General features: G+C 39.0%; 50 protein-coding genes and 1 pseudogene (2 of these 51 running past the window's edge). 22 read left to right on the plus strand and 29 right to left on the minus strand.

Annotated features, from left to right (window positions below):
- On the minus strand, positions 1 to 783 hold the 5' end (the start) of the coding sequence (locus H9N25_RS13855) for a PAS domain-containing sensor histidine kinase (protein ID WP_190326286.1). It extends 1,077 nt beyond the left edge of the window; 783 of the gene's 1,860 nt are visible here — the first part of the coding sequence; it begins with the start codon at positions 781 to 783; its stop codon lies beyond the left edge, outside the window.
- Positions 784 to 814: 31 nt separating this feature from the next.
- Entirely contained in the window at positions 815 to 1,858 is a 1,044-nt protein-coding gene (locus H9N25_RS13860; RefSeq protein WP_190326287.1) for a DNA topoisomerase IB, read from the minus strand.
- Between the two features lie 92 nt (positions 1,859 to 1,950).
- On the opposite strand from H9N25_RS13860, the gene fmt reads away from it, so the two are divergent.
- A complete protein-coding gene (gene fmt, locus H9N25_RS13865; RefSeq protein ID WP_167295337.1) occupies positions 1,951 to 2,859 on the plus strand; it encodes a methionyl-tRNA formyltransferase in 909 nt (302 codons plus the stop codon).
- 470 nt (positions 2,860 to 3,329) lie between these two features.
- Here fmt and H9N25_RS13870 read toward each other — a convergent pair whose 3' ends face one another.
- A complete protein-coding gene (locus tag H9N25_RS13870; RefSeq protein ID WP_190326288.1) occupies positions 3,330 to 4,169 on the minus strand; it encodes an aminotransferase class IV in 840 nt (279 codons plus the stop codon).
- A 3-nt stretch (positions 4,170 to 4,172) separates the two neighbouring features.
- Positions 4,173 to 5,201, minus strand: a complete 1,029-nt coding sequence (locus tag H9N25_RS13875; RefSeq protein ID WP_167295340.1) for an RluA family pseudouridine synthase — start codon at positions 5,199 to 5,201, stop codon at positions 4,173 to 4,175.
- Positions 5,202 to 5,303: 102 nt separating this feature from the next.
- Between H9N25_RS13875 and H9N25_RS13880 the strand changes: the two genes are divergently transcribed.
- The 3 genes from H9N25_RS13880 to H9N25_RS13890 all read left to right on the plus strand — a co-directional run bounded on the left by H9N25_RS13880 (position 5,304) and on the right by H9N25_RS13890 (position 8,369).
- Positions 5,304 to 6,332, plus strand: coding sequence for a DUF6588 family protein (locus H9N25_RS13880; RefSeq protein WP_190326289.1), 1,029 nt, complete (start codon positions 5,304 to 5,306; stop codon positions 6,330 to 6,332).
- Positions 6,333 to 6,396: 64 nt separating this feature from the next.
- Positions 6,397 to 7,266, plus strand: coding sequence for a 1-aminocyclopropane-1-carboxylate deaminase/D-cysteine desulfhydrase (locus H9N25_RS13885; RefSeq protein WP_190326290.1), 870 nt, complete (start codon positions 6,397 to 6,399; stop codon positions 7,264 to 7,266).
- A 245-nt stretch (positions 7,267 to 7,511) separates the two neighbouring features.
- Positions 7,512 to 8,369: an SGNH/GDSL hydrolase family protein gene (locus tag H9N25_RS13890; protein WP_190326291.1), complete on the plus strand. Its 858-nt coding sequence runs from the start codon at positions 7,512 to 7,514 to the stop codon at positions 8,367 to 8,369.
- 294 nt (positions 8,370 to 8,663) lie between these two features.
- On the opposite strand, the gene H9N25_RS13895 is transcribed toward H9N25_RS13890, so the two are convergent.
- Both H9N25_RS13895 and H9N25_RS13900 read right to left on the minus strand, forming a co-directional pair.
- Positions 8,664 to 8,969, minus strand: a complete 306-nt coding sequence (locus H9N25_RS13895) for a GNAT family N-acetyltransferase (RefSeq protein ID WP_190326292.1) — start codon at positions 8,967 to 8,969, stop codon at positions 8,664 to 8,666.
- A 126-nt stretch (positions 8,970 to 9,095) separates the two neighbouring features.
- The gene (locus H9N25_RS13900; RefSeq protein WP_167295344.1) at positions 9,096 to 9,461 is read right to left on the minus strand and encodes a winged helix-turn-helix transcriptional regulator; all 366 of its coding nucleotides are present in this window, start codon (positions 9,459 to 9,461) and stop codon (positions 9,096 to 9,098) included.
- Between the two features lie 99 nt (positions 9,462 to 9,560).
- On the opposite strand from H9N25_RS13900, the gene H9N25_RS13905 reads away from it, so the two are divergent.
- The 4 genes from H9N25_RS13905 (at position 9,561) to H9N25_RS13920 (ending at position 13,464) form a co-directional block, all read left to right on the plus strand.
- Positions 9,561 to 10,313 carry an SDR family NAD(P)-dependent oxidoreductase gene (locus tag H9N25_RS13905; protein ID WP_190326293.1) on the plus strand — a complete coding sequence of 251 codons (753 nt, stop codon included), beginning with the start codon at positions 9,561 to 9,563 and terminating at the stop codon, positions 10,311 to 10,313.
- A gap of 217 nt (positions 10,314 to 10,530) precedes the next feature.
- Positions 10,531 to 10,821 (plus strand): hypothetical protein, encoded by a 291-nt coding sequence (locus H9N25_RS13910; RefSeq protein ID WP_190326294.1) that lies wholly within the window; start codon positions 10,531 to 10,533, stop codon positions 10,819 to 10,821.
- An 896-nt stretch (positions 10,822 to 11,717) separates the two neighbouring features.
- The gene (locus H9N25_RS13915) at positions 11,718 to 12,794 is read left to right on the plus strand and encodes an RICIN domain-containing protein (RefSeq protein WP_167295347.1); all 1,077 of its coding nucleotides are present in this window, start codon (positions 11,718 to 11,720) and stop codon (positions 12,792 to 12,794) included.
- Positions 12,795 to 13,284: 490 nt separating this feature from the next.
- On the plus strand, positions 13,285 to 13,464 hold the full coding sequence (locus tag H9N25_RS13920; protein WP_169501870.1) for a hypothetical protein: 180 nt from the start codon (positions 13,285 to 13,287) through the stop codon (positions 13,462 to 13,464).
- Between the two features lie 114 nt (positions 13,465 to 13,578).
- Here H9N25_RS13920 and H9N25_RS13925 read toward each other — a convergent pair whose 3' ends face one another.
- The 13 genes from H9N25_RS13925 to H9N25_RS13985 form a co-directional block, all read right to left on the minus strand.
- A complete protein-coding gene (locus H9N25_RS13925) occupies positions 13,579 to 15,267 on the minus strand; it encodes a sigma-54 interaction domain-containing protein (protein ID WP_223833388.1) in 1,689 nt (562 codons plus the stop codon).
- Between the two features lie 343 nt (positions 15,268 to 15,610).
- On the minus strand, positions 15,611 to 16,237 hold the full coding sequence (locus tag H9N25_RS13930) for a TMEM175 family protein (RefSeq protein ID WP_190326295.1): 627 nt from the start codon (positions 16,235 to 16,237) through the stop codon (positions 15,611 to 15,613).
- A gap of 7 nt (positions 16,238 to 16,244) precedes the next feature.
- A complete protein-coding gene (locus H9N25_RS13935; RefSeq protein WP_190326296.1) occupies positions 16,245 to 16,859 on the minus strand; it encodes an alpha/beta hydrolase in 615 nt (204 codons plus the stop codon).
- 4 nt (positions 16,860 to 16,863) lie between these two features.
- Entirely contained in the window at positions 16,864 to 17,169 is a 306-nt protein-coding gene (locus H9N25_RS13940; protein WP_167295350.1) for a GNAT family N-acetyltransferase, read from the minus strand.
- Between the two features lie 3 nt (positions 17,170 to 17,172).
- Positions 17,173 to 18,108 carry a ring-cleaving dioxygenase gene (locus H9N25_RS13945; protein WP_190326297.1) on the minus strand — a complete coding sequence of 312 codons (936 nt, stop codon included), beginning with the start codon at positions 18,106 to 18,108 and terminating at the stop codon, positions 17,173 to 17,175.
- Positions 18,109 to 18,113: 5 nt separating this feature from the next.
- Complete coding sequence (locus H9N25_RS13950; RefSeq protein WP_190326298.1) at positions 18,114 to 20,417, minus strand: sensor histidine kinase; 2,304 nt, start codon at positions 20,415 to 20,417, stop codon at positions 18,114 to 18,116.
- A 2-nt stretch (positions 20,418 to 20,419) separates the two neighbouring features.
- Complete coding sequence (locus H9N25_RS13955) at positions 20,420 to 21,109, minus strand: YoaK family protein (RefSeq protein ID WP_190326299.1); 690 nt, start codon at positions 21,107 to 21,109, stop codon at positions 20,420 to 20,422.
- A gap of 13 nt (positions 21,110 to 21,122) precedes the next feature.
- Entirely contained in the window at positions 21,123 to 21,596 is a 474-nt protein-coding gene (locus tag H9N25_RS13960; RefSeq protein ID WP_190326300.1) for a Dps family protein, read from the minus strand.
- A 22-nt stretch (positions 21,597 to 21,618) separates the two neighbouring features.
- The gene (locus tag H9N25_RS13965) at positions 21,619 to 22,053 is read right to left on the minus strand and encodes a DoxX family protein (RefSeq protein ID WP_167295355.1); all 435 of its coding nucleotides are present in this window, start codon (positions 22,051 to 22,053) and stop codon (positions 21,619 to 21,621) included.
- Between the two features lie 3 nt (positions 22,054 to 22,056).
- A complete protein-coding gene (locus tag H9N25_RS13970; protein ID WP_190326301.1) occupies positions 22,057 to 23,949 on the minus strand; it encodes an amidohydrolase in 1,893 nt (630 codons plus the stop codon).
- A 27-nt stretch (positions 23,950 to 23,976) separates the two neighbouring features.
- Positions 23,977 to 24,717: a M17 family peptidase N-terminal domain-containing protein gene (locus H9N25_RS13975; RefSeq protein WP_190326302.1), complete on the minus strand. Its 741-nt coding sequence runs from the start codon at positions 24,715 to 24,717 to the stop codon at positions 23,977 to 23,979.
- A gap of 11 nt (positions 24,718 to 24,728) precedes the next feature.
- Positions 24,729 to 26,018 carry an alginate export family protein gene (locus H9N25_RS13980; protein WP_223833389.1) on the minus strand — a complete coding sequence of 430 codons (1,290 nt, stop codon included), beginning with the start codon at positions 26,016 to 26,018 and terminating at the stop codon, positions 24,729 to 24,731.
- Between the two features lie 106 nt (positions 26,019 to 26,124).
- Positions 26,125 to 26,757, minus strand: coding sequence for a hydrolase (locus tag H9N25_RS13985; RefSeq protein ID WP_190326304.1), 633 nt, complete (start codon positions 26,755 to 26,757; stop codon positions 26,125 to 26,127).
- A gap of 548 nt (positions 26,758 to 27,305) precedes the next feature.
- Here H9N25_RS13985 and H9N25_RS13990 point away from each other — a divergent pair.
- From H9N25_RS13990 to H9N25_RS14005, 4 genes are all read left to right on the plus strand, one after another.
- On the plus strand, positions 27,306 to 28,997 hold the full coding sequence (locus H9N25_RS13990; protein WP_190326305.1) for a sigma-54 interaction domain-containing protein: 1,692 nt from the start codon (positions 27,306 to 27,308) through the stop codon (positions 28,995 to 28,997).
- Between the two features lie 6 nt (positions 28,998 to 29,003).
- Complete coding sequence (locus H9N25_RS13995) at positions 29,004 to 31,358, plus strand: tetratricopeptide repeat-containing sensor histidine kinase (protein WP_190326306.1); 2,355 nt, start codon at positions 29,004 to 29,006, stop codon at positions 31,356 to 31,358.
- A 6-nt stretch (positions 31,359 to 31,364) separates the two neighbouring features.
- Positions 31,365 to 33,278 carry a sigma 54-interacting transcriptional regulator gene (locus H9N25_RS14000; RefSeq protein WP_190326307.1) on the plus strand — a complete coding sequence of 638 codons (1,914 nt, stop codon included), beginning with the start codon at positions 31,365 to 31,367 and terminating at the stop codon, positions 33,276 to 33,278.
- 176 nt (positions 33,279 to 33,454) lie between these two features.
- Positions 33,455 to 35,407 carry a sigma 54-interacting response regulator gene (locus H9N25_RS14005; RefSeq protein WP_190326308.1) on the plus strand — a complete coding sequence of 651 codons (1,953 nt, stop codon included), beginning with the start codon at positions 33,455 to 33,457 and terminating at the stop codon, positions 35,405 to 35,407.
- A 31-nt stretch (positions 35,408 to 35,438) separates the two neighbouring features.
- Here H9N25_RS14005 and H9N25_RS14010 read toward each other — a convergent pair whose 3' ends face one another.
- Positions 35,439 to 37,061 (minus strand): Na+/H+ antiporter, encoded by a 1,623-nt coding sequence (locus H9N25_RS14010; protein ID WP_190326309.1) that lies wholly within the window; start codon positions 37,059 to 37,061, stop codon positions 35,439 to 35,441.
- A 483-nt stretch (positions 37,062 to 37,544) separates the two neighbouring features.
- Between H9N25_RS14010 and H9N25_RS14015 the strand changes: the two genes are divergently transcribed.
- Positions 37,545 to 38,363 (plus strand): alpha/beta fold hydrolase, encoded by an 819-nt coding sequence (locus tag H9N25_RS14015; RefSeq protein ID WP_190326310.1) that lies wholly within the window; start codon positions 37,545 to 37,547, stop codon positions 38,361 to 38,363.
- Between the two features lie 365 nt (positions 38,364 to 38,728).
- Here the strand turns inward: H9N25_RS14015 and H9N25_RS14020 are convergent, their stop codons facing one another.
- Complete coding sequence (locus H9N25_RS14020) at positions 38,729 to 40,138, minus strand: alpha-L-fucosidase (RefSeq protein WP_167295370.1); 1,410 nt, start codon at positions 40,136 to 40,138, stop codon at positions 38,729 to 38,731.
- A gap of 236 nt (positions 40,139 to 40,374) precedes the next feature.
- Here H9N25_RS14020 and H9N25_RS14025 point away from each other — a divergent pair, with 236 nt between their 5' ends.
- The 4 genes from H9N25_RS14025 (at position 40,375) to H9N25_RS14040 (ending at position 44,858) form a co-directional block, all read left to right on the plus strand.
- Positions 40,375 to 41,808, plus strand: a complete 1,434-nt coding sequence (locus tag H9N25_RS14025; protein WP_190326311.1) for a sensor histidine kinase — start codon at positions 40,375 to 40,377, stop codon at positions 41,806 to 41,808.
- 13 nt (positions 41,809 to 41,821) lie between these two features.
- Complete coding sequence (locus tag H9N25_RS14030) at positions 41,822 to 42,526, plus strand: response regulator transcription factor (protein ID WP_167295372.1); 705 nt, start codon at positions 41,822 to 41,824, stop codon at positions 42,524 to 42,526.
- 596 nt (positions 42,527 to 43,122) lie between these two features.
- Positions 43,123 to 44,454 carry an L-lysine 6-transaminase gene (gene lat / locus H9N25_RS14035; protein WP_190326312.1) on the plus strand — a complete coding sequence of 444 codons (1,332 nt, stop codon included), beginning with the start codon at positions 43,123 to 43,125 and terminating at the stop codon, positions 44,452 to 44,454.
- Positions 44,455 to 44,456: 2 nt separating this feature from the next.
- Positions 44,457 to 44,858 carry a hypothetical protein gene (locus H9N25_RS14040; RefSeq protein WP_190326313.1) on the plus strand — a complete coding sequence of 134 codons (402 nt, stop codon included), beginning with the start codon at positions 44,457 to 44,459 and terminating at the stop codon, positions 44,856 to 44,858.
- 700 nt (positions 44,859 to 45,558) lie between these two features.
- Here the strand turns inward: H9N25_RS14040 and H9N25_RS14045 are convergent.
- Entirely contained in the window at positions 45,559 to 46,920 is a 1,362-nt protein-coding gene (locus tag H9N25_RS14045) for an acyl-CoA dehydrogenase family protein (RefSeq protein ID WP_167295375.1), read from the minus strand.
- Positions 46,921 to 47,057: 137 nt separating this feature from the next.
- Here H9N25_RS14045 and H9N25_RS14050 point away from each other — a divergent pair, with 137 nt between their 5' ends.
- Positions 47,058 to 47,432 carry a YtxH domain-containing protein gene (locus H9N25_RS14050; protein ID WP_190326314.1) on the plus strand — a complete coding sequence of 125 codons (375 nt, stop codon included), beginning with the start codon at positions 47,058 to 47,060 and terminating at the stop codon, positions 47,430 to 47,432.
- 111 nt (positions 47,433 to 47,543) lie between these two features.
- Here the strand turns inward: H9N25_RS14050 and bshB1 are convergent, their stop codons facing one another.
- Genes bshB1 through H9N25_RS14065 form a run of 3 tightly spaced genes read right to left on the minus strand, consistent with a single transcriptional unit; the run spans position 47,544 to position 49,402 of the window.
- Positions 47,544 to 48,260, minus strand: a complete 717-nt coding sequence (gene bshB1 / locus H9N25_RS14055) for a bacillithiol biosynthesis deacetylase BshB1 (protein ID WP_167295377.1) — start codon at positions 48,258 to 48,260, stop codon at positions 47,544 to 47,546.
- A gap of 8 nt (positions 48,261 to 48,268) precedes the next feature.
- Positions 48,269 to 48,781, minus strand: a complete 513-nt coding sequence (locus H9N25_RS14060; RefSeq protein ID WP_190326315.1) for a glutathione peroxidase — start codon at positions 48,779 to 48,781, stop codon at positions 48,269 to 48,271.
- Positions 48,782 to 48,787: 6 nt separating this feature from the next.
- Entirely contained in the window at positions 48,788 to 49,402 is a 615-nt protein-coding gene (locus H9N25_RS14065) for a DUF4294 domain-containing protein (RefSeq protein ID WP_190326316.1), read from the minus strand.
- Between the two features lie 109 nt (positions 49,403 to 49,511).
- On the opposite strand from H9N25_RS14065, the gene H9N25_RS14070 reads away from it, so the two are divergent.
- The 3 genes from H9N25_RS14070 to H9N25_RS14080 all read left to right on the plus strand — a co-directional run bounded on the left by H9N25_RS14070 (position 49,512) and on the right by H9N25_RS14080 (position 53,698).
- Complete coding sequence (locus H9N25_RS14070) at positions 49,512 to 51,719, plus strand: RelA/SpoT family protein (RefSeq protein WP_055906427.1); 2,208 nt, start codon at positions 49,512 to 49,514, stop codon at positions 51,717 to 51,719.
- A 163-nt stretch (positions 51,720 to 51,882) separates the two neighbouring features.
- Positions 51,883 to 52,380 carry a Fur family transcriptional regulator gene (locus H9N25_RS14075; protein WP_167295380.1) on the plus strand — a complete coding sequence of 166 codons (498 nt, stop codon included), beginning with the start codon at positions 51,883 to 51,885 and terminating at the stop codon, positions 52,378 to 52,380.
- 37 nt (positions 52,381 to 52,417) lie between these two features.
- Positions 52,418 to 53,698: an adenylosuccinate synthase gene (locus tag H9N25_RS14080; protein WP_190326317.1), complete on the plus strand. Its 1,281-nt coding sequence runs from the start codon at positions 52,418 to 52,420 to the stop codon at positions 53,696 to 53,698.
- Positions 53,699 to 53,911: 213 nt separating this feature from the next.
- Here the strand turns inward: H9N25_RS14080 and H9N25_RS14085 are convergent, their stop codons facing one another.
- Entirely contained in the window at positions 53,912 to 54,340 is a 429-nt protein-coding gene (locus H9N25_RS14085; protein ID WP_190326318.1) for a hypothetical protein, read from the minus strand.
- 70 nt (positions 54,341 to 54,410) lie between these two features.
- Here H9N25_RS14085 and H9N25_RS14090 point away from each other — a divergent pair, with 70 nt between their 5' ends.
- Positions 54,411 to 55,667, plus strand: a complete 1,257-nt coding sequence (locus H9N25_RS14090) for an anthranilate synthase component I family protein (RefSeq protein WP_190326319.1) — start codon at positions 54,411 to 54,413, stop codon at positions 55,665 to 55,667.
- A gap of 202 nt (positions 55,668 to 55,869) precedes the next feature.
- Here H9N25_RS14090 and H9N25_RS14095 read toward each other — a convergent pair whose 3' ends face one another.
- The 3 genes and pseudogenes from H9N25_RS14095 to nadC all read right to left on the minus strand — a co-directional run.
- The gene (locus H9N25_RS14095) at positions 55,870 to 56,676 is read right to left on the minus strand and encodes a M48 family metallopeptidase (protein ID WP_190326320.1); all 807 of its coding nucleotides are present in this window, start codon (positions 56,674 to 56,676) and stop codon (positions 55,870 to 55,872) included.
- A 96-nt stretch (positions 56,677 to 56,772) separates the two neighbouring features.
- Positions 56,773 to 57,420, minus strand: a complete 648-nt coding sequence (plsY, locus tag H9N25_RS14100) for a glycerol-3-phosphate 1-O-acyltransferase PlsY (protein WP_029279402.1) — start codon at positions 57,418 to 57,420, stop codon at positions 56,773 to 56,775.
- A 49-nt stretch (positions 57,421 to 57,469) separates the two neighbouring features.
- A pseudogene (nadC, locus tag H9N25_RS14105) lies at positions 57,470 to 57,671 on the minus strand (carboxylating nicotinate-nucleotide diphosphorylase); it runs 661 nt beyond the window's last position.

Raw genomic sequence — 57,671 nt, forward strand, 5'->3', positions numbered from 1 at the left:
TGAAATAACCTGTAAAGTAATTTCGTTGGCAACTACCATAATACCAGAAACCTGACCATCCTGATCTAAAATCGGATCGTAAACAAAGTTGAAATAAAAATCGCCTAAAACTCCGTTGCGCTCCAACCGGGCCATCGTTTCATAACCATAATGGGCAACTCCGCTATCGTAAACCTGTAGCAAAAGTTCAGGAAAAGGTTGACCAATAATTTCAGGCAATCCATCTAAAAGTTTTAAACCAATTACAGCTTTACTTTTTCCCCATATTTTTAACAGATCATCATTGGCATCTTCTATAATAAGATCTCTCCCCCTCAAAATGCCAATGGCTACAGGTGCATCATAAATCATTTGCCTAAACAAAGCCTCACTTTGCTCTACTTTAAACTTGGCATTTACCAGTTCGGTTACATCGGTAGCATTATTTAAAATGCCCCAAACCTTTCCTTCGGTATCCATTAACGGTTTATAAATAAAATCGAAATAGAAGGTTTGGAGTACATTATCATTTAAAAGTACCACCTTATCTTCTTTGGCTTCGTAAGCCACCGCGGTATTTCTTACCTGGTTGAGGATATTAAGAAAGGGTTGATCTTTTAACTCGGGCAGTGCCAGGGCCAATTCTTTACCTATTACCGATGCATCTCTCCCCCAGGCTTTAAGCATAGCCCTGTTGGCCACCTGAATAACCATATTTTCGCCAATATAAAGTGCAATTGGCATTGGAGACTCTTCTATAAGCGTGTTAAAAATATTGGCTGTATCGTCGAGGTTAATTAACATAACAGGATAAAAAACAAATATAATTGCTTTTTTACTTACTATCTGATTTTAGAAAAGATAATAACACCTTTTCGTTGTGTTCTAAGCTAACTTTACCATTAAGCGAGTTATTATTGATCTTTTTCAGATATTTTTCAAGCTGATTGTTCTCGTAAGCTGTAAGCAAAAACGGGTAAACGTAAGCGCTTTTACATACTGCACGGGTATTACCTAGTTTTTTGGCTACACAATCTAAAACGGCAATAATTGTTTTTTTACTGTTTAAACCGGCATTTTCATTAAACCGGCACTGGGCAAACTGGCGCATGGCTTCGAGGGTACCACCCCAGGTCCTGAAATCTTTTGCAGTGAAATCATCGCCCGTAATTTCTTTAATGTAGGCATTTATTTTACCAGAATCGATGCTTTTGTGTTCGTTGCCATTGGTGTAAAACTGAAAAAGCTCCTGCCCTGGAATATCCCGGCATTTTTTAACCAATTTGGCCAGTGTGCGGTCGTTCAGCTCTACTTTTTGCCGCACTCCTTTTTTACCCACAAAATCCATGGTAATTTTACTGCCATTTATTTTTACATGCTTATCTCGCAGGGTGGTAAGGCCGAAAGAGCCATACAATTGCTTATAGCTTTCGTTGCCTACCCTAATCAATGTTTTCTGGAGCACATCTACCGAAATGGCCAATACCTTACGCTCGTCAAAATTTTTTCGGCGGAGGTCTTTCTGTAAGTTTTTCCGGGCTTTAGGTAGGGCTTTGCCAAATTCGAGGAGGCGGAAATATTTATCTTCAGAACGGCGGCTTGTCCACTTGGAGTGATATTTATATTGTTTCCTCCCAGCAGCATCAATGCCTGTAACCTGCAGGTATGCGTTAGGTTTATTGGCTATCCATACATTTTGCCATGCGGGTGGAATAACCAATGCTTTTATCCGGTCTAGGTGTTTCTCTGCTGTTATTTTGTTCCCATCTTTATCTTCATAATAAAATTTCCCTGGTTTTCCTTTACGGTAAATCCCAGGCATGCTATCAGTTACATACACCAATCCACTTGCCTGAACAACATCTTTGCCTTGTACCATTTTTTGCCTATAAGTATGGGTTTATTTTTAGTTATTTTGCAGAACTTAAACGTGGGTAGCCACGTTATTTTTAGAAACACAACACTTTCATTATGAAAATAGTTTTTATGGGTACGCCCGATTTTGCGGTAGCCTCTTTAGATGCCTTAGTACAAGCCAATTTCGATGTAGTAGCAGTGGTTACTGCGCCAGACAAACCTGCAGGCCGTGGTCAAAAACTGAATGAAAGTGCAGTAAAAAAATATGCTGTAGAAAAAAATATTCCGGTGTTACAGCCAGAAAAGCTGAAAAACCCTGAATTTCTCGAAATCCTTGCCAGCTATAAAGCCGATTTACAAGTTGTAGTGGCTTTTAGAATGTTACCCGAAGTGGTATGGAATATGCCGCCAAAGGGAACTATTAATCTCCATGGCTCGCTTTTACCGCAATACCGTGGTGCAGCCCCGATTAACCATGCCATTATTAATGGAGAGAAAGAAAGTGGTGTAACTACGTTTTTCCTTACACATGAAATTGATACCGGTAATATTATTCTGAGCGATAGTGTTGCCATTGCCGATAACGAAACCGCCGGCGAGCTGCACGATAAACTAATGGTTGTTGGTGCCAACCTGCTGGTAAAAACGCTTAAAGCGATTGAGGCTGGTGAGGTTAGCGAACAGCCTCAGCCACAAAGCGGCGATTTAAAACATGCGCCTAAAATTTTTAAAGATGATTGCAAAATCGATTGGAACAATCAGACGCAAACCATTTATAATTTAATCCGCGGACTGAGCCCGTACCCTACTGCCTTTACTTTTTTAAACGATAAAATACTAAAGATATTCAAGGCCGAAATAGAAGATAAAGAACCGGGCATTGTTGCAGGAGGTTTTTTAACAGATGGCAAAACCTATTTGAAATTTGCCGCTAAAGATGGCTTTATTAAACTGTTAGATATTCAGTACGAAGGAAAAAAACGGATGCTGATTGAAGACTTTTTAAGGGGAATGCGGTTATAGTAATTAATACAGATCCCTCCATTCTGTTGCACACCAGTCGGGATGACGATCGACTTGAGTTATTCTTTTTTTGGAAAGCAGTTGTAGTCACTTTTAGATACGCACAGCCCCGCTCCCGCTTCTGGCAATTTGACCCCGATGTAAAATCGGGTTTAGGTGGCTACAAAAGTGCTTCTGTTTAGGGTTAAATAAACCCGACCGACAGCGTTATCCCGATTAAGTATAGTTTATCTTATGAAGTAAATTTTATCGGGATTAAGCCAAGGGCGGGACTATCGGAACCGAAGCACCACAGATATTGCTTTCCAAAAAAAGAAATGAGTTAAGTTTGAAGTTTTCTAATCTGCTAACATTTACTCCAAAAGTACGTCACCCTGAATTTAGTTCAGGGTCTTATAGCATGAAAGATGCTGAACTCAATTCAAAGACGACCGATATGTAATCGCTTGCCCACAGACCATGGAATAGCATTATAAATTATTCAATTTCTCGATCAAAAATTTAGACACCTCGTTAAAATAACGTTTACGGCCGTAGCCCATCACCCATTGTATGCCCTGAGTGGCATTGGTGATAAAAACCTCTTCGGCTTCTTTTAATATTTCAGGGTTAATTTGTGCCTCGATTAAAGGCATATCGTTCATTTTGCACAACTGCATAATGGTTGTACGCATTACACCACTTATGCAACCTTCTGCAAGTGAAGGGGTATAAATCTGTTTATTGTACACTACAAAAACATTTGCGCTAATGCTTTCGCAAAGAAAGCCATATTGGTTCAGAATCATCGCCTCATCTAAACGGTTCTGGCTTTTAAAAAGGCCGGCCATTACATAAAGCAAGGCGTTGGAGGTTTTAAAATTCGAGAGTTTATTAACCGGCTTAGTCATTTCGTCAAAAACATCAATGATCAAACCTTTGCTATTTAATTCATATGTAGATGCTTTTAAGGGAATGCCTTCTAAAACATAACCTGCTTTATTTGTTTCAGGCGTGTAAACACCTGCTCCGCCCCTGTAAACAGAAAGGCGGAAACGGACATTACCGTTCCATTTGTTGCGTTTTGCTAAATCGGCGGTTTTTTGACGCAGAAAATAATCATCCATTAAAGCATGTCCGTCGATTTTTAACGCTTTCATACCCGCGGTTAATCTATCTGCATGTAAGTCTGCAAATTGCAGCTTATTATTGATCATCCGCATACTTTCGAACAATCCATCGCCAAATTTGAAACTTCTATTCGAAGCGGTTAAAATTGGGGCATCTACCGCCAGAAATTCATCATTAAATAAAAGGTACTCCTGAAGCATATTTTATGATGTAGCGATATAATTTTCCCATTTGGTTAAGCCAGCTTTAAAATCGGGTGGCAATGGCGATTCAAAATACATATACGCTTTAGTCGTGGGATGGATAAAACCCAAACTTTGTGCGTGTAAAGCCTGACGGGGCAACAATTCGAAACAATTATCTACAAACTGTTTGTACTTATTAAACGTAGTTCCTTTTAAAATCTTGTCGCCACCATACATTGCATCATTAAAAAGTGGGTGACCAATATGCTGCATGTGCGCCCTGATCTGGTGCGTACGACCGGTTTCGAGCTCACAACTGATCAAGGTAACATAACCCAAACGCTTTAATACTTTATAATGTGTTACCGACCATTTCCCTTTTTCTTCATCATCGTAAATATCCATTACACGGCGGTCTTTGGCACTCCTTCCGATGTAACCAGTTACTGTTCCATCGTTTTCGATATCGCCCCAAACCAGTGCAATATATTTACGGGTAATGCTGTGGTCGAAAAACTGACGGGCCAGGTGAGTAATCGATTTTTCATTTTTACTGATCAGTAATAAACCAGAAGTATCCTTATCAATACGGTGCACTAACCCTGGTCGGCCATCATTGCCTGGCAGCTGAGGGAGTTGTTCAAAGTGGAATGCCAAAGCATTAACCAAAGTTCCGGTATAGTTATTGAAACCAGGATGTACAACCATCCCGGCAGCTTTATTTACGACCAAAAGATCGCTATCCTCGTAAATAATATCAAGCGGTAAATCTTCAGGATAAACCTCGGTGTCGCGTGGCGGATGAGGTAAAACGATAGATATTTCATCATAAGGTTTAACCTTATAACTCGCTTTGATCTGTTTCTGATTAACCAGCACATTCCCTGCATCAATTGCATTTTGAATACGGTTTCGCGAGGCATTTTCTACGCGCACCATCAAAAACTTATCGATACGCAGCAAAGACTGCCCCTTATCGACAATTATTTTTAAATGTTCATATAATTCCTGCTCTTCTGATTCTTGCAATTCGACCACATTTTCCATGGGACAAAAATAAACTTTTAACCTCAAGAATTTTTTAATGATTACAGTTTTCGGAAAAACAACCCTATCTTTAGTACAATCAAATCATCCTAAATCATTTATATGAAAAAATGTTACGCTTTAAAGGCCTTATGTGCCTTATTTTTATTGGTAATGGCTCAAAAAGCAAGTGCTCAACAAGATGTTGGAGACTTATTTGTGGGCGGACCAGCAGATGCAACCAAACTGGTTAATGCCTATTTTGATCCTTTATACAAAGGCTTGGGCTTGGGTTTAACCGATGGATGGTCGAACACTGCCAAATCGAAAGGTTTTTTAAAGTTCGATGTCCGTATTTCCGCTTCAGCAGCCTTTGTTCCGCAATCGGCCAGAAGTTACGATGTAAATACATTGGGTTTAAGCAATATTAAACCTGCCCCAGGAGCATCATCTATAGGTCCTACTGCCTTTGGCGATGACCATGAAGGGGGTAAAATGCAGATTTATACCAGCAGTGGAATTCCGACCAATAAATTCTTTAACCTGCCACAGGGTGTAGGTTTCCATGTAGTACCTTCTTCACAAATCCAGGCTACTTTGGGCTTACCCAAAAACATTGATGTTACCTTAAGGGCGATGCCAAAGATTAAATTAGGTAGCGATTTAGGAAGCTTATCGATGATCGGCTTCGGTGCAAAAGTTGAACTTTTACCTCTTTTTATGGGTTCGACCACAGAGAAATTAATACCCGTAGATATCGCAATCGCAGGAGGCTTTACCCAGTACAAATATAATTTGCCTTTGAATATCAATAATACGGCAAATTCGGATCAGCGTATTGATGCCAAATTCAATGGGGTAAATTTTGATGCCATCATTTCTAAGAAAATCATGTTTTTCACTCCTTTTGCCAGCATCGGTTACCAAACCTCTAACACCAATTTAAAAGCACTTGGTACTTATAAATTCGAAGATGGCGCAAACAATGCAACTTATGTTGATCCAATCTCGGTGAAACAAACCGATATTGATGGTGTAAGGGGAAGTTTAGGCTTTCAGTTGAAGTTTGGTTTCTTTAAATTTTATGGTTCGTATACCCAGGCAAAATACAGCATGGTTAATGCCGGTTTTGGCTTTGGTATCGGTAAATAATTAATTTTCGAATATAATAATGCTTAAAACACCTGAAATACTCAGGTGTTTTTTATTTTTACACGTGTTCGAAGAAATATATAGCCCGGTACAAAAAATAACATTTGCACCTTTTAATAACCTGTTTGTTAAGCGGGATGATCTTATTGATCCTTATATTTCTGGGAATAAATGGCGTAAGCTTAAATATATTTTAGCGAAGGCCAAAGCAGATCACAAAACGCATCTGGTTACTTTTGGGGGTGCTTACTCCAATCACCTTGTGGCTACAGCCGCTGCAGCATCAAGATCAGGCTTAACCGCAACAGCTTTTGTACGTGGAGAAGAAGTAAAAAATGAGATGTTATTGCTAAGCAGTTTATTTGGGATGAAACTCATTTTTACTAACCGAGAAAGTTACCGGGATAAACAACAATTATTTGAGCAACATTTTGCCAATGATACCCTGGCTTATTTTGTTGATGAAGGTGGAGCTTCAGAGGAGGCGACAATTGGCTGTGCAGAAATTATTGGCGAGTTAACCGAAACTTACGATCATATTTTCTGTGCCGCCGGAACCGGTACAACTGCAGCAGGATTGTTAAAAGGAATTCGGCAACAGGGATTAAATACCCAGCTGCACATTATTCCTGTGTTAAAAGGCGGCTCGTTTATTAAAGATGAAATAGAGAAATACACTCCATTTTCCGATCAGTTGAAACTTCATCTCGATTATCATTTCGGCGGTTATGCCAAAACTACCCCCGAACTGATCGGTTTTATTAAAACCTTTACAGCACAAACCGGACTGCTTTTAGATCCTGTTTATACTGCAAAAATGTTTTATGCCATTATCGATTTACAGAAACAAGGAGTTATCAATAAGGATGAAAAGGTCCTCGCCATTCATACGGGAGGATTAATGGGGCTTTTGGGGATGAAAGATAAATTTTAAATAAAAAGGGGGCATTTCTGCTCCCTTTAAATTATTTAACCTTTAATAATTGCTGAATTCATATAAATATATAAGACTACCCTGTAAGTTGAGATAAAAATCGACCAGTACCTCAAAAAAATAGATGTTTGGGACTAAATCCATGGATCCATTTTAAAAAGACCAATTGCTTCAAAACTTAAAATTTTCTAACTAAATTCATCGCTGATCTTCACCTATGGATTAACTATGATTTTTAACACGGCATGAGCAAAAAAAACTTTAAAAAATTAACTACATCACTTTTATTCATCCTGATTATTAATTTTTCGTTTACCCCTGCAAAAGAAATTAAATGGACGGCCATAGGCGATTCCATTACCTACCTTAACAATCATTTAAATGAAACGGATAACCGCGTAAAAAAAGGCTATCTCGACCGGGTTAAAGACCGTTTGCCGAACATCAGCTATATTAACCAGGGCCATAATGGCTGGACAACAGTTGGCATTGCAAAAGAAATCAACAAGCTAGGTATTGTTCAATCAGACTTATATTCGGTTTTTCTGGGCACAAACGATTGGTGGAACGGAATCCCAGTAGGTTCATTAAACGATTATATTAACAATACCGGAACCGGCACTACCTGTGGTGCTTACCGCATCATTATCGACAAAATCAGGAGTTTAAATCCAAGTGCTAAAATCGTATTGATTACACCTATACAGCGCAACGATTTTGTATATATAGCCGATGCCAACAACAATGCATTTGGATCTTATAAGGCAAAAAACGGGCAAACTTTAGAAATGTTTGCCAATGCCATCATCGAAATAGCAAAACATGAAAATTTCCCTGTAGTTGACTTGTATCATAACCGAAAACTCAAACTTGAAAAAGCAGTTAAATTTAAAAGGCTGAAAAATCCCTTAACAGGAGCATATAAGAACTATAAATATCCCGAATCTGCTTCCATTCCCTTTAATCCCAAAAAAGATGATTATCCTTATCCGTTAGATGCAGCGAAAATGACTTATGATGGTTTGCATCCTTCTGATCAGGGCAATAAGGTAATTGCAGAAAACCTGGTGACGCTTTTTAAGAAAAATTATCATGTTTTGTAAATGCCTGACAATATGTTGTAACCTGATCAATAGCACTGAACATGAATAAAAAAAGGTTCCTCATCGCTGAGGAACCCCAATAAGATCTCTAAATCGTCCCGTTGATTTGATTCTTACTATAAAAGTATGGCTACTTTCTTTTCAATGAAATAAAAATAGAGCAAGGCCACTAAATAATAGATGAAGATGCACTATCTATACACATTGAATAATAAATTGTCTAAAACAAGCCGTTTAGTTGTTTTTATAACCTCCGCTCATTAAAAACCTGAAATTCGGCAATTGCTGTTGAACCTAATCATTTTCGCGCACTTTGTTCCAGATATCTTTGTAAAGTTCTTCATGCCGTTTAAATTGCAAATGCACATAAGGGCAGAGTGGAATTACCTTCAGGTTATTTGTCCGTACATAATTTACCATTGCATCTAGCAATAGTTTTGCGTAACCTTTGCCTTCTTTCTCGGGATCAATTTCGGTATGATAAACCGTTAAATTTTCTCCCTGAATATCAAAAACCATTTCTCCGTATTTTTCGCCTTCATCATAAAGTTCAAATGCGCTAGGTTCTTCTTTTTGGATATTCAATTTAACTTCTGCCATAATACTAACTCGATATAATTTTAAAATATATTAATCAACTGATCGCAGCATTAACATCTGCCAAATCCATTAAAGGTAACCAATATCTGCTGATTTATGCATACCTATACTCATACTTTAACGGTTTTATGATCTATTATTCTTTAGCATTTTATTCTTCCTGCCCCAGGCACTTAATTGGCAAAAAATGGGAAGAAACTCTAGTGCAATCGGGGTTAGTTCATATTCTACCCTTGGAGGAACCTCCGCATAAACAGTTCTTTTAACTAGTTCATCCTGCTCTAATGCCCGCAACTGTAAGGTTAACATCCGTTCTGATATATATGGAAATTCTTTTTTCAGCTCGCTAAACCTCATTTTTCGATTTCCAAGTTTATCCAGTATTACAATTTTCCATCTCCCTCCTATTTTGTTGGCCGCATAAGTCAGATCGCAATCCGTTATAAATTTTTCGTTGAAGGTATAGGTAGAATTTTCTTTTCGTGCCGTCATTACTTACAAATTTGTTTGTACCACACAAATGGTAGTGCATGCTATATAAAATACATGGTACGGGTTATTATTGCAAGATCAATTTAATCACAAGAAAATATGGACTTATATTTAACCGGAAAAACGGCATTGGTAACCGGGGCCTCTAAAGGAATCGGTAGAGCAATAGCAAAAGAACTGGCAAAAGAAGGTGTAAAAGTTTTTATAACAGGCCGCAACCAAAAATCATTAGATAGCCTTTTCAACGAGATCGTTGCCGAAGGTAGCCCTGCTCCTATTGTTTTTGCTTATGACTTGCTAGCGCCTAACGCCCCTCACAAAATTGCTTCTTCGGCTTTATCTTCGCTTGGGCATGTCGACATCCTCATTAACAATGCGGGGCAAAGTCAGCCTGTAGATGCTACAGGGCCAGAAGAACCCTGGACAAAGTCGATGGCTTTAGATTTTGAGCGCCCCAGACTACTCACGCAAGAGTTGTTACCGCATTTTATAAGCCGGAGGCAGGGTACGATACTCAATTTGACCAGTACTTATGAATTACGATCGTTGAATGTTTCTGCTGTTGCAAAGGCCGCTGTGGTAATGTGGTCTAAACAACTTGCTGGCGAGCTAGGTAAATATAGAATTAGGGTGAACTGTTTGCAACCTGGACTGATCGATACCGAAAACATCCGGCCCTATTTTCCTGGTGATGAGCGTCGGAAATATGCAGAACGCGAAATACCTTTGCAAGATTTTGGTGAAGTGCAGGACATGGCAAACATGGCTGCCTTCCTCGTTTCGCCACGTGCCAAATATGTAACAGGAACTGTTTCTGTTGTTGATGGCGGAGGAAGACGTTCGGCATTCTGATATTAAAAAAGGCAGAAAAAAATTAATTGATCACCGTATCGAAATATGAATGGAAGAGATTAAGGATTATCTGATCCACAGTCAGCTTTTTTCAAATTAGTCAAAACTATATGCCATAAGTGGCGTTGAAATAATAGGACTTATGAAAAGCGATATGCAAAAAAAAGATACTCAAACACATTTGATCAACGAGATTACCACCAGCGGGCTACAAACAGTGGCAAAAAAATTTGGCGCTTCGGCAAGTAAAGCACAGATTACAAGAGGCGTTTCTAAAAGCATCAGTTTAATTGAAGCATTATTGAAAATTGCTTTGATCAATCCCAAAGATTCATCAAAAAGAGTACAAAGAGATATAGAATATGTGGGTTTATGTATTATAGCTGCTTATACTTTTTATCGCGGTTTTAAAGAAAGAAAGCGTTTACAGATTTTTGAAGGTTTTTTTCTGACTGCTACCCTTGGAGGTGTGTTGTTAGTAACGCAGTTTCAAGCTAATAAAAAATAAATCGCCTGATTTTTTAATAACGAGAATTGAAAATGATACCCTTTAAAGGTATCATTTTTTATATAACCTCCTTTCGGCAGCGCCAGATTCCTGAACATCAATTAAAGTGACAGATAAATAGTCAAAAATTGGCATAAACCACTTCTGTTTTCTTTGTTTTTTTATTTACTGAATAAAAAATAAACGTAAAAAAGACGTTTATAAAAATTATACTTTAGATAAAAAACTTAAAACAAGGCCATAATCTCAAAAATAAAAAGAGTTTACCCCCTCATTTTTATTAGATTACCCCTCACTACAAGCACTTTTTTTATGCTTAATTTGTTTTAACCAAGTATAAAGTATGATAGATCCCAATTATCCTGGATTAACCAGCGGGGTAATTGATGGTTGTAAGCATTAAAATGGCTATAACCAGTTTTCCGAAATAACAAACCGTTTAACCGATTGTGAAAAACTAAATTATGCTACAGAACGCCCAACTACCCTTGTATTTAGAAATTCTTCTCCTATTGAAGATCAGCAGAATAGCAGGCTTCACCAAGAGCCACATGCTAATTAATCACTCAATCAAATTTTGCGAGGTCGCTTACAGTTCACTAAACACCCACAGATAACTTAATCTCTTTATAGCGAAATTTCAGGAACTGTTTAACCGCCAGCTAATATTCTTTATTGCAATAAAAATCTTAATGATTTAAAAAATCATCAACAGGTTTATTTAGCTAGTAACCAGTGGCAACCTGTTCCTGTGCTTTAAAACAATTTAAAACCGCTTTAAAGTATACATTCTAAACTAAAAAAGAGGAGCCCAACTAAATGGGTTGCATATGTCTTCTTTAAATAACCAAACGAACATCTACATGTGCCTGTTCATTCATCTTTACCTAATTTTTATGAAAACAAAATCTTTTACTTCAGGCTTAACCAGCATCTTTATGCTCGGATTGATTTTATTTGCCGGCAGTTGCAGAAAAAGCGATCTCCCAGATCCAGACACAACCAAAGACCTTTCGATAAAGGGAAAACTGAGTGCAATACCGCCTAACGAAACCCCGTTATCTGTCGGAAATGGTACTTTCTACATCGTAAACCGCAAAAGTGGAAAAGTTCTTGATGTTGGTGGATTTCAGACTGCAGACGGTGCAAATGTTTCCCAATATGCCAGCAATGGAGGAACAAATCAGAGATGGAACTTAACACTGCTTTCTGGTGGTTACTATTCGATTATTGGTGTACATAGCTCCAAAGGACTTCAGGTAGACCAGGCAGGAACGGCCGACGGAGACAATGTAAATATATCTACCTACACTGGGGCAACAAATCAGCAGTGGCTATTTACATCACTGGGCAACGGTTATTATCGTATTGTAAACAGAAACAGCGGCAAGGACCTTGATGTTGCCAATCAATCAATTGATAATGGTGCTAATGTTGACCAATGGAGTTACTTGGGTGGCGAAAACCAACAATGGTCTTTATTAACCGTTAACGCTAACGGTCAATTGGGCTGGGTACTTAACAGTACAGGGGTGCCTGCCGATGTACTTACACGTATTACCAACGCCATGAATGATGCCTGTTCGAGGTATAATGCAGGTGCTAACTGGCCGTCGCGTACGCTTACGGTAGAATACAATACAGGTGTACCCACAGCTGATGGCAGTACAAATGGCAATATCCGTTTTGGTGCGAACAGCAGTTACCAGAGTGTCCGTACGGCAATGCACGAAATTGCACATACCTATGGCGTTGGTTTAAGCAGTGGATGGTCATCAAATACCTCTACAGGCGACTTTCTGGGCGCTAATACAGTTGCACTCATTAAGATTTTTGATGGTCAAAGTGCTGCAATACATACAGGTGGCGGTCATTTTTGGCCTTACGGCTTAAACTATGATAATGAATGGAGTGAAACAAATGCCTTCAGACAAGTAAAATTAGTTTTTGCCATGCGATCGGACGGGATGTAGAACAGCAACAGATGCTCTTGAATAAGACCTCCCCGATATTTGAATTAAATATCGGGAGGTTTTTTGAACGTTTTCTACAAAAGTTCGACGAAATATGCATTTTATAAAGGCTATTTCAGTAAGTTTGATATTAATCATAAACAGCTTATCTATTGCTCCAAATAGTTGTTTCTCCTATTAGTATGCTTTAACAGGTCTATCACGACAATACTTCTACAAGTATTGCGATAAAACAATCAATATCGCGACGCATTGCCCGGTCTCGCCAATTGCACGCAAAACATTAAGCTAACAAAAAATCAACCAACAAAATATTGATTTACAAAAGATTAAATACAAATCAATAATAAATCATTAACGATATAAAGTAAATTTATGATGAAATTTTTATAAAAAAATCTGTCTTAAACTGAAAATTGAATTATTGAATTTAAAATAAAAAAAGAGGATGTTAACGTATTTAAATGGTTATCTTTAAATAAAAAAAACCATGATTATAGACCCAAATAAAGAAGAACTTTCTGACGATAAGGAAGATGCGTTAACCAGTGAAGAAGATGCGTTAAATCAAAGTACAATCATCAGTGATGAAAGGGCTGCTGAACACGATGCCGACTTGTTAGACCAGGCAGACAAGGCCTCCCGCTCATCTTTCGAATTGGATATTTAGGCCAATCGTTGTACCAGGAAAAATGGCGATATCTTTAGAAAAGTTCAGGAGATATCGCCATTTCAGCAAACAATACTCAAAAGAATAAGCGCGAACACTATTGCTTCAAGATTATCAATAAACGTGTTTTTTGGCCAGGCCAAGCTTTTTGATTTTCGAATTTAATGTGGTTGCCGGAACACCCAATAATTTTGCCGCGCCATGCTGACCGGAAATCCGCCCGTTACATAATTCTAATACAGTGAATATATGATCGCGTTCATTTTCAAATATGGTTTTAACAGCCCCAGCTGAAGATATAGATTGTTTGTTATTGCCCGGAATTTCGATATCCTTAATCAGGGTCCCATCTGCCATTACCACCTGCCTTTCGATGAGGTGCTCCAATTCTCTTACATTGCCAGGCCAGCTGTAAGCCATCATCGTGGAAATTGCCTTTTTTGAAAATCCATCAATATTTCGATTCAACTTTTTGGCAAATTTCTCTAAGAAAAAAGTAGCCAACGCAGGTATATCCGATTTCCGATTTCGAAGGGATGGCAATGAAACCGGAAAAACATTTAACCTATAATATAAATCACGCCTAAACCGCCCGGCCTCCACTTCTTCTAAAAGGTTTCTGTTGGTGGCCGAGATGATGCGCACATCAGTCACAATAGTTGTTTTACCACCAACACGCTCTATTTCTTTTTCCTGTAAAACACGGAGTAATTTAACTTGTAAATCGAGCGGTAACTCCCCAATTTCATCCAGAAAGATTGTACCCTTATGTGCCTGTTCAAACTTGCCGATCCTTCTTTCCGTAGCACCTGTAAAACTCCCTTTCTCATGACCAAAAAGTTCAGATTCGATCAAATTAGGTGGAATGGCGCCACAATTAACCCTAATCATTGTTTTCTGTTTTCTTGTAGACGCATCGTGAACCGCCTTGGCGATCAATTCTTTACCCGTCCCCGTCTCACCTAAAATTAAAACCGTAGTTTGTGTAGAGGAAATTCGATTGAGCAGGCTGTAAACTTCCTGCATTTCCGGACTGCTGCCAACAATTTCTGGGTGTGTAAGAATTTCAGGTGATTCTTCCGGTTTAAAAATGAGGTATTCAGCAAGCTGAGTACTCAGTTTTTCGATTTCATTTTCTAACTGCTTAATTTTCCCCTCAGCTTGTACTGATGTTTTGGGGCCATTTATAATTTCAGACTTGACAAGTGTTCCCAGATTGGGCGAATATCCATTTCTTTCCTCCATTACAGCCAGCAGTCCGGCAATAAAATCGGCAATGTTACAGCAAAAAGTCAATCCTTCTGCACTTAATTCCCGCTTGTGATTATGAAGTTCAAAAGTCCCCAGTATGCGACCGTTGTTCTCTAATGGAATATAACAATGAAAATGATATTCTGTAGGATGATTGGTGAGGCAATGGTTCTCACCAAAATCAGTTATCCAATCTTGTCGCGATTTGAGCACAGGAAAATCAAAACCAGCTATCTCTTTTGTAATAAGTGAAAGGCTAACCGGATCAGAAATGGTTTCGGTACAGGATATTTTCCCTGAAATGACCTCTGTAAGATAGGCTCTTGTAATGTGGTCCATTTCATCGTTATAAAGAATTAATGCACCGCAATCAATCGAGAATAAAGGATGGAGTTTAGAAAACACCCCTTGAAACAGTTCTCTAAGCGTAAAATTCTTTTCTTGTTCAGCTACGGTTTCTGCCCTTATTTCGAAATAAGAATCGGCACGAGGTTTAACATCGTTGCCATCAACATTAGTGCCCGTGTTAAAATCTGTTTCCTGCTTTCTCATTTTTTATAATTGATCTTTCCCGGAATATTTATCTGGGAATTGGATGAATGAACTTTAATGCAATTACCAAAACGAACAACATCGGGAAGATTTTTCGTCACCTCTGAGCGATTGAGGATTGATCCGATAAGAATTGGTTTTTGCTTATTGTTCAAACCCGCGAATTCAAAGAACATGCCAAAGGCAAGAATAAGGTGCTAATGCTATCTTGGCAATACCGTGATTATAAATGGTTCACGATATTCCGCTAAAAGGCGATTTTGAATACGAAATATAGTAGAAGGGATTAGTCATGATCAACAACCATAATTTCGACATTTATTATGACTCAAATCCTTTTTAATTACAAAGCTGGTGTTTCGGTAAAGTTAATTTTCTTTGATGATGCTGCCCAGAAAACCCAGAGTAAAACACAAATACCTAGGGCTAAATCCGGATAGAAGAATGAAACAACAAAAGCGGCTAGATAGGTTGGGAACCCATACAGGTAGTTGTTCCGGAGTTGCCTGATGGCGGCATCACTGATTCCGGGACGTAATAATTTTTTATCTGAAGTAGCTTGTTGCCACAACAGGTTAAAAGCCAGGTTAATCAAAACGAACAATCCTGTGTAAATGGTTACCGAAAGCTGTTTCGAATCACTGAGAAAAAACTTAGCCAATAAGGCGCTGGGATAAGAAACAAGCGAAACCAGGAACAGAATAAATCCATTGGCAAACATGAGCCCTGTGTTTCGCTTGTAAATCTGTTTAAAAATTTTATGATGATTTACCCAGATAATGAAAATGCTGAAAAATGAAATGACAAAAGCAATATAACCAGGCCATTGAATTCTCAGTGCATTTAGTAAGTGAACGGGCGTATCACCATCCTTCAGTTCGGGAATGTGAAGTTCGAGTACCAAAAGCGTAACAGCAATGGCAAAAACACCATCGCTAAAAGCCTCTATTCTACCCGTTTCTTTTTCCATTTAAAAATTAATCGTTAAAAATTAATTTATTCACCTGCGTAATTTCTGCCTGGCTGATGGTGTGCCCCATATTTTCGTAAATAATCTCGGTAACCCTTGCCCCCATTTCTTCTAATAAAACAGTTGATTCTTTAACCCTGGATACGGGAACATGCATATCTGGATCGCTGCTTCCGATAAAGATAGGTGTACCGTCAAAGTCGCCATGATAATTGCGGTGATCTACCTTTTCACCGATAAGACCACCTGTGAAAGCCACTACACCACCATAACGCGCCGCATTTGCGGCAACAAAATCGAGCGTTAAACAGGCACCCTGTGAGAAACCCAAAAAGTAAATCTGTTCTTTTGTAAAACCTTGTTTTTCCAGATCAAGTACGGTTTCTTTTATGGTATTTAATGCATTCGATAAAGAAGGTTCGTTAGCTGCCCGAGGGGCCAGAAATGACTGTGGATACCAGGTGTTATTTGTCGCCTGTGGCGCCACCAATGCAAAATTGGAAACGTTAAGGTATGCTGCCATTGATAAAATATCCTGTGCCGTTCCCCCACGTCCATGGATCATGATCAGCACTTTTTCTGCCTGATCGAAGCTTTTTCCAGCTTTTATAATTTCTTTCATCTCGCTATTCTTCTTCTTTTACTTTGTTCCAGATATCATGGTATAAATCTTCATGCCGCTTAAACTGGATGTGCACGTATGGGCACATCGGGATCACCATCAATTTATTTTCACGGACATAGGCAACCATCGCATCAAGCAACATTTTAGCATACCCGAGTCCTTCTTTTGCGGTATCTACTTCCGTATGGTAAACGGTTAAATCATTATCCTTGATGTCGAAAATCATTTCGCCAACTTTTCCGTCTTCATCATAAATGTCGAACGAACTTGGTTCGCTTTCCTGAATGTTTAATTTTACTTGTGCCATCTTTTAAATTAATTTTGGAAGTAATTTATCCAAATCTTCGCGTAAATGCTCGTGTTGATGTGGTAATTTTAAATGTGTTCCCAACTCATTCAAAGGTTCGTCAACCGTAAAGCCTGGATTTTCTGTAGCGATTTCGAAAAGTACACCTCCTGGTTCGCGGAAATATAAAGAGTAGAAATAATCACGGTCGATTTTAGGCGTAATCTGTAAGTTTTTACTTAAAATCTGCTCCCTCAATTCCATTTGAATATCTTCGTTTTTAACACGGAATGCTACATGGTGGTTGGTACCGGCAGCATTTCTGCCCCTGTGGCCAGACGGAACTTCCAACAAATCTACAATGGCTGCATTTTCTACCGTATCGGTAATAAAACGATAGCGGTTTTCTTCTTGCCCCAATAATCGGTAACCAAACAGATCGGTGAGTACCTTAGCCGTTTCATCGATGCTTTGCAAAGTTAAAGTGGTACTGTGAAAGCCTTTGGTCGCGGTATCTTTTTTAATCTCGGTAGTTTCCCAAGGCGTTCTTATATCTGCTGTTTTTGGCACAATTAAACTCAGCGACAAACCATCGGGATCTTTAAAAGCCAATACCTGCTCCCCAAAACGTTCTGTAATTTCTTTCGTCTTAACATTAGCTACACCAAATCTTTCTAACCAGAACTGATGGCTGCCCTCAGGTACCGAGTAACCAATTTCTGTTGCCATGCCCACGCCTTCCGTCCCCTGGCCAATTCCATCCCATGGAAAAAAAGTAAGGATGGTTCCAGCCGCCCCGGTTTCATCACCATAATAAAGGTGGTAAGTACCAGGGTCATCAAAGTTAACTGTCTTTTTCACTAACCTTAAACCTAGTGTTTTGGTATAAAAATCGAAATTTTGCTGTGCATTGCCAGCAATCGCTGTAATGTGGTGTAAACCTAAAATGTTATTATTCATATCGTTTAATTTTTATTTATTAATAGTGCTGAGCTTTCAGTAATTAATTCGTTGTGCCGTTTAAAGATGACATCAAGCACAAGGCCATCATCATTCCACATTTTTATTTCTCCGTTAAGCTGTTCGGTAAGACCCGTCATTAAGCTCATTCCAAGTGATTCGGTATGATCAGGATCAAAGCCTGCTGGCAAACCAATCCCTGTGTCTGCAATTTTTAGTTCGCAGCACTCCTCTCCCATAAACAGGAAAGAAATGTGCACTTTACCTTTTTTATCATCCGGAAAAGCATATTTAATCACGTTACTAATGGCCTCGTTCAGGATCAAACCAAGCGGAACGGCTTGTGCAACATCTAATTTAATCACCTCTGTTTCCAAAGTGAACTGGATTTTATCAGTACCAAAACATTCGATCATGTAATCGACCAGTTCTTTGATGTACCATTTCATATCAATTTCTGCTAGATTATCAGATTGATAGAGCTTCTGGTGGATAAGCGACATGGCATGCATCCGGTTCTGACTATTTCTGATGGCCACTAAAGCATCTTCATTATCCAGGTAAGCCGATTGGGTATTAAGCAGACTGATGACAATCTGCAGGTTGTTTTTAACCCGGTGATGGATTTCGCGCAGAAGCCATTCCTTCTCGTTGAGTATTTTCCTGAGCAATTCGTTCTGCGCGTTTATTTCTCCCTGCTTTTGTTCTAAAATAAGATTGCTACGCCTTTTTAAACGATACCGGTTATAAATCAAACCCACAAACATGGCAGCGATTAATAAACCGGCAATAAATATATACCTCAATCTGCCCTCATTTTCGATCGTAACTTTCTGCAATTGATTTTTTTGACTAAGCAATGCAATGTCTTTATCCTTTTTCTTGGTCTGGTATTCAATTTCCAAACCCGAAATTTGTTTGTTCTTTTCGTTGTTCCAAATAGAGTCTGTTAATCTCTTGTACGTTTTATAGTGTGCCACTGCCGACCAGGGCTTATTCAGTGCAGAATCTACATCGAACCAAAGCCGGTGCAACTGAGAAAGTGCCAACAAGTTTTTCTGTTGTAAACTTTGTTTTTCATGTTCTTGTAAATAACCGTCGGCAGCTACAAACTGTTTATCGTGAATCAGTTTCCTGATGATACTCCGGTATAAATAGATCTGATTCGGATCATCTTTAGGCAGATCGTGATGAAACTTTTGCAGTTCTTTAAAATAAGGTTCCGCTTTGGCGTACTGCTCAATATCGTAATAGGTGTTGAACAAAATGTATGGGATCCGAAGTTTCATCTGCGTATCAGTTGGCGGGTATTTTCTAATCAGCTCTTTCAGTGCGGCTATACCCTCTTCGAACTTTTTCATCCGCACCAATATGGTAGCTACGTTGGCCACAATGGTTTGCATATAACCAGGGTCTTTATACCGTTCTGCAATTTTCTTAGCCACCAACCAATAATCAAGCGCTTTCTGATCATTCCTCAGGTAATAATAGGTTAAGCCTAGATGGTTGTTTATAGAACTTCTTTGTAAACTCGTATCGGCCAGTTGATCTGCGGTTTTTTCGGCCAGCAAACCGTACTTTAATGCATTGGAAAAATTACCAAGGCCAATATTGGTAATACACATATTGTTGTAAACACCCTGCAGTTCCTTAAATCCAATAGCTTTGTAAGCAGCTAGGGATGAATCCATCAGTTTAATGGCATAAGCTGGTTGGCCTTTTATATTGTAATAATCGCCCAGGTTTTTAAGCGAGTTACCTTCTTCTAACTTATTGCCAGTCTGGCGGTATAGGGCCAGCGATTTTTCATTGTAGCCGATCTTCTTTTCAAGATCTTTTCCCTCATTGCCAAAAAGATTCCCCATAGCAGCATAAGCGGCTGCCAATTGATCTTTTAGATCCATTTTACCGGCAAAAGCGATTGCTTGTTCGTAGATTTTGGTACTGCCTATCTTATCTCCAGATTCGCGGAGAATATTGCCTTTAAGCACCGTACTCATAGCTATTCCCTTAGGATATTCGATTTTACCGGCCAGGTTAAGCGCTTGCTGTTGAATACTCATCGCTTTAGCTAAATCTGCTTTTATTTCACCGGGCAAATTGAGATAATATGTACCCAGATCAACTAATAAATCGACTTTCTTTTCTGTTTGTCCAAGCCTGCGCAGTTTCATCTCAGCAACCTCTACCTCTGTCTTGGTCCTAATACCCTGCCCTTTTACAAAGGCAGGGTTGATCAGAACGAAAGTGATTAGCAAACATTTAATGTTCTTGTTTAAAAAAATGATTGCACTATTTCTGGCCAGCATGTTTAAAGCTTAACATTGTTTATGCTTGATTTTGTGGTATAATAGCAAATAATCATTGCTACACCGGGTAGCATAATGCCCACCAAACCAAATAGCTGCCCGATCCAGGCGCCAAGAATGCATCCTATTAAAAAGCCTCCTAACGTAATCAATCCTCTGTTTATCCCCGAAAGGAAATCGGTATTTTTAAAACCAGAATTGCAAAAAGACCTGATATCGAGTGCGAACTGGGTTACATTGCCCGTCATCATAGTTGTTGGCCCATATGTTTCCTTTACAAAAAGTTTCCCAAATGCGTTTTGCAAACCCATAGCGAAAACAACAATCATGGTAACCAGGTACATGGGCCAGGTAATTTCTCCATTATCGATATAGCCGAGCGAATAGGCAATTGCCCCACCAAGCAATAGGATAATCCCCTCGCATAAAAGCAGAAAATGCCTGTTCGAAAATCTCGCCGATATCCAGCCTCCAGCCATAACCGAGAGCATAAATATTGGGAAAGTTAGCAGCTTGATCCGTGCATCCCCGTCCGAGCCTTTAATCATTTGATAAGCGAATACGATAAAGTTTCCGGTAACGTGTGCCGAGAAAATTTTATCAGCAGCAACAAAGGTAATCGCATCACAAAAGCCAGCTATAATGGTTAATACAAGGGTTACAAACCAGATATTGTTCTGTTTTTCTTCCATTTTGTTTTTGATTTTATGATAAATGTGCCCTTAACATCCAGGCCATGGTTTCGTGTGTTTCCATTAATCCTGTAATGTAATCGCTTGTTCCGGCGTCTTTAAGCGCACCTGCATAATTATCAATGTTTTCTCTTAAATGGATCAGGATACTCTCATGATCGGCAAGCAGTATTTTGATGTAGGTTAATGCATCGTTTTTACCACGGTCATCTTCGCTTAAGTGAGTTAATTCCAGAAATTGTTTAAGCGATGCGGGTGCGTAATGACCGAGTTTACGGATACGTTCTGCAACTTCGTCAACAATACTTTCCAATTGGGTGTATTGCTCTTCAAAGAATTTGTGTTTGTTGTAAAAGTCTGGCCCTTCTACATTCCAATGTGCTTTGCGGGTTTTGGTGTATAAAACGTACTCATCTGCAAGAATTTTGCTCAACGAATGTGCAACCTCGGCAAGGTTTTCTGCGCTGATTCCAATTTTGGCTTCCATAATTTGTGATTTAATGTTTATATTAATTAAAAAGTGTATTGAATAAATAATGATCTATTGAAATAGTGCCAGGTCCGATTACCCATAAAAACAGCATAGCTAGTGTATACATGTAAGGCACATCGCGTACCTCAACCGAATCTTTTCTGTGTACTACAAAGTACCCGATAGCCGTTACGCCTATAGATGGCAGAAGGAACAGCCTGGTTCCAACACCTATGGCAACGAGAAACGGTACAATGGTATCAGAAAATGTAGCCACTAAACCGTTCAGTTTATCGGGCAGCCCCAGGGGATTGGGTACATGCTCCTTTTCTCCATTTTGAACACGGAACTTTTTCATTCCATGAACCCTAAAAAGCTCAACCATGAGCAGCACCCTGAAAGTAAGTACAGCCCAATTGTTAAAGTCTGATCCCAAATCAGAATACAATAGGTATTTGATGATATTTTCCATAATTTAAAAAGCAAAGCATGAGCAGCCCAGAGCGCCCCAAAATGCGGTGTAATTGTTTACAGGGAGGTTGCTGGCCCTTACTGCATCGTGATTATGGTTATGGACATTACAGCTACCCACGCAGGAATGCACCATTGCTAAAACGGAACCGGATCCGTTTGCCCCTTTTGTTTTTCCTTGCTGATCTGTTTTATGCATCAATGGAGAATAATATCCATTATAGTTTTTGGTTGGCGACCAGTCTGGAAGAATCGGGATTTTTGGCGGTGAAAACGAAGAGAAATCACCTTTTGCATACACAATTTTGCCATCAACAATTGTTAAATCAGATTCGATACTTTTGATCTGTTCGTCGGTAACTTCGAAGTAATCGTGATTTAAAACAGCCAAATCTGCCAGCATGCCTACTTTGATATCGCCCTTTTTTTGCTGCTCGTTCGAAAACCAGGCACTGCCTCTGGTGTACAGTTCTAAAGCGGTTTCTCTTGATAAAACGGTTTCTTCACTGTAGATTTTTAAGCCACCAACTGTTTTACCGGCAGTTAACCAAAACATCGAAACCCATGGGTTGTAACTGCTTACGCGTGTGGCATCAGAGCCTCCGCCAACGGGAACTTCCATTTCGAGCATCTTTTTTACCGGCGGCGTTTGTAAGGCAGCTTTTGCACCATATCTTTCAGTAAAATATTCGCCCTGATAGGCCATCCTGCTCTGGATCGCTATACCGCCACCTAAAGCTTTTACACGCTCAATGTTCCGTTCGTCGATGGTTTCGGCATGATCGAAAATCCATGGCAAACCAGCGAAAGGAATATCTCTATTTACCTTTTCGAAAACATTTAGAAAGCGGCTGATACTTTCATTATAAGTGGCGTGAAGCCTGAATGGCCATCTTTTTTCGACCAGCAAACGTACTACACGTTCCAGTTCAGGCTCCATATTATCCGAAAGGTCTGGCCGTGGCTGAAGAAAATCTTCGAAATCGGCTGCCGAGAAAACCAGCATCTCGCCTGCCCCGTTGTGGCGGTACATATCATCTCCCTGATAAAGTTTTACAGTATTGGTCCAGTTATCAAAATCTTCAAATTCCTGTTTTGGGCGTTGTGTAAACAAGTTATAAGCAATGCGAACAGTAAGTTGTTTTTGCTCATTTAATTCGTTTACAACTTTATAATCGTCGGGGAAATTCTGAAAACCTCCACCAGCGTCAATTACACTGGTAATCCCGAAACGGTTCAGTTCTGTCATAAAATGACGGGTAGAATTTATCTGATGTTCGTAAGAAAGTTTCGGACCTTTTGCCAGCGTAGAATATAGAATCATCGCATTCGGGCTCGCGATAATCAATCCGGTAGGTTCCCCATTCATATCTCTTTGAATTTCTCCACCCGGAGGCGCAGGCGTATCTTTGGTATATCCAACGGCTTTAAGTGCAGCGCGGTTCATAAAAGCACGATCGTATAAGTGCAGAATAAACACAGGTGTTTCGGGCGCAATGGCATTTATTTCTTCCAGGGTAGGCATTCTCCTTTCAGCAAACTGAAATTCAGACCAGCCCCCAACTACGCGCACCCATTGTGGTGATGGGGTAATATCTACCTGCTCCTTAAGCATCCGCAAGGCATCGGCCAGTGACGGAACACCATCCCAGCGTAATTCCAGATTGAAATTTAACCCACCACGGATTAAATGAATATGGGAGTCGTTAATCCCAGGGACTACACGTTTTTTACCAAGGTCAATCAGCCTCGTTGCAGAACCCGAAAAATTCATGATGTCGCTATCACGACCAACAGCGATAAACTTGCCATCTTTAATGGCAACAGCTGTTATTTCTTCCTTGTGCTTCGTAATGGTATGAACTTTACCATTGAATAAAATTACATCTGCAGTCATGGTATCTTCTATTTAGATTTCGAGATCTTAATTTTTAATGGCAGCAATTGCTTCCTGAATGCCTTCTCCAGCTGTTGTAAAAAATGCTGGCCCTGCTAAAAGCATGACTTTCGCTACTGGCTTAAAGGTTGACATGTTCTTTTCTTTTAACCAGGTTTGGGTTCTGTAGGCTTCGAAAATGCCTTTTACAACATTACCTGCAACCAATGCCGTTGGCGAGTCGATCCCTGCATCTTTTAAATCACTTGCAAAAGAAAAGTTATCTACACCAAGTTTAAGCGCTTCTCTCATGGCGATGCTGCCTACTCCGGTCATCAGTTCTGGTGTAAATTTATTCCGATCGCCAAGACCAATTAAAAGCAGGCGTTTACCACCTATAGTACCCTTTGGCGGAGAAATTAAAATGGTTTCGTTGGCGTGACCAAGAAATTTCCCGCTTTTGCGAATTTCAGTGATCAAACCTTTCATATCCTGATCTAGGTGTACCAAACCATTTAATGCAGGCGGAAGTGCTGGTGGTGAGTTAAAAATATCTCCTTCTGTATATTCGAAAACACAGGCAACCTGTAAATCACTAACCTGCGCCGATGGTCCCTGAACAACACCTTCGATGGCAATTCCATCTACTGTACCCCAAACTTTAGCCGTTCCTATTGCGGTTGTGTTTTGTGCAAATGCTGTTCCTGTAACAAATACAGAAAATATGATGATGGCTAGCCTGAAGTTTTGGAAAGCAGTTATTGATTGTTTAGCGAAGTTATTTTTCATTTTCTTATTGTTTAAAATTTGTATGATACCTGAGCATTAAAAAACTTTGAATTGTCCCAGAGTGGTACGATATCTTTTATAAAATCACCTACCCTGAAATATTGCCCCCCACAACCGAATGAAAGGTTGTTATTGAATTTATAATCTGCACTGAGCAGATAAGTGGTACCGATAAAGCGGTGATCGGAAAGGGAACCTGCTGTGTTATAATTTCCGCTCGGGCGATAGATGCCATCATTTGTTGAATACCTCCAGTTGAAAACAACATCAGTCTGTACGCTTAATTTATCAGTTAAGGTTAGTGTTAAGTATGGATGCAGATCAATTAAATTCGAGGGTCCGATGAGTGGGTTAAAGCCAAAATACCCTCCTTTCGGATATAAAGGGTTAAAGGTCTGTAGCTTTCCATTACCTGCTTTCTGGTCGCCTGAAATATAATCGTTCCGAAGGTTGATGGATGGCTTAAACCTGGTTTGTTCGAAAGTATAACCCAATTCAATAGCCATCGTCCAGGCATTAATATTACCATTTCCAAACCTACCAAACTGGTAGGCCGCTTCTACATTATAGATAAAACCACCGCCACTTTTCCAATACCGGGTAGCTACCGTATGCCGTACTTCTTTTGCTATGCCTTCTTCAAATTCAGCATCGTCACGCCTGATGCCTAAATAATAGAAATCAAAGTTTCCACCTTTTTCGATATTGAGATTTGAATAAGCTCCCCAAAGATTGGCCTGATGGCTGGGGCGATTATCAAATACCCCAAAATTAACTTCATCGGCTTCTAAAACAAATGCATCTAACGAAAACCGTGGTGTTGCATACATCAGCTTGGCTCCTGTAAAGTATTGCCGGACTGTTGTACCCTCCCGCACAGAAATTAACCTGCCCGAACCGTAATTTATTTCCTGCCTGCCCACCCGAACGGCTAATTTGTTTAATGAATCTTTAAGTATCCTATATTCTGCGAAAAGGTTTTGAACGGCAAGCTGATCCTCATCAACCGGAGATGGCCCATATTTACTGCCGTTTTCGAGCGCACTGTTTATCTGGGCAAAAAACCGCAGTCTTTCTCCAATATTTAAATCGGCATAAAGCGAATAGCGCTGTAAAAAAGAATAATTAAACCCCTGATCCTTAATCCAATCCTCATTAATTTTTCCTCCATATTCCTCCCTGATCTCGCCACCAAAACTGAGGTATACTTTTTTATTAACCGAAAGCGGCAGGAACTTTAATGTATTATAGAAGTTCCTCGCCGAATCTTTCAGGTTGCTATAATCCTCATCGTAGCGCATAAGCCTGATGCTTTGGCCGGATGCACTTGTTATTGAAAAGCAAGTACAAACTACTGCTATGATCGCCAAACGGGGATAATCAGTTCTCATTTTATGTAAATGAGGATTAGTGTTTTACCATTTTGTGTGCATACTGGATACCAAGACCATAACCTGCACCGTATTTTTTCATCAGTGTGGTTACAGGCTCATAGGTTCCGGTTCTGGCCCAATCTCTTTGAAGTTCAAGGATGTACTGCACAGAGGTTACCGGTTTTACACCAGCATGCACCATTCGTTGAACTGCACGCTCATGCGCCTCATTGCTTACATCTCCACAGGCATCAGTAATTACGAAAACGTCAAAACCTTCTGATAAGGCTGATAAAGCCGGACCAACGATACAAACACCTGTCCAAAGGCCTGCCAATACAAGTTTCTTTTTTCCGGTTGCAGTGATTGCTTTGTAAGCGGGTTCATCTTCCCAGGTATTCATCGAAGTTCTATCGATATAATTTGAGGTAGCCTGGGGATAAAATTCTTCAATCTCTGGAAAAACAGGGCCAGCAAACGATTCTTCAGCAACTGTGGTTACGATAGTGGGTACGTTAAAGATTTTAGATGCACCACAGATAATGGCTACATTGGTACGAAGTTCGGTAATAGAGATGCTTTTGGTTGCAAAAGCCATTTGTCCTTCAAAATCGATTAATACCAATGCGTGGTTTTCTGGAGATAATAAGTCTGGTGATGGTTTCATAATTAAATATTTTTTGTTTCCCTCACTGTTCCAAGAAACATACCACCAAACAAACAACTACATATCAGCAACTTACAAAAAAAAGCATAAAATATGATTAACTATATATCGTTGATTTACGAATTTGAATATTGCTTTTTAATACAAAAGATACAATGGGAAAGGTGTGTGTTGCCTACAGAGAAATCGGAGAAAGATACAAAGGCGCAGCGTTGGGTATTTAGTTAATTTTCTGAATAGCAATTTGATTGAGGTATCGTCATTCCTCCTCAGCAATGAAGACCTATTTTTGGGTTTTGCTATTATTTGATCGGAAAGATGCTGACCACGAAGTAGCTATTAGACCTTAAAACAATAAAAATTGCGAAAAAAACAAGTTCAGCAAGACAACACAGGGATAATAACGAAATAAAAAATAAAATATTAACACAAAAATACCGCATAACATACTAAATATCAGCATTAAAAACAAATAAATAACGAAATTTCGCTACCTATTTAACGAACAAAAAATAATTAATTAAAATAATAAACCCTAATTTAGCGACATGGAAAGCAAGGGTAATTTAGCTGAAACTCAAAATCAAGAACATACCATCCAGAATATTGATGGAGCGACTGCACTTGAAATCGAAAATGCACGCTTATTTAAAAAACTCGAACAAAAAGAAAGGGAAAATGCAGTTTTGTTATCGTTAAGCAACTCCATTGCTTCCATCAGGAATAAACTTGATCTCTTCGATGTCATCGATCAAAAGTTAAAAAAACTATTTGATTTTGATGATTTCGTGATCTGTTTGATTAATGATGATCAGGAAACCCATAGTGCTTTTATCTACAACCAAAAAGAAGATTTCCTTAAAACTACAGGTATAGCACCAGAATCATCTAAGAAATATACGCTCGATGACGGTATGTGCAGGGCGATAATCTCATCGGAAAAACCGACTGTTTTCAATGTTGAAGAAGTTTTAATGTGGGATGATGCACCTGCCTGGCTGGAATTTTGGTACAATAAAGGTATTAAAGAAATGATCGGGCTCAAAATGGTCGACAGATCGGGTTGTATCGGTTTCTTTTACCTATATATTAAAAACGCAAACTCACTATCGAACATTTATTTTGATTTGCTTCAGGGCATTTCGCTGCAAATCTCAATAGCCATATCGAACATCCTGGCCAATGAAAAAATTGAATTACAGCTGGCAGAAATCAATCAATACAAACAAAAACTAGAAGATGAGAAAACTTACCTAAAAGAAGAGATCCAACATAAATACAACCATACTGAGATCATCGGACAAAGCGAATCGTTAAAAAGCATTTTTCACCTGGTAGATGCCGTGGCAGCTACTGATAGTACAGTATTGATTATTGGAGAAACAGGAACAGGAAAAGAACTCATCGCAAGGGCCTTACACAACTCATCACTTCGCCACAATGAACTGATGGTTAAAATCAATTGTGCCGCAATCCCTGCCAGCCTGGCTGAAAGCGAACTTTTTGGACATGAAAAAGGCAGCTTTACAGGCGCAACAGAACGGCGGATCGGAAAATTCGAGCTGGCCCATAATGGCACGCTGTTTTTGGATGAAATTGGTGAGCTCTCGCTAGACCTTCAGGTGAAACTACTTAGGGCACTCCAGGAAAAGGAAATAGAACGCATTGGTGGTAAGGGCGTAATTAAAACGAATGTTAGAATTATAGCTGCAACCAACAGGAATCTGTTAAAAGAGATAGAAAAAGGAAATTTCAGAAGTGATCTCTATTACAGATTAAACGTATTCCCAATTTCAATCCCGCCGCTAAGGGATCGGTTGGATGACATCCCGCCGCTAACAACCTTCTTCATTGAACGCATTTCCAAAAAAACCGGGCGACAGGTAAACGCTATTTCCAAAAGCGCCTTGAACAAACTGATGCTCTACCCCTGGCCAGGAAATGTAAGGGAGCTGGAGCACCTAATTGAGCGGAGCATACTATTAACATCGGGCAACATATTAAAAGAGATACACCTGCCTAAAATAGATAGAAATGAAGCCATTAACGGTTCGGAGGAGCAAAAAATCAAAAGCATCCACGAAAACGAGCGAGATCATATCTTGGCAATATTAAAACATTGTAAGGGCAAAATATCCGGTGTCGGTGGGGCTGCCGAAATGTTACACATCCCAGCGACTACCCTTAACTCAAAAATTAAAAAATTTAAAATTAAACGGGAGCATATCCTGAATAGGTAAATTTGAATGATCGAATTAAATAGTTTGCTTAAAAAAGCCGGAACAGTAAAGTACATCAATAAAATGGTGGTTTTCTCTGTTGTACTTAGTTCTTTTATTCTAATTCTCATTAAGAGCAATAACAGTTTGGCCAGAAATCAGGTAAACAACTTAAATGCCAAGGATTCACTTCAAAAGCTAAACAAACTTCTTGCAAACGCTGAGCCTGATACAAACCAGGTAAAATACCTGATCAAAATTTCCGATCATTTCATTAATCAACAAGAAGACCAACCAGAAAATTTAGCAAAGGCATTACCTTACCTGAAAAAAGCACTTACCTTAAGTAATCAACTCGGATCGTTAAACTGGGAATTTCGAACACTTATGCTTTACGCCCGGTTTTTAAACAAAAAACATTTGCGGGTGCAGCAGGCACTCACCTACGAAAAGGCAATCGTTATTGCACAAAAAACCGGAAACAAACGTTTTGAAGCCAGCGCATGGTATTCGTATTACATCAATGTTCCCGATACCGTTTCGGATTATAAAAACAAAACATTTTACAACCGGGCAGCCACTGCACATGCCTTATATAAAGAAATCGGCACCTCTTTCCAGGAAAAATACAGGGAGGCAACACTCCTAAAAGCAATGGCCGACTTCCATTTAGAGGAAGAAAAATTTGATTTATCAATAAAAGAGCTTTTTGAAGTAATAGCGCTGGATAAAAAATTTAAACTCCCAGACCTCCCAATGGCTTACGATTTACTTTCGGCAGTTTACGAACGAAAAGGAGAACTAAGCAAGGCCTTAAATTATGCTTTACTAAGTGTAAAAACGGCTCAAAGCAGTCATGAGGAAGTACTCGGCACCTATTTAAACAGAGTAGGTTCTGCCTATGAGGCCATGGGCAAATCTAAAGAAAGTATTACCTGGTACCGTAAAACCCTTGATGGTAGCGATAAAAAAGATCCTTTCCGCTTTGTTACGGCATATGCCATTACGAGCCAAATGATCAAACTAGGTGAAGCCAAAAAAGCACTCTCCATACTTCAAAAAACATGGAACGAAGTGAACAATCCGTCGAGTGAGCATCAATATTTTATGTTTCTGGCATTTGGCGAGTGTTATGCTGCGTTAAAAAAGTACGATCTGGCTAAAAAGTATTTCGACAAACTGCTGGAAGATGCTACATTAAAAACATATTCCAACCCTTTCCAAACTTCAGTTTTCTTCTCTGTAAGCGAATTTTACTTTGCCCAAAACAAATATGAGCTTGCTTTACAATTCGCCGAGAGGGCGAGAGAAAACCAGATCAGCATGACCTTGCCAAGACAGATCCGGTTAAATGAAATTCTTTACAAAATAGATGTATCTACAGATCGTCCGGCCGAAGCCATTATTCACCTGCAAACTTTTCATAAGCTTAGAGATTCTATGCTTAGCCAGGAGAATTTAAACACCATTGAGCGATTGAAGATCGAATTCCAGGCTTCGCAAAAGGAGAATGAAAATGAAATCCTCAGAAAGAAATCACAATTGCAAAGTCAGGAACTTAACCGCATTCAATGGATCAAAAACGCCACTATCGCCGGGCTGGCATTTTTAACTATCGTGCTTGTTTTAATCTATGGCCGATTTCGTTTGAAAAAGAAACTTCATGATACTTTAGTCAGGAAAAAAGCGGATATAGACCTTGCCTACGCCGAACTTGAAGTAAATATTCAACAAAAAAATAATTTAATTGAAGAGAAAGAAAGCCTAATTAAGGAAGTGCACCATCGGGTTAAAAACAACCTGCAGTTAACAATGAGTTTGTTAAACAGCCAAAGTTATTACCTGGAAGATTTATCGGCAATTGAGGCCATAAAAGAAAGTCAGCACCGTTTGAAAAGTATTGCGTTGATTCATCAAAAGCTCTATCAAACAGAAAATCTGGCCACCATCAACATTCAGCCTTATATCGTAGAATTAGTTGAATATTTAAAGGAAAGCCTGAACGACGATAAAAAGATCAGCTTTGAATTGGATATTTTAAATCTCGAACTGGATATTTCGAAAGCTGTTCCGCTTGGCTTAATTATTAACGAGGCGATTACCAATATTTTCAAATACGCTTTCCCCGATAGGCAGGGCGGAAAAGTAATCATTTCTCTAAAAGAATGCCAGGTAGATCATTATCAACTGTTTATTAAGGATAACGGCATTGGTTTACCTGCCGACTTTGATTATGAACAGAGCAACACACTGGGCATTATTTTGATGAAGGGACTAAGTGCCCAAATTGATGGCATTTTCACGATGGAAAGCAATGACGGTGTTTCCTTAAGCCTGACTTTTATGAATAAAAATGAAGATTTATTCCTGTTGAAAGATTAATTAGAGATGAAGACCGAAAAAATTCTAATTGTTGAAGATGAGTTTATCGTTGCGCACGATCTGCAGATGATTTTGCAGCGTGCCGGCTACCATGTTGTTGGCATTGCTGATTCTGTAAAAAATGCGCAAGCCTTATTGGAAAAACATCAGGTAGACCTTGTTCTTTTAGATATTTACCTAAAAGGCCGGTTAACCGGCATTGATCTGGCGCGAGACTTAATGAAAAGTCAAATCCCTTTTATTTATGTCTCCGCAAATTCGAATGAGAAAGTGCTGGAGGCTGCAAAGTCTACCTGCCCGTACGGATTTATTGTTAAGCCTTACCGCGACCGGGATATTTTATTGAGCATTGATATTGCCAGGTACCGCAGGGAAAATAGCAATAACATGAAAATGAGCAGTGAGCGCTTTATGCAGGATTTTATTGTAGATATTTCAATGAAATCATTAACCTGGCAAAAGAAAATATTAGCCATTGCAAGTGCCTTTCAACCTTATATTCCCTTTGATTTTATTGCACTTTCGGGTATTGGGAAAGACGGAAAACGATATAGCGAAATTGGAATCACCAGAAAAAACTTTAATCAGTATGATTTATTTACAGCAAATGAGTTTTTAAAATACACAGGTTTAAGCGTGGCAGAATACGATACCATTAATCAACTGGTACCGGAAACCACCGCTGATGCCATTTACATTGGTGATGATTTTGAAGGGGTTAAAAGGGCCGCTCCAATGAAAAACTTAATCGCCACCACCTATCATCTTTATTCCAATCTGGTTAAAACCTTCTACCTGGAAAATGGCGATCAAATCAGCTTTTCATTTTACAGTAGAACCGAAAATATTTACCAGCCCGCCCACATGGAGCTGCTTAATTTTTTATCAGGCACCTTAGAGAAAAAGCTAGCGCATATTATTGAACTTGAAAAAGCCGGAACGGAATCAGTTTTACATCAAAGCGACTATCCTTTAGCTAAAAAAGATTTTGAAAACATTATCGGTAAAAGCACGGCTTTGCTGAGTGTTTTAGATAAGATTAAGATTGTTGCACCAACCGACACTTCGGTATTGATTACCGGAGATAGCGGAACAGGGAAAGAGGAAATTGCCAAAAGCATTCACCGCCTATCGCATCGAAACACAAAACCGATGGTGGCCGTAAATTGCGCTGCCCTACCAGCTGATTTAATTGAATCTATTTTATTTGGTCACGAAAAAGGTTCATTTACAGGAGCTTTGAACGCGAGAATCGGCAAATTTGAGGAGGCTAATGGAGGCACCATCTTTCTTGATGAAATCGGAGAAATGCCTTTCGACCTTCAGGCAAAGCTTCTCCGGGCTTTACAGGAGAAAGAGATTGAGCGGATTGGTGGCAAACAACCTATTAAAGTCGATTTAAGAATAATTGCGGCAACAAACCTCAATCTGGAGAAAGAGATCGCAAAAGGCAGGTTCAGGCTTGATCTTTTCTATCGTCTTAATGTTTTTCCAATACACGTTCCTCCGCTTTGTCGACGAAAAACCGACATCCCACTATTGGCTGAATATTTTGTTCAGAAACATGCAAAGGCATTAGGAAAAAACATTTCTGAAATTCCCGCTGATTTTATGGATCGGCTGATGTTGTATGATTGGCCAGGCAATATCAGAGAACTGGAACATGTGATGCTGAGGAGTATGCTGCTTTCATCGAATGGAAAACTTAATCCAGATCATTTGGAGCTTGGAATTAAAAACGAGGAGCCCCTTACCCAAAATGGAATAAAAACGATTATCGACAACGAAAGAGATCATATCATCAGGGTTTTAGCGCGCTGCAAAGGAAAGGTTGCTGGCAGCGGTGGTGCAGCCGAGCTCTTAGGCATTCCGGCAACAACATTAAATTCTAAAATTAAAAAGCTGAATATAAAACGTTAGTGACATTTAGTAAATCGACGATATATCATGAATTTAAAAGAAGAACCAAAACAACAATCCGCTGATATACAAAAACTTAAGAACTGGTATTTTTCTTGACTTGAAATGATTGTATTAAACTGCTTAAAGTCTTTGCCGGTTATTGTTTTTTACATTATGCCCGCCTGAAATAGAAAATGAAACAGAAAATCTTAATTGTAGAAGATGAATTTATTGTAGCCAACGATCTGAGGATCATGCTCGAAAAAGCAGGCTATAAAGTGTGTGGGATAGCTCCATCGGTGATAAAAGCGCTTGAGTTAATCTCAACTAAAGAACCCGACTGGATATTATTGGATATCTTTTTGCAGGGCGACAAAACAGGAATTGATTTAGCCGGGCAACTTACCGAAATGGGAATTCCATTTATTTATATTTCTGCAAATACCAACCAGGGAATTCTGGAGGCCGCCAAAGCGACCTTGCCACACGGTTTTTTGGTAAAGCCTTTTCGCGAGAAAGACCTGATGGTAATGCTGGATATTGCCCGTTACAGGCAGGAGCAAAATTTAAAGTACAATCAACATACAGAACCATCGTTTCACAAACAAATTGAATACATCGTAGAAAAGCAGGAACCGGTTTCGGAACGGTTGAAACAAATTAGTACTGTATTACATCCGGTTGTACCTTTCGATTTCCTTTGGATCACCAAATCAAATCCCCGGACGACTACAAAAGACATTAATATTGTGCGTTCGCCTGATGGCAAATTTAACACGCTCAATAATGAAACTTTATTGAAAGAAATTAAAGTTTCCAATCGTGATTTTAAAACATGGAACAGTACTGCGCTTGTTCATAATGGAAAATCAATTTTTAATGGTTATGACTTTAGAAAACTGAGAATGGAAAGCCCCTGGGTACAAGCCCTTTCTGATCATTACCGCCTTGAATCGGCCCTGGTTACCGAAATTAACAGGAATGACGAGCTTTTCCAGTTTGTTTTCTTCAATCACCTTTCTGATTTATATACAAAAGTGCATACCGGAGTTATTAATCAGTTTAAGAAAAGCCTGGAGCTGATTTTGGACCAGGTTATTTACAGAAAAGATATTACGGTAGAAATCCCTGCACCAACCTTACCTGCAGTTGAAGAACTGATTGTTAAAAGAGAGAACCCTGAAATTCCGAAAGATTTTCATGGTATTATCGGGAATAGCACCTTACTGCATGCGGCTTTCAAAAAATTAGAACTGGTGGCACCAGATGATACTTCGGTACTTATCTTAGGAGAAAGTGGTACCGGTAAAGAAAAAATCGCTCAGACTATTCATAAATTATCTCCCCGTAAAAACAAACCCTTAATTACCGTAAACTGTGCAGCATTACCTTTAACCTTAATTGAATCAGAGCTTTTCGGACATGAAAAAGGTGCATTTACAGGTGCGAACGAAAAACGGATCGGGAAATTTGAACAGGCAGATGGTGGTTCGATCTTTTTAGATGAGATAGGCGAACTCCCTTTTGAGGCACAGGTAAAATTATTAAGGGTGCTTCAGGAAAAAGAAATTGAGCGTTTAGGCGGAAATTATACCAAAAAGATAAATGTCAGGATTATAACCGCCACCAACCGAAACCTTGAAAAAGAAGTATCAGATGGCAGATTCCGCCTGGATTTATATTATCGGTTAAATGTTTTCCCTATTGAATTGCCCACATTGAGGCAACGTAAGGAAGATATTCCAGCGCTAGCGACCTATTTCATTTATAAATACGGCAAAAAAAGTTCATCTGCTGTTACCGGAATCTCTACTGAAGCCCTGCACAAATTACAGCTATACGACTGGCCTGGAAATATCAGAGAATTGGAACATTTGATGGAAAGAACGATATTGTTAACCGAAGGAGAAACGATCACCAAAGTTGATCTTCCTAATCCGACATCCACTACAGGTTTTTCCGATGATGATCATTTCAAAATAAAAACGATGGAAGAAATGGAACGGGAACATATATTGAACATTTTGAAAATGTGCAAAGGCAAGATTTTTGGAGCGGGTGGAGCAGCAGAAATCCTGAATATTCCGTCAACTACGTTAAATTCGAAAATTAAAAAATTAGGAATAAAATTCGAATTTGTTAAATAGCATCATTTACATTAGCACAAATTAAAATAATCTATTTTTTTAAGGCACCCTTGCCATGTGGGATTTTAGTGTCTGATAAATCGATCTGCATTTCCTGCTTTCTAATTACCTCGTCGCTAAATCCTTTTTCCTTACGGATTTTATGCAGCTCTTGCCGTTGTATGTGATAAATATCTTTTAAAATATGATTGTACACTTCCATCTCGGCATTTTCGATTGCTTCGCACTCCATCGACTCCAACCTTCTGGATGCATGGTTTAAACTGTTTTCGAATTCATTTTTCAAACCTTTTACCAAAGCTATCCCCTCAGTCTCTTCAACATACTTTTCTTCTAAGCGGTTTAAAGAAACCTGTAAAAGGCGGAGTTTAATGCTGGCTTCTTGTTGCTCATCGGGCACCAATGGATCAATTTCTTCAATATGAATCATCTTGATAATGTAAGGCAACGTAAGCCCTTGAAAAACCAACGTAACCAAAATAACCACAAATGTGATAAATATGATCAGATTCCGGTGTGGGAAATTAATGTGGGCTGCAGTGGTGAGCGGTAATGAAAGTGCAGCAGCCAATGAAACAACGCCCCGCATTCCGGCCCAACCGATAATCAATGGCCCTTTCCACCCGGGATTAGCCTCCCGCGCCCTCACTTTCTTAAATAACCATCTAGGAACAAAGGCTACCGGATAAATCCAAGCAATACGCAGCACGATAACAAGCACACTAATAATCAGGCCATAACTACAGGCTTCCCAAAGCGAATAGCCTTCTAAACCAGCCATAATGATAGGTAATTCCAATCCGATCAAAATAAATACCAAAGCATTAAGGATAATAGTCAGTGTTGCCCAAACATTGATGGCCTGAAGCCTACTTTGCCCATCTACAAAAATTTCGTGCGAACGATAAGATAAGAACAAACCGCCGCTAACCACGGCCATAACGCCCGAAAAATGGAATTGCTCTGCTGCCAGATACATAAAATAAGGCGAAATTAAAGTGATGGCGGCATCGATACTTGGCGTTGTGGGTAAAAACCGGTGGATAACATACAACACGTGCGCAATGGCCAAACCGATCACAATTCCCATAACGGTACTTAAGAAAAAATCGCCAGCCGCATTTGAAAGTGAAAATTGACCCGTAATCACCGCAGCCAATGCAAACCGGAGTACGATTAAACTGGATGCATCGTTAACCAAGCTTTCGCCTTCTAATATCGTTGTAATGCGCTTCGGAATTTTTATATTTTTAAGTACGGATGTAGCGGCTATAGCATCAGGAGGCGATACAATTCCACCCAACAGAAAGCCCATGGCCAGTGTAAAACCAGGGATCATGGAGGAACTTAAAAATGCAACAGCCAGTGAAGTAATGATTACCAAACCAAAAGCCAGCAAACTAATTGGTCTTCGCCAGCGCCAGAAATCGTTCCAGGAAGTATACCAGGCAGCCTCATACAGTAAAGGCGGTAGAAAAATCAGGAAGATCACTTCAGGATCAATCGACATGGCAGGAATACCTGGAATATAACTGATCCCCAAACCTGCCAGCACTAAAAATATGGGATAGGAAATTTTTACCTTTTGCGCCAACATGATCAACAGGAAAGCTACCGAAAGTAAAATAAGAAACTGAAGAAGGGTATAATGCATGGCTTTTTCTCTCACAAAGAATAAACCACAAATATAATCAACAAATAACCAGTTATTTAAGCTTTAAAGGGCTGTTGTTTCAACAAAACAACTAGCGATATGACGTGATTTTACCTAAAATACTATCGAAACCAGCTACGTAAGCCATTAAGTTGATCAAAGTGCAATACATTGAAACCACTGCTTGAAATTGCTGTTATAATCAATACGATTGTCTTACCTCTAGAGCACAATTAAAAATAACCCACCAAAACCAGCTCTACCGGACACTAACGTAAATTAACGAAATAACGCAAATAATTTATTGAACAAAGAAGAACAATCATCTAAAAACCAACTACTTAACAAAACGGATCACAAATTGTAATATTGGCAGCACAAGATATAACATACAGTTTAGTGATCACCTCAACATCAATTATTGGTTTTAGGTAATTCACAAAAACTGTTTAAACAACTAAAATTAATCTAATAAAAAAAGCTATGAGTACGATTAAAGTAAAAGACGGAACTGAAATTTATTACAAAGATTGGGGAACAGGACAGCCAATCGTTTTCCATCATGGATGGCCTTTATCAGGAGATGATTGGGACACACAAATGATGTTTTTCCTTAAACAGGGATACCGGGTAATTGCACATGACCGCCGTGGACATGGTCGCTCAGGACAGAGTGCCAATGGAAATGATATGGATACTTATGTGGCCGACATTGCAGAACTCACAGCAGCACTCGATTTGAAAGATGCCATTCACATTGGCCACTCAACCGGAGGTGGTGAAGTGATCCGTTACGTTGCAAAACATGGAAAAGGTCGCGTTGCAAAAGCAGTATTGATTAGTGCAGTAACGCCGATTATGATCCAAAACGAAAGCAATCCGGAAGGCGTGCCATTGGCGATATTTGATGAAATCCGTCAGGGTACCGGTTTTACCAGGGCTCAATATTTTTACGATTTCCCGGTAGCGTTTTACGGTTGGAACCGTGAAGGCAAAACAGTTCAGGAAGGGATAAAACACAACTGGTGGCGCCAGGGCATGATGGGTTCTGTATTGGCACATTATGAGGGGATTAAAGCATTTTCGGAATCAGATTTTACCGAAGACTTAAAAAGTGTGGAGATTCCGGTATTGGTATTGCATGGAGAAGACGACCAGATTGTTCCTTTCAACCAGGCACCAAGAGCGGCAAAACTGTTGCCAAACGGAAAATTGATCTCTTACCCAGGTTTCCCTCATGGTATGCCAACTACTGAGGCAGAAACGATTAATAAGGATATTTTAGCCTTTATTAAATCGTAAATATTATAAAACTGTCACATTGAGCCTGTCGAAATTCCTGTATTTTTTATATAGGTTTTTCGAGGGGCTATCAATGACAGATTCTAAAAATCGGCGATCTCGACCAGAGCAACGCGTAGTGGAGGGTTTATAAGCTGGGCAGGTTAACTTAAATGGTGTCGATCCATCATCTGAATGTTCCAACTTCCCAGATAAGGCAGATGCCTTTCCTTAACAGTAAATTTTGAAGGTTTGGTTGATTTTTATGTTAGATTATTTCAAGAATGTTTGTTGGTATCACCTGGACTAGTCAATTTCCGCCTATATCTGTCAAACAAGAGCAGTTAATGAATTCGCCGGGCCAAAAATGATCCGGCTAACACATCTTATTTTCTTTCGTTAAACACCCCAAGTTCAGCAATAGCAGGTGGACTGTCGAAGTCGGTAATGGTTACCTTTATTTTTTCGCACCAGATGCGCTCGAACCTAAAAATGCTCACCTTTTTCTCTCCTTCATTTTTTGCAGCTAATGCATTCCATTTACCATTTGCATAGTACTGTAAACTGTAGGTAGCTTTTCGGTTATTGCCCGCGGTTAGTACCACCATGTTACAGGGAACAGCTTTTTCGAAGTTTAACTCATACCACGGCGATTTTACGGTGTGATTGGAGGACCAGCTTGAACCGAAATCATCATCATTGGCAAAGTCCATGATATTCATATCATCACTCCAGCTGCTGTTACTTTTTACGTGCTTCGCAATGTTACTTGAAATGATTGGCGCAGCGTGCGCCGGAATACGTGGAAGATCTGTAGATTTTTTATAAATCTGGCCCATTTCTTTAAGTGCTGCCAAAGCATTATCATCGATAAGACCGTTTTTACCTGGGGCTACATTGAGAATAAAATTGCAATACGCACCGTTGTATGGAACAATAAATTTATTCACCAGCTCAGGTACATTTTTTACCGGAGTAGAAGGAAAAGAGGTTTTCCAGAACCAGTTGGCCTGAAGCGGAAGACAAGCAAGCGCCGGAAGTTTATTGTTTTCTTTAGAAATAAACTGACCTGCGCCTTGTTCGTAAGATTTGATATCCGTATAAAATAATGCCTGTGTTGGATATTTCGCTGCATTTAAATCCATTACCAAACAGTTAGGCTGTAATGACTTGATTAAATAATATATATCTTCAAAAGGTACCTGATCATAAGAAATCCTTGACCATGGGGCATCCCATCCATCGATAATCAGCGCTGTGATCTCACCATAATTGGTGAGCAGTTCGGTAATCTGATCTTTGATCATTTTAACGCTCGCTGGTGTAATCTGGTTTGGGCGGATGCCATGGTGGGTATCCAATATAGAATAATACAACATTACCTTTAATCCGTTTTTACGGAAAGCATCTGCATATTCCTTAACCACATCGCGCTTTAGCGGCGTATTCATTACATTATATGCTGTAGTTTTAGTATTCCAGATCGGAAAACCACTGTGGTGTTTAGTGGTAAGACAACCATAAGTCATGTTAGCGGATTTTGCCGCTTTTGCCCATTGATCAGCATCGAGTTTTGGTGATTGGAACAATGAAAGATCGGCATCCGGATCAGACCAGTCCTGATCCATAAAAGTAGGCATACCGTAATGGATAAACATGCCCAAACCAAGGTCAACAAAATCCTGCTGAAGCTCAGGCAAGGGTTTATTGGCCGATTTTTGCTGAGCCATTGCCGGGTAAATAGATGTCGTTCCCGAAACGATAAGTAATAATGATAAAATCCTTTTAAAGGTCATCTCTGTTTTTTTTGGTTTACGTATTTGTGTTAGTTAATTAAAAAATGGGACTGATCTGTTTTGTTATTAATTTCGATCAATCAATAGAAATCTGATTTACAGGCAGCATCTAACTTTATTATTCAAAGCTACGGCCGACATCGAAAGAATTTGTCGAACGAAACCGTAACAGAAACCTAACAAAAGCTTAACGTTATGGTATTTATGAAATAATACGGCTATTTTTAAAGGATAAAATGAAAGATCGTATATATAAGTCAGTGGTATTGGTCAGTTTTCTGATTTTGCTTCTGGTACAGCTCAGGTTAACCTATAATTCTTACGTACTAAGGGACAGGGATTATAGTTTAAAGGAAAAAACGCTGATTAATGACGAATATGGGCGCAGTATATCGGAAGATAAAGTTTACAAGGATGGTGGAAAGATTATCGACTCGATCCTCTCCATAAATATGCCTGCGCTCAAACAAGCTTACCTAAGCAATCGGAAAGAATTTGTTAAACTGTCGCAAAGCGTTAGCAATACATTGTTAAAAGACCTGCGAAAGAAAAGCACAATGGATAGTGTTTTCCGGTCGATCGTTAAAAGGAATGGGTTAGATTCCAATCTGCAGTATTTGCTCACCTTCCAGTCAATAGAGATTAACTTTGATACCAATATCGGCAACATCCCCATATTTGACACCAGTACCGATACGTTGTTCAAAGCAGACCAAAAAACACCGTTTGGCGTCATAATTGATGGCACATTGACTGATCCTAACGTTCAGAACAGGGTAACCAACCTCTCTGTTAGCGGCAAACTGGTATACGATTACAGAGTTACCTTTAATCTTTTTGTCGATCCTCCGGGCCGCACATTAAAAGTTGCCTATCAAATGCTGCCAACATTTTTATTGGTTGCACTTTGCATCATTATTATCGTAGGCATTAATTATTACACCTATATCAGCTGGATGCGGCAGAAAAAAGAAACGGATGTTAAATCCGATTTCCTAAACAGTATTAAACATGAATTTAACACCCCCATTACCACCATTTTGGTAGCAAGCAAAAGCCTGCATGAAGATGAGGTGCTTAATGACAGGATACGCGTAAACGCACTCGTAAATATTGTAGAAAGACAGGCCCGACGACTTCACTCCCATATTAACCAGATGCTCGAGATTTCGGAAATCAATAACAACGTCCATCTGGAAGAAACAGACCTTAACTATGCAATTCTTACTTTGGTTAACGACTATAAAATAAAAGTTCAGGCTCCAGACAGCCTTACTTTTGATCCTCATGGTTCGGAAATACTGATTATGATGGATCCTTTTGTATTTACCACCATGTTACAAAATATCCTCGACAACTCCTTTAAGCACAATCATAGCAATATAAAAATGACTGTACTTTTTATCACCACCAATAAAGATGGTTATACCCTTCACATTAAAGATAACGGGAAAGGAATTGAAGACACGATGAAAGAAAAAATATTCGATAAGTTTTTCCGTGCGGGCAAAGATAATGCGGTTTCGGGCTTGGGGCTTGGCTTATATTACGTTAAACAATGTATTGATATTCATGGCTGGGAAATCAGCGTGAGAACAGAACCTGGAAACGGTACCGAATTTCTGGTGCATATCCCTAAGGAGCAAGCTATAATAAGTACAAATCATTAATCCAAAGAATTTTATGCTTTATGATATCGTAATAATTGAAGATGAAATAGACCTGGGTAATGTGATTTCGGAATACCTGAAATTGCGGGGATTTAGTGTGCTATGGTTCAAGACTGCTTCAGAAGCATTGGTATATTATAGCGCAAACCGCCTTGATAACAAATTGGTTATTATTGACATACAGTTGCCAGATATGAACGGCTTTGACCTGGCCTCAGAAATGGTAAAAATCAACGCCAGCCAACCATTTTTCTTTCTTACCGCACACAACGAAAAACAGGACCGTCTTCGCGGTCTCAAGATTGGTGCAATAGATTATATTTCGAAGCCATTCGAAATTGAAGAGCTGGTACTTAGGATAGGCAATATCATCAATAAGTTTTCAGGCGTTCCAACTGTACAATCTTCATCCAGTTCAGGATTTATCAATATAGGCGATATCAGGTACCAAAAAGATCAGCTGTTTCTACAGATGCCCGACAGTAAAGAAGTTTCCTTAACCGTTAGAGAATCGGAAGTATTAGACCGTTTGGCCGGAAATATTAATCAGGTAGTTAAAAAGAAAGATATTTTATTGGCGCTGTGGGGAAATGACGATTATTTTAATGGAAAAAGCCTTGAAGTTTTTATTTCCAGGCTAAGGCGGCTCTTTAAGGCCTCAAACCATGTCAGTATAGAAAACGTATATGGCCTAGGCTACATTCTAAAAGTAAAATGATTGAAAAGGAAGGATATATTTTACAGAATCAGGGCAATCAAAAAAGTTTTCGCCGGAAAACCGAACATCAAAAATTTAAGGTTTATTTCACATACAACAACGTTACCAATTTCCTTAGCGAGATTATCGACAACTTTCAATATTAGGTAAACAAAAAGAACATTGCTACTAAGCTAATTGCTGAATAAAAAGACTTTTCTGCCTAGTTTGATATCAACATACTGGATAAGATTATCTTTAGCACGAATTACTTAACAAGGAATGCAGTCCCAATCCCCTCTTAGAAAAACTACAGAACCTATCAACAATAAGATCGTATTGCAGGGGTTAAATAAACCGCTGTCAATTGACCCCTTTACAATCCGCGACAAGGCAACCGAGCCTATATAGACCACTAAAAAAGGGCTATCTAAAAAACTTTTCGCTGGAATTTCAGCAAAAAAGTTTTCCACATCTGTGAAGTCCAAAACCCAATTTTGTCCATAATCATACTTTAAACAGTTTAAACCTATTTTTTATGTAAAGTGCGCAAAAAGTGCTTAAATTTTGATTTTAGGCACATTTACCTAAATTTGGAATATACCAAATCCAAGTTTATGTATCAACTAACAGTACCTGCAGATCGCGTTAACGAATCGTTAAGTAAACACATTTTGGCCGATGGTTTCGACCTGACTTATGATATGGAAAAAAGTCATGGCGCTTACATTTACGATGCCAAACACAACAGAACTTTACTCGATTTTTTCACTTGTTTTGCTTCCGTTCCTTTAGGCTATAACCACCCTAAAATGATCAACGATGAAGCGTTTAAAAAAAATCTTCTCCTCGCTGCATTAGCTAATCCATCAAACTCTGATGTTTACACCCAGCAGTATGCACAGTTTGTTGAAACATTTTCTAAAGTTGGTATTCCTAATTACCTGCCACATGCTTTTTTTATTGCTGGCGGTGCCTTGGCAGTAGAAAACGCGATTAAGGTTGCCATGGACTGGAAAGTGCAGAAAAACTTTGCAAAAGGGTATACTGAAGAAAAAGGCTTTAAGGTTTTACACTTCGAGAGGGCTTTTCATGGCAGAACGGGTTATACTTTAAGTTTAACCAATACGCTGCCTGATAAAACAAAATGGTTTGCCAAGTTCGATTGGCCAAGGGTGGCTGTTCCAGAAGTTAAATTTCCACTTTCAGGAAATAATTTAAGTCAGGCCATTCAAACCGAGGAAATATCTTTAGCCCAGATCAAAAAAGCCTTTGCTGATAATAAAGACGATATCTGTGCAATAATTGTGGAGCCAATCCAATCTGAAGGTGGAGATAACCATTTACGTGAAGATTTTTTAATCCAGCTTAAAACCTTAGCCGATGAAAATGACGCCTTTTTAATTTACGATGAAGTACAAACCGGTGTTGGTTTAACAGGAAAATTCTGGTGCCATCAGCATTTTAGTGAAAAGGCCCGGCCAGACATTATAGCCTTTGGTAAAAAAATGCAGGTTTGCGGTATCCTTGTTGGCAATAAAGTAGATGAAATTGAAACCAATGTATTTAAAGTACCAAGCCGGATTAACTCAACATGGGGAGGCAATTTGGTTGACATGGTTCGGTCTACACAGATTTTACAAATTGTAGAGGAAGATAACTTGTGCGAAAATGCGGCAAAAGTAGGTACGTATTTAAGAGATCAGTTAGAAAACATATCGAATAAGTTTGATCAAATGACAAATGTGCGCGGAAGAGGCTTATTGTGTTCTTTTGATTTCCCTACAAAAGAAATGCGCAACGCATTTATTGGAAAAGGATTGGAAAACAATGTGATGTTTTTAGGTTGCGGCGAGAAAACCATACGTTTTCGCCCGGCACTTTGCATTGAGCAAAAACATATTGACGAAGGCTTGACGGTTATGGAAAAAATATTGCCTTTATTGTAGGCATGAATAGAAAACTGTTGGTTTATTTCATGGTTGCAGGGGTTTTAGCATTGATCTTTTTCATGGTTAAAGATGTTTTTGATCAACCTGCGATGGAGGATATGAAAGCCGGTTTTAAAGAAATTGCCAGGTATAGAAATGCAAACAATACCGGTCCGGTACAACGGATTTACATCGTAACGGTTAAAGATTCGGTATGGAAAGAAATGGAAGATTATGGCAATTTAATGCCCCATACCAAATACGGCAATACAAAAGTTTATTTCTTCATGCAGGGTGAAAATATTCCAAAAACATTACAGCCAGGAGAAGTAAATTTTGATCCGGCTTTTAACAAGGCCTGCATTGCCTTGTACGAAAAAAGTGCCATGAGCCACGTGGCGTTTAATAAACATCCTTATTAACATGGGATAAAATTGCAGAAGTTAATTGCCCAAAAGATTTAATCCTTATTGATTTGGAAATGGAGCGTCCTGTGTTTTTTGGCATTTTCAATTCTTTTAATCTGTCCGTAGAGTTCCGAAGGACTCTACGGATTATCGCATGGAAAAGAGTCTCTGACTCATTTTTTTGCCATCAAGTTTGAAAACTCATTACCATTAGCCAATTCTTAGAGACGCTGCGCTTAACTCTACGAACAGGATGTTATATACAGAGTCTTGTCCGTAGAGTTCCGAAGGGCTCTACGGATTATCGTATGGAAAAGAGTCTCTGACTCGTTTTTTTGCCATCGAGTTTGAAACTCAATATTATTGGCCAATTCGCAGAGACGCTACGCTTAACTCTACTATATACAGAGTCTGTCCGTAGAGTTCCGAAGGACTCTACGGATTATCGCATGGAAAAGAGTCTCTGACTCGTTTTTTGCCATCGAGTTTGAAACTCAATATTATTGGCCAATTCGTAGAGACGCGACGCTTAACTCTACGAACAGGATGTTTCCTAACCCTAAAAATTAGAGTCTGCCTGTAGAGTTCTCAAAGGCTCTACGGATTATTGCATGGTAAAGAGTCTCCGACTCGTTATTTCGTCATTGAGTTTGAAAACTCATTACCATTAGCCAATTCTTAGAGACGCTGCGCTTAACTCTACGAACAGGAAAGATTAAACAAAAGCCGAAAATCCTGTAATAGCTCGACCAACAATCAGTGTATTAATTTCTTTTGTACCCTCGTAAGAATAAATCGCCTCAGCATCGGCTACAAAACGGGCCACATTATATTCTAGTAAAATACCGTTTCCACCCATTACCTCCCGGGCTTTACTCACTACATCACGTGTACGTAACGAACAAAAGACCTTGGCCAAAGAGGCATGTTCATCCTTTAACAAGCCCTGATCCTGCAATTGTGATAACCTAAAACACAGCGTTTGCATAGCCGTTAAATTCGATAACATCTCTACCAGGTGATTTTGAATCAATTGAAAAGATGCAATGGGTTTACCAAACTGTTTTCGGTTACGGGTATACTCCAAAGCATTTTCATAAGCACCACGGGCACAGCCTACAGCCTGCCAGGCAACCCCTGCCCTTGTCATTTGCAGTACTTTAGCAGTGTCTTTAAATGAGTTTGCATTTTGCAAACGATCAGCCTCTTCTACCTCACAATTGGTTAAGGTAATAATTCCATTCTGCACAATCCGTAAAGCCATTTTATCCTGCATTTTCTCTACGGCAAAACCCGGATTATCTTTTTTTACAATAAACCCTTTCACTTCTGCACTTTCCTCATCGCGTGCCCAAATAATTAAAATATCTGCAAAAGTGGCGTTACCGATCCATTTTTTCTGGCCATTTAACACCCATTTACCATTTATTTTTTTGCATGTTGTCGTTAGTCCTCCAGCAGCAGCCGAGCCCACTTCAGGTTCGGTTAGTCCAAATGCACCAATAATTTTAAATTGCTGCATCAGTGGTAACCATTGCTGTTTTTGTTCTTCCGATCCACATAAATAGATCGACCCCATGGCCAAGCCACTCTGTACACCAAAAAAAGTAGAAATCGAGGTATCAATCCTAGCCATTTCCATCGCCAAAATCCCTTCCATCAAATTCGATTTACCCGGACAGCCATAACCTTTATAGGTTAAACCACAGATATTCAGTTCAGCTAGTTTTGGGATAATTTCGAAAGGGAATTCTGCTTTATTCCAGTAATGATTTACGATGGGTTTTACTTCTTTTTCTAAAAAAGCACGAACTTTTAACTGAAGTTCACGGTCTTCATCTTTTAAGGCTTCATCTCCTAAATGGTAAAAATCACCTTCAATGGGTGGCAATTCTTTCTTTTTACCCGATCCGCCCATCATTTTCATCATGCCCTGGATCTGTTTATCATCCAGGTTCGATATGGTTTCGACCATTTTGGGTAAATCAACTTTCTTCGATAAAGTTTCCAGTTTATCGAAATCTACATGTTTAAAAAGATTGTACGCGTTTTTGAGAGATGAGAATATATTCGCCATTATTATTCGTTTTATGAATAACAAATAAGCCGTGGTTTTGTTGTCTTTGGGCTAAAGGTTTTAACAAAAGCAGGGTACCCGCAAAAATTTAAAACTAAGTCTGATCTAAATTGTTATTTTGAAAAAATTAATTAACTATGAGCATAGAAAATCAAAATCAGGACCAAGAACAAAGTTTCTTCGATAAAGCAAAAAATAAATTAAACGAATTAAAAGATAAAGCAGAAGATGCTTGGGAAGATGTTAAGGACAAGGCAGAGGATACATGGGAAAATGTAAAAGACAAAGCCGAAGAGTTAAAAGACAAGGCCGAAGACAAGTATGATGAGCTAAAAACAAAAAGCGCATTTGCGGCCGGCGAAGCCAAGGGAAATGTAGAGGCTACCGGCGAAAATCTGAAAGATAAAGCTAGCGATTTGGCAGACAAAGCTGCGGATAAAGTTGATGAGCTTAAAACTCAAGCTGCTTTCAAAGCCGGTGAAATAAAGGGTAATCTTGACGCCAGTAAATAATCATTTGTTTTTAAAAACTAAAAAGGCAAACCGAATAGGCTTGCCTTTTTTATTTCAATTACTAAAAAATTTATTGATTAAAACGGGAGAAAATGGCGACTACCTAAACGACTACCTCAAATCAAATAAATTATCAACGCCTAGCAATTTTCTCGAGGTAAAACCTTCGCCAAAAGTGGCGCCGATGCTCTTTCCGAATTCTCTTGCACGGCCGATTACACTTTCAAAAAACTCGGGAGATGAAATATAAGTCTGCAATCCATCTACATCAGGATTATAAAACTGTGTTTTAAAAGCCTTGATAGATTCAATTTTCTTATCCATATGATCAGATATATCTACGATAATATCAGGCTTTAAATACCTATCTTGAATGAATTGCAATAACAATCTTGGGCGATGTGCTTCTTGCTTAACCCCATCAATTGATGTTTCTATTTTTGGCAATCCCGATAAAAAAACCGAATCGTAAACGAGGTCGCCTGCCCTTCCGTGATCAGGATGGCGGTCTTCCAGCGCATTGCTTAAAATAATTTCTGGCTGGTATTTCCTAATGGCTTTAATTACTTCCAAACGGTGAAATTCATCATTCTGAAAAAAGCCATCCCTCAACCTTAAATTTTCACGGACATGTAAACCTAAAATTTTAGCAGAGGCCACTGCTTCTTCATCTCTCGTTTCTGCTGTACCCCGTGTACCCAGTTCGCCACGGGTTAAATCTACAATCCCGACTTTTTTACCAAGGGCAATATGTTTTAAAATGGTACCTGAACAGCAAAGCTCGGCATCATCGGGATGCACGGCTATAACTAAAATATCTAATTTCATTGTTTAATCTATTGGGAATTTTGATTCAGCAACTGCTGAATTTTCTTTTTAATTTTCGAACTCAATGGCTTGGTGAATGGCAAAAAATAATCTATCAACTCGCCATTTTTGTTCACGATGTATTTATGAAAGTTCCAACGGGGTTTCGAACTCAATTTTGAATTTTGTTTCTTATCGCTCAAAAACTGATAAAGTGGGTGGGCATGCGGTCCTCTAACCATAATCTTATCAAAAACCGGAAATTTCACACCATGGTTAATCTCGCAAAAAGATGAGATATCAGAACCGTTTAGTGGCTCCTGTTTTCCAAAATCATTGGTGGGGAAGCCCAGAATTTCAAAATCAGGGCTATTAATCTCGTCTTTAAGTTGTTGTAGCTCTTTTAATTGTGGCGTAAAACCACACGCTGATGCTGTATTTACAATTAAAACAACTTTGTTCCGGTAGGCTGATAATGGCTGTTCTTCACCATTAATTTTCTTAACCTTAAACGAATAAATATTCGGAATGCGTTCCTGCATTATATTTTATTGATAAAATCCTGAAGTACGGATAATAGATTCTATATCCCTATCCTCGTTCGGATCGTAAGTGCTTTTTAAATTATGTCCTACCACACGGGCAACAATCTGATAAGAAAATGCAGCAAAACCACCCTTGGTCTGCTTTATAATGTCGTATGTTGTTCTACCCACCTCGCGGTCGATCAGTTTCGTTAAAATCTGACCTTGAGTAATCGTTAACTCCTTTATTTCGCGGTTAAACATATCTTTAATTTCTTTATCGCATTGTTTAACCAGTTGTTTCTGTTCCTTTTTTTCTGGTGTACGGGCAATATCCTGCTCCAACTGTTCGTATCTACGTTTTGCAAACATTGCATATGGCATTACTTTTAATACGTTATACCGTAATCGGTTGTACGCAGCCTGTTCTGCCGGCGATTTCCATATCCTTGCGGCATAAATAGATACATCATTAAGCTGCATCCACGGAATCATTACACCATTATCATTTGTTGAGGCTACTCTTATTGTATCGTTTTTACCCAATTTAGGGAATATTGGCGTGGCAGGATCCTGAGCCCGTAGCGAAATGCTACAAATCATTACAATACAAAGAAAAAAGAGCCCTTTAATTTTCATAAATTTATACTTTTACAAAGTTAGGTGTTATTTCATATATTAGTTGTTTCACAAAACTAATATAAGTTTTATTCATAAATAAGACGCATTTTTTACGCAAAAAATACAAATGAAAACAGAGTTAGTGATTGATTTAGAGGCGGAAAAGCAAGAGATTCTAAAAAGATACAGGGCATTATTACGGGCAAGCAAATCTACTTTACAGAAAGGCGATAAAAAAGAAATCAGGAAAGCTTTTGATATGGCGCTGGAAAGCCATAAAGATATGCGCCGAAAATCCGGTGAACCTTACATCTACCACCCTATCGCTGTAGCGCAGATTGCTGCTGAAGAAATTGGCCTTGGAACAACCTCTATTGTATGTGCCTTGCTCCATGATGTGGTAGAAGACACTGATATCACTTTAGAGGATATTGAGCGCGAATTCGGTAAAAAAACTGCTAAAATTATAGATGGTTTAACCAAAATATCCGGTGTTTTCGATACCAATAGCTCATTACAGGCCGAGAATTTCCGAAAAATGCTGCTAACCCTGGCCGATGATGTGAGGGTAATCCTGATCAAACTCGCCGATCGTTTGCACAATATGCGTACAATGGATTTTATGCCTCGCCACAAGCAGCTTAAAATCGCTTCAGAAACCATTTATTTATATGCTCCATTAGCCCATAGATTGGGTTTGTATGCCATAAAATCAGAGCTGGAAGATCTTTCGATGAAATATCTTGATCCTGACACCTACAAATTCATAGCAAAGAAATTAAACGAGAAAAAAGCAGAACGGGCACTGTTTATCAAAAAATTCGTTGAGCCTATTGATGAGATTGTTCATGAGCAAGGTTTAGTGGCCGATGTTTATGGCAGGCCAAAATCAATCCACTCTATATGGAACAAGATGAAAAAGAAAAATATTCCTTTTGAGGAGGTTTATGATCTTTTTGCCATCCGGATTATTTTGGATTCGGCCCCTGAAAATGAAAAGGCCGATTGCTGGAAAGCGTATTCAATTGTAACCGATTTATACCGCCCAAATCCCGATCGATTGCGCGATTGGGTTTCATCGCCAAAAGGAAACGGTTACGAAAGTTTACATACCACGGTAATGGGGCCACGCGGACAATGGGTGGAGGTGCAGATCCGTACGCAGCGCATGAACGAAATTGCAGAGAAAGGTTTCGCTGCACACTGGAAATACAAAGAATCGAGCAATGATAACGGTCTGGATCAATGGATCCAGAAAGTTCGCGAAATGCTGAGCAATCCTGAAGCCAATGCTTTGGATTTTCTTGATGATTTCAAAATGAACCTTTTCTCGGATGAGATTTTTATTTTCACGCCAAAAGGCGCTTTGATCCAGCTACCTTTAGGTGCTACAGCATTAGATTTTGCTTTCGAGATACATACCGACGTTGGGGCTACCTGTATCGGCGCGAAGGTTAACCATAAGCTGGTTCCCATCTCATACAAACTTCAAAATGGCGATCAGGTGGAGATTATTACCTCGAGCAAACAAACGCCTAAGGAAGATTGGTTAAATGTGGTGGTTACTGCAAAGGCTAAATCAAAAATCAAATCCTCTTTAAAAGAGGAAAAACGGAAAATTGCCGAAAATGGCAAGGAAATCTTAGAAAGGAAGCTAAAATCGTTAAAAATCACTTATAATACCGATAATTTACAAAAACTCAGTTATTTCTTTAAGCTGCCTTCTACGCAAGAACTTTTTGTGAATGTTGCCCTCGGAAAAATAGAACTGAAAGATATTAAAGAATACCTATCGAGCGAGAAAGAAGTTGAAAACCGTGGTCCGGAACGCCCTGAAAATCTTTCTGTTGATGGAATCAAGAGTAAAATTAAAGGTGGGGAATCTGATATCTTACTCATTGGTGAAGATATGCAGCGAATTGACTATACATTGGCAGCTTGTTGTAACCCAATACCTGGCGATGATGTTTTTGGATTCATCACGGTGAGCGAAGGTATAAAGATACACCGCACCAATTGCCCAAATGCAGCACAGTTAATGGCTAATTATGGTTATCGCGTGGTAAAAGCCAAATGGAACAAACAACAGGAATTAACTTTCTTAACTGGCTTACGCATTGTAGGTATTGATGATGTGGGCTTAATTAACAACATTACCAGGGTAATTTCTACCGACTTTAAAGTAAATATGAGGTCGATTACTGTTGATACCAATGAGGGGATTTTTGATGGTTCGATTATGATTTTCGTAAACGATACCGAACACCTGGAAAACCTGATTAAAAATTTATTAAAAGTTAGAGGGGTTACTGGCGTAACGAGGTTTGATGCCTAATAGGTCCGAAGTCAGGATTTTGAGTACTAAGTCGTAAATTATTTGAGTTTACTTCTGACTCCCGACCGCAGACCTCCGACTTAATACAAATCTGTGTAATCATTTAATCTGTGTAATCATTTTTCAAAACTAATTGACTACCTTTGAATGGAGTTTAAAAACTATGTCAGAACAAAAAACAAATGAGCTCGTTCGCAAGATTTTTGAGGCTTATTTAGAAAACAAAAATCTACGTAAAACACCAGAGCGTTTCGCTATATTGGAAGAAATATATTCAAGAAACGACCACTTTGATGTAGAAACCCTTTATATCCACATGAAAAACCAAAAGTACCGCGTAAGTCGTGCTACGGTTTATAACACATTGGAGTTATTGGTTTCATGCGATTTAGTTACCAAGCACCAGTTTGGTAAAAACATGGCACAATTCGAAAAATCGTATGGTTACCGCCAGCACGATCACGTCATCTGTATCGAGTGCGGTAAAGTAGTAGAATTCTGCGATCCCCGTATCCACCAGATCCAAACTATGGTGGGTGATCTTTTAAAATTTGATATTAAACACCATTCGTTAAATCTTTATGGCTTCTGTTCTGATTGCAGTATGGCCAGAAAAGTAAACGAAAATGTAGCTACAGCTGCAAAAATTGAAGCAAATTAAATCAAAATTCAAATAAAACCAGCTTAATTTATTAATAATGACGCAAGTAGATGTACTTCTCGGCCTGCAATGGGGCGATGAAGGAAAGGGAAAAATCGTTGATGTACTAAGTCCAAAATATGATCTTATTGCCCGTTTTCAGGGTGGCCCAAATGCCGGACATACTTTAGAGTTCGATGGCAAAAAATTCGTTTTAAATACAATCCCTTCAGGAATTTTTAACGAAAAAACCATGAACCTTATTGGTAATGGCGTAGTAATCGACCCTATTATCCTAAAAAGAGAGTTAGATAATTTAAAAAAAGCTGGTCATGATCCTATTGCCGATGGCAAATTGGTAATTGCCCGTAAAGCACACTTAATTTTACCAACCCACCAATTATTGGATGCGGCTAACGAAGCACGCATGGGTAAAAATAAAATTGGATCAACCTTAAAAGGTATTGGTCCAACGTATATGGATAAAACCGGCCGTAACGGTTTACGTGTTGGCGATACCACCCTACCTGACTTCAAGGAGCGTTATGCTAAATTGGTAGAAAAACATACTGAAATCCTTTCTCATTACGAAGGTTTCGAATATGAATTAGCCGAAAAAGAAGCATCATTCTTTGAAGCAATCGAATTCCTAAAAACAATTCCTCATGTAGATAGTGAACATTATGTGAATGGTTTCTTAAAAGAAGGAAAAGCGGTTTTAGCAGAAGGTGCGCAAGGAACGTTATTGGATGTTGATTTCGGATCCTATCCTTTTGTAACCTCAAGCAACACTACTACGGCTGGTGCTTGTACCGGTTTAGGTATTGCCCCAAACAAAGTTGGTGCTGTTTACGGTATATTTAAAGCATATTGCACACGTGTTGGTGGCGGTCCATTCCCTACCGAATTAGATAACGAAGTTGGCGAAAATTTACGCGCTTTAGGTCACGAATTTGGCGCAACTACAGGCCGTGCCCGTCGTTGTGGCTGGATCGATCTTCCTGCTTTAAAATATGCCATCATGTTAAACGGTGTAACCGAATTAATTATGATGAAAGCCGATGTTTTGGACACTTTCGATACCATTTATGCTTGTACCCACTACGAATATAATGGCGAAACGATTGATTACATGCCTTATGACATTATTTCTATCGAACCAAAACCAGTATTAAAAGCAATTGATGGTTGGGCTACCGATGTAACTAAAATTACTTCTGTGGATGAAATTCCAGCTAAATTGACTGATTACATTGCGTTCTTAGAAAAAGAATTAGAAGTGCCTATTAAATTCCTTTCAGTAGGACCAGACAGAGCGCAAACTTTGGAGTTACGTTAAAAACACCCAATTCCGTCACCCTGAATTTATTTCAGGGTCTTTTAGATGTTGAAATAAATTCAGCATGACGACCAAAATAAAAAAAGCAATCCATAATCGGGTTGCTTTTTTCGTTCTAGAGTTGTCAACTTTAATGGCAGAAGCACAAGAAAGCCGATAATTCTTTATCAATTGAGATAGCAAATTAACTTAGCAACCTGCTTATGAGCATCCTTAATCCTCTAACCAAAATAACTCAGAGAAAACATATTTAGCCTTTTTCGGGATTATAAAATTCTCAGGTACAGAAACAATCACTTCTTTTAAATCTTTGCGTTTGATGTCGCCTTTCATAATATTAACACCCTTAAAAAATGGAAGGGCTTTGTCAGGACCACATTCAGCGAAAACATATAATGTATCTCCTGTTGATTCTTGCTTACATACATACAAGTTTACCTGTTCTTTGTCGATCCCGCAGCGTTTCATACTTGGAAAGAACCATAAAATATCTACTATTGCACAAGAATCTTCTGCATTAGTCGTTTCCATTTTCACTTTTGCAGCCTGGAGTTTGTTCAAATAAACTTTTCTTTGTTCCAGCATCGAGCAACTGAATATTAGTGCAGCAGCAAGGAGGAGAAATAGATACTTTAATTTCATAACTTAATAATTATCCAAGATAAAATTAATTTCTTACAATTCTCATCTCAATTTCTACCTTTGCCGCAGCTTGAAAACCCTACAAAACATATCCGATTTTAAACAAAAAGCATTACACTGGGCCAACCAGTTCGAGGTTTGTTGCTTTTTAGATTCGAATCATTACAAAGACGATTATTCTGCCTACGACTTTATGATCGCAGCAGCTGCACAGGATGAATTAAAGTGTTCGGCAAGCAATGCATTTGATCAATTAAAAAGTTTTTATGCTACACATAAACAATGGATTTTTGGTTTTTTCAGCTATGATCTAAAAAACGAAATCGAAGATCTCAGTTCAAGTCATTTGGATGGTTTAGATTTCCCTGATCTTTACTTTTTTGTTCCAAAATATTTAATAGCTTTTAAAGATGGCAAGGCTGAAGTTTTAATTGGCCATCATTCCATCTTGGATGATATCGAATCTTTTCGATCAGAAGCAGAAACTAAGCTAAATTCGATTAAGATTGCGCAAAGGTTATCAAAAGATCAATACATTCATAAAGTAGAGGCCTTACAAGATCATATTATTAGGGGTGATATTTACGAAATTAATTTTTGCCAGGAATTTTTTTCCGAAAATGCAGAGATAGATCCTATCCAAACTTTCGAGGCGCTGAATCAAGTTTCTCCTACCCCATTTGCAGGTTGTTTTAAAGTTCACGGTAAATATATTTTATCTGCAACACCAGAAAGGTTTTTATGCAAACGTGGATCTAAACTTACCTCACAGCCCATTAAAGGCACCGCCAAAAGAAGTTCTGATCTGGCGGAAGATGAAGCCATAAAGCAACAACTCAGGAATGATATTAAAGAACAGGCCGAAAATGTAATGATAGTTGATCTGGTGCGTCATGACCTCACTAAATCGGCTGTTAAGGGTTCTGTTACAGTAGACGAGTTATTTGGCATCTACAGCTTCCCACAGGTCCATCAAATGATTTCTACCATTAGCTGTGAACTAAATCCAGAGATCCATTTTATCGATGCCATTAAAAACGCATTTCCAATGGGTTCTATGACGGGTGCTCCAAAGGTTAAAGCCATGAAATTGATTGAAGAATACGAAGTAACCAAAAGGGGCATTTATTCGGGCTCTTTTGGCTGCATCAGTCCGGATGGAGATTTCGACTTTAATGTGGTGATCCGAAGTATTTTATACAATGCTGAATCTAACTATCTATCCTTTCAGGTTGGTGGCGCTATTACATACGAATCTGACGCAGAAAAGGAATATGAAGAATGTCTGCTTAAAGCCAGTGCAATTTTGAAAGTGCTGGGCAATTAGTTCATTTGTTCACTGGTAATTAGTTTATTGATCATCGGTTCATTGTTCAGCGCAATTCGTCATTTTGAATTTATTTCAGAATCTTGGTGATTGGAAAGCCTCTGAAATAAATTCAAGGTGAGGATAAAGAAAAAGGTGGAAGGCTCTGCATCATGCATAAACCCTCCACCTTTCTTACCTTTAGCACTAAAAACCCTACACCTTATTTCTTATAATACTGCTGTGCTTCAGGTAAATATTTTTGGATCTGTGTAATACGCGTAGCATCACTTGGGTGGGTACTTAAAAACTCAGCTGGCTTTTGAGCTCCCGCAGATGCAGCCGACATCCTGTTCCAGAAAGCAGTAGCATTTTGTGGATTGTATCCAGCCATGGCCATAAAAATTAACCCTAAACGGTCGGCTTCTAATTCTTGATTGCGGCTGAATTTTAACATCGCTACTGGTGTACCAACACCGTAAAGGGTATTAAAAATAGACTGTGTTTTTGGGTTTTTAGATAATGCTACACCCGCTGCTGCACCAATACCCTGGGCAACCATTTCCTGCGACATCCGTTCTGCAGAGTGACCTGCAATAGCATGGGCAATCTCATGGCCCATTACGGTTGCTAAACCAGCGTCATCTTGGGTAACAGGCAAAATACCCGTATAAACCACAATCTTTCCTCCTGGCATACACCAGGCATTTTTCTCGTTGTTCTGAACCACATTAACCTCCCACTGGTAATCTGCAATTAGGTTACCGTAGTTATTGCTGTTCATATACGATTTTACAGCTGTAATTAATCTACTGCCAACGGTTTTAACTTTCAAAGCCTGTGCATTCGAGGCGGGCAAAACCGTAGTTTTATTCTCCGTTAAAAAGGTGCTGTAAGCTTGGAATGCCATTGGTAAAACCTGGTCGTTACTCACTAAATCAAATCGGCTACGCCCAGTTAAAGGGACGGTAGAACATGAGTTAAATAATAAAATCCCAGCAACACTTGCCGTTAAAAATAACTTTTTCATAAATGCGATTTTAAATGATTAGTAAATACTGATAAGCAAAACCGAAGATTAAACAGTAAGCCTATAAATAAGTTTTGGTGAAATGTGTTTTGTTAATTAATTAGTTTTCTTCCTAAACAAATACACTTTAGATTCTTTGCCCTTCAGCAATCTTTCGAGGTTTTTTTGATGCGTAACTAAGATTAAAATGCAAACCACCATGCCGTAAAGCACTTCAGATTTGATAGAGACCTGAAACAAGAAGACCACACTTAGCGGAAAAGTAAATCCTGCGCAAATGGAGCTTAATGAAACATATTTAGTTAACAGCAATACCACCACAAAAACCAGAACACAAAGCATAGATGCTTCGAAGTTAACTGCCAAAATCATTCCAAAAAGTGTAGCAACCCCTTTGCCCCCCCTAAAACCTGCAAAAACTGGAAACAAATGTCCCATTACTGCAGTTACACCGAGTGCAAGTTGATAATTTACGAAAACTACTGAATTTTGCGGCCCGGTTACCGACATGCCGATCAGATAGGCCAGATTGGTTGCAGTATAGCCTTTTGCAATATCGATGATCATAACAGCAATTCCGGCTTTTTTCCCCAATACCCTAAAAGTATTGGTAGCACCAGCGTTACCACTTCCGTATTCCCTTACATCAACGCCGTAAAAGGCCTGACCAAGCCATACAGCTGTTGGTATAGATCCGAAAAGGTAAGCAATTAATAGCGCGCTGAGAGAATAAACCGTAACCATAGCCTACAATGATACAAAAAATAAGCTTTTAATTTTATAGCAAATCACTTTAGTATGCTTTTAAACTCATATCCAGGCTTTTCACAGAATGTGTAAGTGCACCCATCGAAATAAAATCTACTCCACATGCTGCATATTCAGCAACGTTCTCTTCAGTAATTCCTCCTGAAGCCTCTGTAATAAATTTACCATCTATTAATTTAACCGCTGCCTTTAAGTTTTCGAAACTAAAATTATCAAGCATAATACGA

The sequence above is a fragment of the Pedobacter riviphilus genome (genome assembly GCF_014692875.1).
Classification (GTDB): Bacteria; Bacteroidota; Bacteroidia; order Sphingobacteriales; family Sphingobacteriaceae; genus Pedobacter; species Pedobacter riviphilus.

Excerpts from the sequence above, each read along its gene's own strand:
- H9N25_RS14065 (WP_190326316.1), bottom strand. The coding sequence starts at position 49,402 with ATGAAAATTAAAGGGCTCTTTTTTCTTTGTATTGTAATGATTTGTAGC.
- H9N25_RS14030 (WP_167295372.1), top strand. The coding sequence starts at position 41,822 with ATGCTTTATGATATCGTAATAATTGAAGATGAAATAGACCTGGGTAAT.
- H9N25_RS13960 (WP_190326300.1), bottom strand. The coding sequence starts at position 21,596 with ATGGAAGCCAAAATTGGAATCAGCGCAGAAAACCTTGCCGAGGTTGCA.
- H9N25_RS13985 (WP_190326304.1), bottom strand. The coding sequence starts at position 26,757 with ATGAAACCATCACCAGACTTATTATCTCCAGAAAACCACGCATTGGTA.
- H9N25_RS14040 (WP_190326313.1), top strand. The coding sequence starts at position 44,457 with ATGAATAGAAAACTGTTGGTTTATTTCATGGTTGCAGGGGTTTTAGCA.
- H9N25_RS13995 (WP_190326306.1), top strand. The coding sequence starts at position 29,004 with ATGATCGAATTAAATAGTTTGCTTAAAAAAGCCGGAACAGTAAAGTAC.
- H9N25_RS13950 (WP_190326298.1), bottom strand. The coding sequence starts at position 20,417 with ATGCTGGCCAGAAATAGTGCAATCATTTTTTTAAACAAGAACATTAAA.
- H9N25_RS14080 (WP_190326317.1), top strand. The coding sequence starts at position 52,418 with ATGACGCAAGTAGATGTACTTCTCGGCCTGCAATGGGGCGATGAAGGA.
- H9N25_RS13955 (WP_190326299.1), bottom strand. The coding sequence starts at position 21,109 with ATGGAAGAAAAACAGAACAATATCTGGTTTGTAACCCTTGTATTAACC.
- H9N25_RS13975 (WP_190326302.1), bottom strand. The coding sequence starts at position 24,717 with ATGAAAAATAACTTCGCTAAACAATCAATAACTGCTTTCCAAAACTTC.
- H9N25_RS13900 (WP_167295344.1), bottom strand. The coding sequence starts at position 9,461 with ATGACGGCACGAAAAGAAAATTCTACCTATACCTTCAACGAAAAATTT.
- H9N25_RS13925 (WP_223833388.1), bottom strand. The coding sequence starts at position 15,267 with ATGAGAAAGCAGGAAACAGATTTTAACACGGGCACTAATGTTGATGGC.
- H9N25_RS14050 (WP_190326314.1), top strand. The coding sequence starts at position 47,058 with ATGAGCATAGAAAATCAAAATCAGGACCAAGAACAAAGTTTCTTCGAT.
- H9N25_RS14060 (WP_190326315.1), bottom strand. The coding sequence starts at position 48,781 with ATGCAGGAACGCATTCCGAATATTTATTCGTTTAAGGTTAAGAAAATT.
- H9N25_RS13970 (WP_190326301.1), bottom strand. The coding sequence starts at position 23,949 with ATGACTGCAGATGTAATTTTATTCAATGGTAAAGTTCATACCATTACG.
- H9N25_RS13965 (WP_167295355.1), bottom strand. The coding sequence starts at position 22,053 with ATGGAAAATATCATCAAATACCTATTGTATTCTGATTTGGGATCAGAC.
- H9N25_RS13880 (WP_190326289.1), top strand. The coding sequence starts at position 5,304 with ATGAAAAAATGTTACGCTTTAAAGGCCTTATGTGCCTTATTTTTATTG.
- H9N25_RS13930 (WP_190326295.1), bottom strand. The coding sequence starts at position 16,237 with ATGGAAAAAGAAACGGGTAGAATAGAGGCTTTTAGCGATGGTGTTTTT.
- H9N25_RS13940 (WP_167295350.1), bottom strand. The coding sequence starts at position 17,169 with ATGGCACAAGTAAAATTAAACATTCAGGAAAGCGAACCAAGTTCGTTC.
- H9N25_RS13945 (WP_190326297.1), bottom strand. The coding sequence starts at position 18,108 with ATGAATAATAACATTTTAGGTTTACACCACATTACAGCGATTGCTGGC.
- H9N25_RS14075 (WP_167295380.1), top strand. The coding sequence starts at position 51,883 with ATGTCAGAACAAAAAACAAATGAGCTCGTTCGCAAGATTTTTGAGGCT.
- bshB1 (WP_167295377.1), bottom strand. The coding sequence starts at position 48,260 with ATGAAATTAGATATTTTAGTTATAGCCGTGCATCCCGATGATGCCGAG.
- H9N25_RS14005 (WP_190326308.1), top strand. The coding sequence starts at position 33,455 with ATGAAACAGAAAATCTTAATTGTAGAAGATGAATTTATTGTAGCCAAC.
- H9N25_RS14025 (WP_190326311.1), top strand. The coding sequence starts at position 40,375 with ATGAAAGATCGTATATATAAGTCAGTGGTATTGGTCAGTTTTCTGATT.
- H9N25_RS14015 (WP_190326310.1), top strand. The coding sequence starts at position 37,545 with ATGAGTACGATTAAAGTAAAAGACGGAACTGAAATTTATTACAAAGAT.
- H9N25_RS13980 (WP_223833389.1), bottom strand. The coding sequence starts at position 26,018 with ATGCGCTACGATGAGGATTATAGCAACCTGAAAGATTCGGCGAGGAAC.
- H9N25_RS13860 (WP_190326287.1), bottom strand. The coding sequence starts at position 1,858 with ATGGTACAAGGCAAAGATGTTGTTCAGGCAAGTGGATTGGTGTATGTA.
- H9N25_RS13895 (WP_190326292.1), bottom strand. The coding sequence starts at position 8,969 with ATGGCAGAAGTTAAATTGAATATCCAAAAAGAAGAACCTAGCGCATTT.
- H9N25_RS14070 (WP_055906427.1), top strand. The coding sequence starts at position 49,512 with ATGAAAACAGAGTTAGTGATTGATTTAGAGGCGGAAAAGCAAGAGATT.
- H9N25_RS14000 (WP_190326307.1), top strand. The coding sequence starts at position 31,365 with ATGAAGACCGAAAAAATTCTAATTGTTGAAGATGAGTTTATCGTTGCG.
- H9N25_RS13920 (WP_169501870.1), top strand. The coding sequence starts at position 13,285 with ATGATTATAGACCCAAATAAAGAAGAACTTTCTGACGATAAGGAAGAT.
- H9N25_RS14010 (WP_190326309.1), bottom strand. The coding sequence starts at position 37,061 with ATGCATTATACCCTTCTTCAGTTTCTTATTTTACTTTCGGTAGCTTTC.
- H9N25_RS13870 (WP_190326288.1), bottom strand. The coding sequence starts at position 4,169 with ATGCTTCAGGAGTACCTTTTATTTAATGATGAATTTCTGGCGGTAGAT.
- H9N25_RS13905 (WP_190326293.1), top strand. The coding sequence starts at position 9,561 with ATGGACTTATATTTAACCGGAAAAACGGCATTGGTAACCGGGGCCTCT.
- H9N25_RS14020 (WP_167295370.1), bottom strand. The coding sequence starts at position 40,138 with ATGACCTTTAAAAGGATTTTATCATTATTACTTATCGTTTCGGGAACG.
- fmt (WP_167295337.1), top strand. The coding sequence starts at position 1,951 with ATGAAAATAGTTTTTATGGGTACGCCCGATTTTGCGGTAGCCTCTTTA.
- H9N25_RS14045 (WP_167295375.1), bottom strand. The coding sequence starts at position 46,920 with ATGGCGAATATATTCTCATCTCTCAAAAACGCGTACAATCTTTTTAAA.
- H9N25_RS13890 (WP_190326291.1), top strand. The coding sequence starts at position 7,512 with ATGAGCAAAAAAAACTTTAAAAAATTAACTACATCACTTTTATTCATC.
- H9N25_RS13875 (WP_167295340.1), bottom strand. The coding sequence starts at position 5,201 with ATGGAAAATGTGGTCGAATTGCAAGAATCAGAAGAGCAGGAATTATAT.
- H9N25_RS13915 (WP_167295347.1), top strand. The coding sequence starts at position 11,718 with ATGAAAACAAAATCTTTTACTTCAGGCTTAACCAGCATCTTTATGCTC.
- H9N25_RS13935 (WP_190326296.1), bottom strand. The coding sequence starts at position 16,859 with ATGAAAGAAATTATAAAAGCTGGAAAAAGCTTCGATCAGGCAGAAAAA.
- plsY (WP_029279402.1), bottom strand. The coding sequence starts at position 57,420 with ATGGTTACGGTTTATTCTCTCAGCGCGCTATTAATTGCTTACCTTTTC.
- H9N25_RS13990 (WP_190326305.1), top strand. The coding sequence starts at position 27,306 with ATGGAAAGCAAGGGTAATTTAGCTGAAACTCAAAATCAAGAACATACC.
- H9N25_RS14095 (WP_190326320.1), bottom strand. The coding sequence starts at position 56,676 with ATGAAAAAGTTATTTTTAACGGCAAGTGTTGCTGGGATTTTATTATTT.
- lat (WP_190326312.1), top strand. The coding sequence starts at position 43,123 with ATGTATCAACTAACAGTACCTGCAGATCGCGTTAACGAATCGTTAAGT.
- H9N25_RS14085 (WP_190326318.1), bottom strand. The coding sequence starts at position 54,340 with ATGAAATTAAAGTATCTATTTCTCCTCCTTGCTGCTGCACTAATATTC.